At 45.9% G+C, this 57,671-nt stretch carries 52 protein-coding genes and 1 tRNA gene (2 of these 53 cut by a window edge); 41 read left to right on the top strand and 12 right to left on the bottom strand.

All coding sequences use genetic code 11. From position 1 onward, the window contains the following. The 5 genes from HPT30_RS09700 to HPT30_RS09680 all read left to right on the top strand — a co-directional run. Nucleotides 1-501, top strand: partial view of a putative bifunctional diguanylate cyclase/phosphodiesterase gene (locus tag HPT30_RS09700; protein WP_175371194.1) — the final stretch only. The gene continues 1,626 nt to the left of window position 1, outside the view; only the last 501 of its 2,127 coding nucleotides appear in the window; its start codon lies off the left edge, out of view; it ends in the stop codon at nucleotides 499-501. A gap of 86 nt (nucleotides 502-587) precedes the next feature. Further along, nucleotides 588-661: transfer RNA gene (locus tag HPT30_RS09695), tRNA-Gly, on the top strand. 503 nt (nucleotides 662-1,164) lie between these two features. Beyond that, nucleotides 1,165-1,392: a hypothetical protein gene (locus HPT30_RS09690; RefSeq protein ID WP_175371193.1), complete on the top strand. Its 228-nt coding sequence runs from the start codon at nucleotides 1,165-1,167 to the stop codon at nucleotides 1,390-1,392. Between the two features lie 265 nt (nucleotides 1,393-1,657). Then, nucleotides 1,658-2,536 (top strand): cation diffusion facilitator family transporter, encoded by an 879-nt coding sequence (locus tag HPT30_RS09685; protein ID WP_175371217.1) that lies wholly within the window; start codon nucleotides 1,658-1,660, stop codon nucleotides 2,534-2,536. A 1,060-nt stretch (nucleotides 2,537-3,596) separates the two neighbouring features. Then, nucleotides 3,597-3,878, top strand: coding sequence for a hypothetical protein (locus tag HPT30_RS09680; RefSeq protein ID WP_175371192.1), 282 nt, complete (start codon nucleotides 3,597-3,599; stop codon nucleotides 3,876-3,878). A gap of 98 nt (nucleotides 3,879-3,976) precedes the next feature. Here the strand turns inward: HPT30_RS09680 and HPT30_RS09675 are convergent, their stop codons facing one another. Next, a complete protein-coding gene (locus HPT30_RS09675) occupies nucleotides 3,977-5,332 on the bottom strand; it encodes a dipeptidase (RefSeq protein WP_175371191.1) in 1,356 nt (451 codons plus the stop codon). A gap of 347 nt (nucleotides 5,333-5,679) precedes the next feature. Between HPT30_RS09675 and HPT30_RS09670 the strand changes: the two genes are divergently transcribed. The 3 genes from HPT30_RS09670 to HPT30_RS09660 all read left to right on the top strand — a co-directional run bounded on the left by HPT30_RS09670 (nucleotide 5,680) and on the right by HPT30_RS09660 (nucleotide 7,652). Further along, entirely contained in the window at nucleotides 5,680-6,633 is a 954-nt protein-coding gene (locus tag HPT30_RS09670) for a TRM11 family SAM-dependent methyltransferase (protein WP_246317003.1), read from the top strand. 42 nt (nucleotides 6,634-6,675) lie between these two features. After that, nucleotides 6,676-7,293 carry an NUDIX hydrolase gene (locus tag HPT30_RS09665; protein WP_175371190.1) on the top strand — a complete coding sequence of 206 codons (618 nt, stop codon included), beginning with the start codon at nucleotides 6,676-6,678 and terminating at the stop codon, nucleotides 7,291-7,293. Nucleotides 7,294-7,499: 206 nt separating this feature from the next. Next, nucleotides 7,500-7,652 carry a hypothetical protein gene (locus HPT30_RS09660; RefSeq protein WP_175371189.1) on the top strand — a complete coding sequence of 51 codons (153 nt, stop codon included), beginning with the start codon at nucleotides 7,500-7,502 and terminating at the stop codon, nucleotides 7,650-7,652. 93 nt (nucleotides 7,653-7,745) lie between these two features. On the opposite strand, the gene HPT30_RS09655 is transcribed toward HPT30_RS09660, so the two are convergent. From HPT30_RS09655 to HPT30_RS09645, 3 genes are all read right to left on the bottom strand, one after another. Next, nucleotides 7,746-8,219: an ASCH domain-containing protein gene (locus tag HPT30_RS09655; RefSeq protein WP_175371188.1), complete on the bottom strand. Its 474-nt coding sequence runs from the start codon at nucleotides 8,217-8,219 to the stop codon at nucleotides 7,746-7,748. Between the two features lie 310 nt (nucleotides 8,220-8,529). After that, a complete protein-coding gene (gene abc-f / locus HPT30_RS09650) occupies nucleotides 8,530-10,569 on the bottom strand; it encodes a ribosomal protection-like ABC-F family protein (protein ID WP_175371187.1) in 2,040 nt (679 codons plus the stop codon). Between the two features lie 94 nt (nucleotides 10,570-10,663). Further along, nucleotides 10,664-10,828, bottom strand: coding sequence for a hypothetical protein (locus HPT30_RS09645; RefSeq protein ID WP_175371186.1), 165 nt, complete (start codon nucleotides 10,826-10,828; stop codon nucleotides 10,664-10,666). Nucleotides 10,829-11,007: 179 nt separating this feature from the next. Between HPT30_RS09645 and HPT30_RS09640 the strand changes: the two genes are divergently transcribed. The 3 genes from HPT30_RS09640 to HPT30_RS09630 all read left to right on the top strand — a co-directional run bounded on the left by HPT30_RS09640 (nucleotide 11,008) and on the right by HPT30_RS09630 (nucleotide 14,136). Beyond that, nucleotides 11,008-11,385 carry a PH domain-containing protein gene (locus tag HPT30_RS09640; protein WP_066373304.1) on the top strand — a complete coding sequence of 126 codons (378 nt, stop codon included), beginning with the start codon at nucleotides 11,008-11,010 and terminating at the stop codon, nucleotides 11,383-11,385. Between the two features lie 215 nt (nucleotides 11,386-11,600). Then, on the top strand, nucleotides 11,601-13,418 hold the full coding sequence (locus HPT30_RS09635) for an adenine deaminase (RefSeq protein ID WP_175371185.1): 1,818 nt from the start codon (nucleotides 11,601-11,603) through the stop codon (nucleotides 13,416-13,418). A 265-nt stretch (nucleotides 13,419-13,683) separates the two neighbouring features. After that, nucleotides 13,684-14,136 carry an IDEAL domain-containing protein gene (locus tag HPT30_RS09630; RefSeq protein ID WP_175371184.1) on the top strand — a complete coding sequence of 151 codons (453 nt, stop codon included), beginning with the start codon at nucleotides 13,684-13,686 and terminating at the stop codon, nucleotides 14,134-14,136. Between the two features lie 54 nt (nucleotides 14,137-14,190). On the opposite strand, the gene hemH is transcribed toward HPT30_RS09630, so the two are convergent. Further along, nucleotides 14,191-15,240, bottom strand: a complete 1,050-nt coding sequence (gene hemH, locus HPT30_RS09625; protein WP_175371183.1) for a ferrochelatase — start codon at nucleotides 15,238-15,240, stop codon at nucleotides 14,191-14,193. 451 nt (nucleotides 15,241-15,691) lie between these two features. On the opposite strand from hemH, the gene HPT30_RS09620 reads away from it, so the two are divergent. Continuing rightward, nucleotides 15,692-18,028, top strand: coding sequence for an FMN-binding protein (locus tag HPT30_RS09620; protein WP_281364474.1), 2,337 nt, complete (start codon nucleotides 15,692-15,694; stop codon nucleotides 18,026-18,028). 317 nt (nucleotides 18,029-18,345) lie between these two features. Continuing rightward, the gene (locus HPT30_RS09615; protein ID WP_175371181.1) at nucleotides 18,346-19,302 is read left to right on the top strand and encodes a 3'-5' exoribonuclease YhaM family protein; all 957 of its coding nucleotides are present in this window, start codon (nucleotides 18,346-18,348) and stop codon (nucleotides 19,300-19,302) included. 66 nt (nucleotides 19,303-19,368) lie between these two features. Here HPT30_RS09615 and HPT30_RS09610 read toward each other — a convergent pair whose 3' ends face one another. Next, complete coding sequence (locus HPT30_RS09610) at nucleotides 19,369-20,022, bottom strand: 3'-5' exonuclease (protein WP_175371180.1); 654 nt, start codon at nucleotides 20,020-20,022, stop codon at nucleotides 19,369-19,371. Nucleotides 20,023-20,500: 478 nt separating this feature from the next. Beyond that, nucleotides 20,501-21,046, bottom strand: coding sequence for a GNAT family N-acetyltransferase (locus tag HPT30_RS09605; RefSeq protein WP_175371179.1), 546 nt, complete (start codon nucleotides 21,044-21,046; stop codon nucleotides 20,501-20,503). 264 nt (nucleotides 21,047-21,310) lie between these two features. Between HPT30_RS09605 and HPT30_RS09600 the strand changes: the two genes are divergently transcribed. The 14 genes from HPT30_RS09600 to HPT30_RS09535 all read left to right on the top strand — a co-directional run bounded on the left by HPT30_RS09600 (nucleotide 21,311) and on the right by HPT30_RS09535 (nucleotide 34,551). Continuing rightward, nucleotides 21,311-22,204, top strand: coding sequence for a LysR substrate-binding domain-containing protein (locus HPT30_RS09600; RefSeq protein WP_175371178.1), 894 nt, complete (start codon nucleotides 21,311-21,313; stop codon nucleotides 22,202-22,204). Between the two features lie 113 nt (nucleotides 22,205-22,317). After that, on the top strand, nucleotides 22,318-22,824 hold the full coding sequence (locus HPT30_RS09595; RefSeq protein ID WP_175371177.1) for a GNAT family N-acetyltransferase: 507 nt from the start codon (nucleotides 22,318-22,320) through the stop codon (nucleotides 22,822-22,824). 17 nt (nucleotides 22,825-22,841) lie between these two features. Beyond that, entirely contained in the window at nucleotides 22,842-23,705 is an 864-nt protein-coding gene (locus tag HPT30_RS09590) for a transporter substrate-binding domain-containing protein (protein ID WP_175371176.1), read from the top strand. 36 nt (nucleotides 23,706-23,741) lie between these two features. Then, nucleotides 23,742-24,527 carry an amino acid ABC transporter permease gene (locus tag HPT30_RS09585; protein ID WP_066373331.1) on the top strand — a complete coding sequence of 262 codons (786 nt, stop codon included), beginning with the start codon at nucleotides 23,742-23,744 and terminating at the stop codon, nucleotides 24,525-24,527. Further along, entirely contained in the window at nucleotides 24,524-25,234 is a 711-nt protein-coding gene (locus HPT30_RS09580; protein WP_175371175.1) for an amino acid ABC transporter permease, read from the top strand. The genes HPT30_RS09585 and HPT30_RS09580 overlap by 4 nt, the downstream gene beginning before the upstream one ends. Beyond that, nucleotides 25,231-25,983: an amino acid ABC transporter ATP-binding protein gene (locus HPT30_RS09575; RefSeq protein WP_175371174.1), complete on the top strand. Its 753-nt coding sequence runs from the start codon at nucleotides 25,231-25,233 to the stop codon at nucleotides 25,981-25,983. Before HPT30_RS09580 ends, HPT30_RS09575 begins: the two co-directional genes overlap by 4 nt. Nucleotides 25,984-25,995: 12 nt before the next feature. Further along, on the top strand, nucleotides 25,996-27,012 hold the full coding sequence (locus tag HPT30_RS09570) for an LLM class flavin-dependent oxidoreductase (RefSeq protein WP_175371173.1): 1,017 nt from the start codon (nucleotides 25,996-25,998) through the stop codon (nucleotides 27,010-27,012). Between the two features lie 49 nt (nucleotides 27,013-27,061). Next, a complete protein-coding gene (locus HPT30_RS09565) occupies nucleotides 27,062-28,237 on the top strand; it encodes an amidohydrolase (RefSeq protein ID WP_175371172.1) in 1,176 nt (391 codons plus the stop codon). A gap of 2 nt (nucleotides 28,238-28,239) precedes the next feature. Then, nucleotides 28,240-29,373 carry an N-methyl-L-tryptophan oxidase gene (gene solA / locus HPT30_RS09560; RefSeq protein WP_175371171.1) on the top strand — a complete coding sequence of 378 codons (1,134 nt, stop codon included), beginning with the start codon at nucleotides 28,240-28,242 and terminating at the stop codon, nucleotides 29,371-29,373. 38 nt (nucleotides 29,374-29,411) lie between these two features. Further along, nucleotides 29,412-29,888 (top strand): DinB family protein, encoded by a 477-nt coding sequence (locus HPT30_RS09555; RefSeq protein WP_175371170.1) that lies wholly within the window; start codon nucleotides 29,412-29,414, stop codon nucleotides 29,886-29,888. A gap of 51 nt (nucleotides 29,889-29,939) precedes the next feature. Next, the gene (locus HPT30_RS09550) at nucleotides 29,940-31,277 is read left to right on the top strand and encodes an LLM class flavin-dependent oxidoreductase (RefSeq protein ID WP_175371169.1); all 1,338 of its coding nucleotides are present in this window, start codon (nucleotides 29,940-29,942) and stop codon (nucleotides 31,275-31,277) included. Nucleotides 31,278-31,606: 329 nt separating this feature from the next. Next, nucleotides 31,607-32,494, top strand: a complete 888-nt coding sequence (locus HPT30_RS09545) for an alpha/beta fold hydrolase (RefSeq protein ID WP_175371168.1) — start codon at nucleotides 31,607-31,609, stop codon at nucleotides 32,492-32,494. 689 nt (nucleotides 32,495-33,183) lie between these two features. Continuing rightward, on the top strand, nucleotides 33,184-33,801 hold the full coding sequence (locus HPT30_RS09540) for a DNA-3-methyladenine glycosylase family protein (RefSeq protein ID WP_175371167.1): 618 nt from the start codon (nucleotides 33,184-33,186) through the stop codon (nucleotides 33,799-33,801). Nucleotides 33,802-33,855: 54 nt separating this feature from the next. Then, entirely contained in the window at nucleotides 33,856-34,551 is a 696-nt protein-coding gene (locus tag HPT30_RS09535) for a DNA alkylation repair protein (protein ID WP_175371166.1), read from the top strand. Between the two features lie 201 nt (nucleotides 34,552-34,752). On the opposite strand, the gene HPT30_RS09530 is transcribed toward HPT30_RS09535, so the two are convergent. From HPT30_RS09530 to HPT30_RS09520, 3 genes are all read right to left on the bottom strand, one after another. After that, the gene (locus HPT30_RS09530) at nucleotides 34,753-35,436 is read right to left on the bottom strand and encodes a PspA/IM30 family protein (RefSeq protein WP_175371165.1); all 684 of its coding nucleotides are present in this window, start codon (nucleotides 35,434-35,436) and stop codon (nucleotides 34,753-34,755) included. Between the two features lie 54 nt (nucleotides 35,437-35,490). Further along, the gene (locus HPT30_RS09525; RefSeq protein ID WP_175371164.1) at nucleotides 35,491-35,709 is read right to left on the bottom strand and encodes a PspC domain-containing protein; all 219 of its coding nucleotides are present in this window, start codon (nucleotides 35,707-35,709) and stop codon (nucleotides 35,491-35,493) included. A 296-nt stretch (nucleotides 35,710-36,005) separates the two neighbouring features. Further along, a complete protein-coding gene (locus HPT30_RS09520) occupies nucleotides 36,006-37,205 on the bottom strand; it encodes an MFS transporter (protein ID WP_175371215.1) in 1,200 nt (399 codons plus the stop codon). 259 nt (nucleotides 37,206-37,464) lie between these two features. Here HPT30_RS09520 and HPT30_RS09515 point away from each other — a divergent pair, with 259 nt between their 5' ends. The 7 genes from HPT30_RS09515 (at nucleotide 37,465) to sigK (ending at nucleotide 44,021) form a co-directional block, all read left to right on the top strand. Further along, entirely contained in the window at nucleotides 37,465-38,046 is a 582-nt protein-coding gene (locus HPT30_RS09515) for a TetR/AcrR family transcriptional regulator (protein WP_175371163.1), read from the top strand. A 339-nt stretch (nucleotides 38,047-38,385) separates the two neighbouring features. Next, nucleotides 38,386-38,898 (top strand): PadR family transcriptional regulator, encoded by a 513-nt coding sequence (locus tag HPT30_RS09510; RefSeq protein ID WP_175371162.1) that lies wholly within the window; start codon nucleotides 38,386-38,388, stop codon nucleotides 38,896-38,898. Nucleotides 38,899-38,914: 16 nt separating this feature from the next. Further along, nucleotides 38,915-40,660, top strand: a complete 1,746-nt coding sequence (locus tag HPT30_RS09505; protein ID WP_175371161.1) for an MFS transporter — start codon at nucleotides 38,915-38,917, stop codon at nucleotides 40,658-40,660. Further along, entirely contained in the window at nucleotides 40,650-41,606 is a 957-nt protein-coding gene (locus tag HPT30_RS09500; protein WP_175371160.1) for an MBL fold metallo-hydrolase, read from the top strand. Before HPT30_RS09505 ends, HPT30_RS09500 begins: the two co-directional genes overlap by 11 nt. Continuing rightward, nucleotides 41,603-42,352, top strand: coding sequence for a 4'-phosphopantetheinyl transferase family protein (locus tag HPT30_RS09495; protein WP_175371159.1), 750 nt, complete (start codon nucleotides 41,603-41,605; stop codon nucleotides 42,350-42,352). Before HPT30_RS09500 ends, HPT30_RS09495 begins: the two co-directional genes overlap by 4 nt. A gap of 225 nt (nucleotides 42,353-42,577) precedes the next feature. After that, the gene (locus HPT30_RS30680; protein ID WP_175371158.1) at nucleotides 42,578-43,120 is read left to right on the top strand and encodes an S-layer homology domain-containing protein; all 543 of its coding nucleotides are present in this window, start codon (nucleotides 42,578-42,580) and stop codon (nucleotides 43,118-43,120) included. A gap of 199 nt (nucleotides 43,121-43,319) precedes the next feature. After that, a complete protein-coding gene (gene sigK, locus HPT30_RS09485) occupies nucleotides 43,320-44,021 on the top strand; it encodes an RNA polymerase sporulation sigma factor SigK (RefSeq protein WP_066373374.1) in 702 nt (233 codons plus the stop codon). Nucleotides 44,022-44,542: 521 nt separating this feature from the next. Here sigK and HPT30_RS09480 read toward each other — a convergent pair. Further along, nucleotides 44,543-44,833, bottom strand: a complete 291-nt coding sequence (locus HPT30_RS09480) for a hypothetical protein (protein ID WP_175371157.1) — start codon at nucleotides 44,831-44,833, stop codon at nucleotides 44,543-44,545. A 546-nt stretch (nucleotides 44,834-45,379) separates the two neighbouring features. After that, nucleotides 45,380-46,288 carry a helix-turn-helix domain-containing protein gene (locus HPT30_RS09475; protein ID WP_175371156.1) on the bottom strand — a complete coding sequence of 303 codons (909 nt, stop codon included), beginning with the start codon at nucleotides 46,286-46,288 and terminating at the stop codon, nucleotides 45,380-45,382. Nucleotides 46,289-46,463: 175 nt separating this feature from the next. Between HPT30_RS09475 and HPT30_RS30380 the strand changes: the two genes are divergently transcribed. The 7 genes from HPT30_RS30380 to HPT30_RS09445 form a co-directional block, all read left to right on the top strand. Then, nucleotides 46,464-46,589 carry a hypothetical protein gene (locus HPT30_RS30380; RefSeq protein ID WP_281364473.1) on the top strand — a complete coding sequence of 42 codons (126 nt, stop codon included), beginning with the start codon at nucleotides 46,464-46,466 and terminating at the stop codon, nucleotides 46,587-46,589. A gap of 211 nt (nucleotides 46,590-46,800) precedes the next feature. Beyond that, nucleotides 46,801-49,422 carry a non-ribosomal peptide synthetase gene (locus HPT30_RS09470; RefSeq protein WP_175371155.1) on the top strand — a complete coding sequence of 874 codons (2,622 nt, stop codon included), beginning with the start codon at nucleotides 46,801-46,803 and terminating at the stop codon, nucleotides 49,420-49,422. After that, the gene (locus HPT30_RS09465) at nucleotides 49,370-53,320 is read left to right on the top strand and encodes a non-ribosomal peptide synthetase (RefSeq protein ID WP_175371154.1); all 3,951 of its coding nucleotides are present in this window, start codon (nucleotides 49,370-49,372) and stop codon (nucleotides 53,318-53,320) included. The genes HPT30_RS09470 and HPT30_RS09465 overlap by 53 nt, the downstream gene beginning before the upstream one ends. A gap of 33 nt (nucleotides 53,321-53,353) precedes the next feature. Further along, nucleotides 53,354-55,156 (top strand): condensation domain-containing protein, encoded by a 1,803-nt coding sequence (locus tag HPT30_RS09460; RefSeq protein WP_175371153.1) that lies wholly within the window; start codon nucleotides 53,354-53,356, stop codon nucleotides 55,154-55,156. Nucleotides 55,157-55,170: 14 nt separating this feature from the next. Beyond that, nucleotides 55,171-55,965 (top strand): thioesterase II family protein, encoded by a 795-nt coding sequence (locus HPT30_RS09455; protein ID WP_175371152.1) that lies wholly within the window; start codon nucleotides 55,171-55,173, stop codon nucleotides 55,963-55,965. A 14-nt stretch (nucleotides 55,966-55,979) separates the two neighbouring features. Continuing rightward, on the top strand, nucleotides 55,980-57,206 hold the full coding sequence (locus tag HPT30_RS09450) for an MFS transporter (protein WP_175371151.1): 1,227 nt from the start codon (nucleotides 55,980-55,982) through the stop codon (nucleotides 57,204-57,206). 134 nt (nucleotides 57,207-57,340) lie between these two features. Next, nucleotides 57,341-57,671, top strand: partial view of a non-ribosomal peptide synthetase gene (locus tag HPT30_RS09445; protein ID WP_175371150.1) — the 5' end (the start) only. 7,880 nt of this gene lie beyond the right edge of the window; 331 of the gene's 8,211 nt are visible here — the first part of the coding sequence; it begins with the start codon at nucleotides 57,341-57,343; its stop codon lies off the right edge, out of view.

The raw sequence follows: 57,671 nt of genomic DNA, 5'->3' as shown, positions 1-57,671 counted from the left end.
AACTTGTCGATGCGCCAGTTCCTGCAGCCCAATCTGGCCGGCAAGATCGGAAGCATTTTATCAGAAATCGGGCTGGACCCAAGTTATGTGGATCTTGAGATTACGGAGAGCATGACCTTGGACAAGGAGACAGCATTCGAACAGCTAAAACGGCTCAAGGAGCTTGGTGTGTTCATCAGCATTGACGATTTCGGTACAGGCTACAGCTCTTTGCATTACCTCAAGAATATGCCGATTGACCGGCTGAAGATTGACCGCTCCTTCGTGGCTGAAGTGATGGAGGACAGCAACAATGCGGCCATCGTCTCGACCATTACGTCCATGGCTCACCACCTGAAGCTCAAAGTCACCGCCGAAGGCGTAGAGAATCAGGAACAGCTGCAATTTCTGCGCCAGCAGCGCTGCCATGAGGGGCAGGGTTTTCTGTTCAGCAAGCCGATCCGGGCGGCGGAGTTTGAGGTCTCTTTTCTCCAGTCCTCGATGCTGGGTATGCCGCACTGATTCCATAAATTTCAACTTAGGCATATCCAAGTATTGCATTTCAGGCTAAAGAATGATAAGATATCTCTTGTATTAAATTTTCTGTTGCGGGTGTAGTTCAATGGTAGAACTTCAGCCTTCCAAGCTGATAGCGTGGGTTCGATTCCCATCACCCGCTCCAACATTTAAATTAACCAAACCCTTGCGCTGCAAGGGTTTTTTGTTGTGTATAAGCGATATTGTCAGATTACCTTTAGTGTTTTTGTTTAATATTCTCAATTTCACATGTTATAAATAGAACGCATTAAATATTACAATGTAATTTCTCTGAGATGTTATAAATATAAAATAACAGGATTTATTCCTGTTATTTTTATTGGAATCTCTTCTTTTCTAAATATAACTGGAAAATCTCCTGTTAATTACCGCGTTATTAGATCATTACGGGAAAAAAGAGATTATTAACTGGAGTAATTCCCTTTATTTATGAGGAATAAGTTGAAAGGTAACAATTAACGGTATATTTTCCTGTTATATAAGAACGGTGGTTGCCTCTGATGAATATCCTTATTTCATGTTTTTGCTTGATCATGATTTCACGGAGAAGCAAACCCGATCATTAAATGATGTTTGTACATTTTTAATCGGCGGCTTTCAGAGCAAACTGCGGAAAGAGATGAGCAAATGGATACCTTTCATCGGGAGAAGATAGAGGATATAAAAAGACGCAATGAACTATTTTCAGTTCCTGACGATTACTTACTAAAGGGTTCTGCGCCAACACTTGAGGAATTTGCATCACTTGTGAAATTAATAGCGCCGATTGATGTTAATCCACTTTATCTTTTAAAGTCACTCCAAATGCAAGGGATGTATGTCACTCTTTGTGAACATTTGTTAAATACGAAATAAGGAAGAGGGCTTGCAGCTTCACAGGGCAGGCTCTTTTTGTACACATATATTTGAATGGAGAGTCAGCGATTATGCCATTTTTCTGTGACACAGCGCTGTCTGATGAAGCTTTAATTTCAAAGGAGGATTGCTTATTTTCTTTCCCATTGGAAAAACTTTAAATTAGGGCATACTTCATTGTGGTTTCACAACAAGGTTTCTCTAGACCCACTCGCTATTTGTCTGTTAAGTTTTACTTAATCCTGGAAAAAAGGTTGTGAAGCTCTTGAATGGTTCGAAGACGGCTTTCCTATCTGTGCTTAGCAACACATTCATTGTTTCGTTAAAACTTGTTATCGGAATAGTTACAGGGTCTGTAGCCATTATTTCGGAAGCGATCCACTCCGCGCTGGATTTAGTTGCTTCGTTGATTGCTTTTGTTTCGGTGCGGATTTCGGCGCGTTCTGCGGATAAAGGACATCCGTATGGCCACGGCAAAGTAGAGAACATATCAGGCACAGTTGAAACGTTACTTATTTTTGTAGCTGGAATCTGGATTATTTATGAGTGTGTGCATAAAATAATGAACCCGACGGAAATCGCATTTCCCTTCTTGGGCATCCTTGTTATGGTTGTTGGGGGTGGCGTCAATTTCGTGGTCTCTCTGAAGGTTAAGAAGAAGGCTGAAGAGCTTCATTCTGTGGCGATGAAATCAAATGCGCTGCATCTGCTTACTGATGTTTTCACATCTTTGGGCGTTGCATTCAGTTTATTATTGGTTACCCTCACGGGATGGACGATACTGGATCCGGTGATCGGGATTGTTTTGGCCCTGTATATTATGAGAGAAGCCTTCAAGCTGCTCAAGGAATCATTTCCTCCTTTGATTGACGCGCGATTAGCAGAGGAAGAGGAGAGCGAAATTATGCGTCTCATTGAAACCTTCAAAGAGAGATATATTGAGTTTCATGATTTTCGCACCCGCAGATCGGGTCCGGAGGAGTATGTGGATTTCCACTTGGTGATCCCTTCCACAATGGATGTTAAAACTGCACATCAGCTATGCGACGAAATTGAACAAAGCATTAAAGCAACATTCGTGCGTGCCCAGGTGATGATTCACATTGAACCAGAGCATGAAAGGCTGGCCGGCCAACCGCTTTAATTTAGAGACAGCTTCCAGTTTAAACGCTGAGGCAATACTGTATTAAGCTCTACCGCCTGTTCATAATGACTGGCCCATCTGACGAATGACGTGCTATATAAGACGAACGTAAGAACTGAACGTAAGAACCGAATGTAAGAACGAACGTAAGAACGAACGTAAGAACTAAGCATAAGAACCGAATGTAAGAACGAACGTAAGAACTAAGCATAAGAACCGAATGTATGAACGAACGTAAGAACGAACGTAAGAACGAACGTAAGAACGAACGTAAGAACGAACGTAAGAACGAACGTAAGAACTGAACATAAGAACCGAACGTATGGCTCAGTCGTCACTACTGCGGAATGTTTGGATTTCCGGCTGCTGTTGTCTCCGGATTTTTTTCTATTGTACTGCTGTTTGCGGTTGAAATTTGGAGACAGTCTATCTTCCGATGCGGGCTTTCATTCGGAAAGCTTATAGGTGGTCGCTACCGCTCCAACAGTTCCAAATTTCCCTCTTTGTTCCTTCTCGCTTTTTGTTACTTTTTTTGTTCGGCTTATTTAGTAGTTAAGAAAAAATAGACTTATATAAGTATCGAAGTAATTAACGGCATTTTTGTACCTTAAATCCTCTGGAGCTAAGGATTAGTGGAGATTAAGTGCAATATTGTACCTTAAATCTTCCAGAATCCCCGTCTAGCGTACATTTTTGAAAAAATAAGATACAATAATGCCCTTATTTCCCTCATTTGCCTATATTGAAGAAAAATAAGGTACAAAAATGCCGTTAGTTGGGAAGGTTGTTCCTCTTTTAACTTAAGATGACTGGTGAAGGGAAATATATCGCCTCTAGCACTTGAAATTTTGTCGACAGTCTATGTTTCGGTGCTAGCTCCTATGGAAAGCTTTCAGGTTAGCGCTTTGCGACCACAGCTCCAAACGTCCCCCTTGCCCCGAATGGGTTGAACCGGGAAATAGTAGTGTTTAGTATTTACACATTGTTCCAAAAACGCTAAAATAGAGTCTTGAATGATGTTCGCCTTCCAGTTAAAGGAATGAATCCTAGGAGATATACGATGAAAAACAAATATTTAACCTTACTGATAGCCCTACTTACCCTAATTTTGGTCTTCGGACAACCTGGTTACATTGAGGCGCAGACTGGTAACGTAATTGATAGTGAAACCAGAGATAGACTGACAGAACAATATGGGCTCGAACAGCCAGAAATTTCACATAGTAGTGGAATTGATATTGGAATAAGTGATCCTTTCCCATTCTTTATTAGCATATCTAAAATCGCTGTGAATCCATATGCCTTTATGGTCCAAAAGCTGATACATCATTGGGTTTACTGAGGGGATAAGCGCCTACAGCCCCATATGATCATTCACTTCGTTATCGCAAAAAAGCCCGGCCTCTTTTAATGGGAGGTCGGGCTTTAACGTTATTGTCCTTATACTGTTTTCAAAAACTCAACAATGGTCAGCAGACCTTTATCGAAGTTCTCCAGGTTGAAATGCTCATCTGGTGCATGCAGGTTCTCGTCGTCAAGGCCAAAGCCCATCAATACCACCGGCGCTTCCAGTACGCGGGCGAAGCTCTCCATGATTGGAATGGAGCCGCCGTCTTTGGTGAATAGCGCCCGGGTTCCGTACACTTTACCGTAGGCATCAGCTGCGGTTTGCAGAATCGGATGTGAAGGATCACTATTGAAGGCGCGTGCCTTCTCCATTTGCTTCACATGAACCTTCGCACCAGCTTGAATGTTAGCCTTCAGGTGAGCCTCGATGACATCGAGTGCGTGCTGCGGATCTTGGTCACCTACGAGACGGCAGGTGATTTTGGCATGTGCCTCTTTAGGGATGACCGTCTTGCTGCCTTCGCCTTGGAAGCCACCGTATACACCATTTAGTTCAAGCGTAGGCCGAGCGCCAATCCGCTCTACGAAGCTGTATCCTTCTTCGCCGTACAGTGAATCCAGTCCAAGTCCTTCTCTGATCTTGTTCTCATCTACACCTTGCTTGGCGAACTCTTCGCGCAGCAGAGGGGACAATTCCGGAACGCCTTCGTAGAAGCCTTTAACTGCGACGCGTCCTTTATCGTCATGGAGGCTAGTCAGCAGCGATACGAGGGCATGCAGGGCATTTGGAACGCCGCCGCCGTACGAGCCGGAGTGCAGGTCGGTTAGAGCAGTCGTTACAGTGACTTCCAGCGAGCAGAGCCCGCGCAATCCTGTGCAAATAGCCGGACGGCCACGTTCCAGCAACGAGGTATCCGAGACAAGTACAGCATCTGCTGCAAGCTTCTCTTTGTTAGCTTCGAGGAATGGTGGAAGATTCGCACTGCCGATCTCTTCCTCGCCCTCGATGCAGAGCTTGATGTTAACCGGGAGAGTGCCTTCTTCCTTCAGGATGGCCTCAATCGCCTTAATGTGCAGGAAGACTTGACCTTTATCGTCTGTTGCACCACGGGCAAACAGCTTGCCGTCGCGGATTTCCGGTTCAAATGGTGGGGTTGTCCATAGATTCAGCGGATCTACTGGTTGTACATCATAATGGCCATAGACCAGGATGGTCGGCTTGCCCGGCGCATGAAGGTAATCGGCATAGATGACAGGGTGTCCGTCAGTGGGATGAAGCTCAATGTTCTCCAGCCCGGCCCGTTTCAATGTATCCAGCAACCAGTGTGCCGCCGCCAAAACATCATCCTTATGCGCAGACAAGGCAGAGATGCTGGGAATGGTAAGCCACTGCTTTAACTCGTCGAGATGAGCCTCCCGGTGAGTTTGAAAATAAGATTCGTACGACATAGTGATATGTACCTCCTTAAAATGTATGCCCGCACGACGGGCTTAAGGTCTAGCCAGAGGGTCAACGAACCGAGAGTCTAGTCTTTACTGCCGTTCTTAGAATGCGTGCTACAGGAAACATTATACTGGAGAACGCCAAAGTGAGCAAAAAGGATTGCAAAATGCAGCCCGCCCCGCTTATTTTCCTTGCTGCCGCGCCTCTTGCCGCTTCTCTCCAGATTATTGATTACTAAGCAGTAACCATGATAGACTGGGTTAACCTATAGGCGAATTGCTGTACAAGCTACAGACTGCAAGTTGTATGGAGGGTAACCAGAACGATTATATGAACAGAGGATGGGACGATTTTGCATAAAGAGGTTATAACACCTGCATTTATCTATACTTACGCCAGCTCAGCGGATGAAGAGTCCCTGTGCGCGATGGAGCTGCGCTGCTTGTTTGGGCAGAACGTGGGCCCATCTATTTTTGCCAGCGATATTGAAGTGGACGTCAGCCGCAGTCCCTTTGTTAAGGAACGGATTGATGTGATGTATACGGGCGACAGCTTGCCCGAGATCTATGAACAAACGGAACAGGTGCAGGTAGGGGAGAAGACGTTTAAAGTTATTTTCGTCAAGACCAACGATCTGACAGCTGCGAATAAAATCGAATATGATGAACGCAGAGGAATTGAACGGGAAATCGGCTTACGCATAGAGGGTGAAGCAGATGTGAATGCTCCTGAGTTAGTCTACGGCATTGTCACCTTGGGCGGACGCTGGTACTTCGGGCCGTACCATAAGAATAACGCGGATTGGTTCCGTCATATGAAAAAACCCCGCAGCTACTCCATTGCGCTCAGCACACGTGTGGCCCGGGCAGCGATTAACATGGGGATTCCAGACCCGCAGGGCATTAAGGCGATTGATCCTTGCTGCGGAATTGGTACGGTTATGGTAGAGGCCTTATCTATGGGGATCGATATTGTCGGCCGGGATATCAATCCGATGATTGCCACCGGAGCGAGAACGAACATTGCTCATTTTGGATACAGCAGTGAAGTTACCCTGGGGGATATCGCCGATATTCAGGACCACTATGATGTTGCATTCGTAGACATGCCTTATAATCTGTATTCGAGCATTACACCGGAAGAACAATTCTCCATTCTTACCAACGCCCGGCGGATTGCAGATCGTGCCGTGATTGTGGCGATTGAGGCCATGGATGAAATGATTACCGATGCGGGATTTACGATTAAGGACCGCTGTATTGCTAAAAAGGCGGGCTTCTCCCGTCACATCATGCTCTGCCAATAGACTATATCCTGCGGGTAAAATCTAAGGAAAGAGGGATTATCCATGGAACCTAAATGGTTATCCTGGGCTAAAGAGATCCAGGCGATTGCCCAGACAGGTCTTGCTTATGCTAAAGATGTGTATGACATAGAGCGTTATCAGGCGCTCCGTGAGCTGAGTGTGGATATTCTGGCCCAATATTCTTTTGAGAGCAAGGAGAAGATCAGGCTGGCTTTTGCAGGAGAGGAGGGCTATTGCACGCCCAAAGTGGATATTCGGGGTGTAGTGTTCCGCGAGGACAAGATTCTGCTCGTCCGGGAGAAGCTGGATGGCAAATGGGCGCTTCCTGGAGGCTGGGCGGATATTGCTTTTTCCCCGAGCGAGGTGGTCGTCAAGGAGATTGCTGAAGAAGCGGGCTTTCAGACCGAGGCCGTCCGCTTACTAGCTGTATTGGATAAAAAGTTTCATCAGCATCCGCCGGAACCTTACCATATCTACAAGCTGTTCATCCTCTGCCGAATTACCGGCGGTGAGGCTGCCGTAGGCGTAGAGACCAGCGGGGTTGCTTTCTTTGGGGCGGACGAGCTGCCAGAGCTTTCGGAAGAGCGGAACACGGAGGCTCAATTGCAGACGATGTTTGAATATTTGCACAATCCTGACAAGGCAGTCATTTTGGACTAGGAGTCATGCATATAATGTATGACTTCCCGGTGTATATACGTTTCGAATACCGGAAAGAATGGTTAATATTCATTATGTAAGCACTTACAATTTAAAAACCCGCTGAGCCTTTATATCTAAAAAAAGACTAAAATTTTTACTTTTTGGGCCAGGCGGTCTACATTTTTTCCTCTGCTGTGACGATAGATATTTTAGGAGGGGATCGCATGGAACAAGAAGAATTGAGACTTCCGTTGCAACAGGAGGGTGTGAAACGTCCTGCGGAAGGCAATATTGCTACCGGGCTATTATGGGGCCTTCTGATCAGCATCCCGCTATGGATTTCGGTCTTTGGCTGGATTATGGGCATTTGGCGTTAGAACCAGCACAGAGGACACACTTATTCTATAACTTTAGCCGCATATAACAAAGGCTGCACCTTCGAACCGAAGAGAGCAGCCTTTTTGGTGTTTTTAGAGGGAGTGAGATGGTGAGTAGACGACTTTAAAGTTCTCACACAGGACCATTATCCCGGTGTCAAAAGCTACATTCCAGAACTCGGCCTCCCGAGAGAAGAAATCCTCATGGACAGCGCGCCAATAGTCCAGTGTCCGGTCGCCTTCCCCCTCGGTAAAGGCAAATTCCTCACCAACCTCGTTAAAGGGGAGAATGTCCACCTTTGTGGTTAGAATCACCGCTTTCGGCTGGCCTAGCCCGTTCAGGAGAATAGCTTGGTCTCCAACGCGAGGAGGTGTTCCCCCTTCAAGCTCATACATTGCATAGTTAGAGGATGTTCCTGTCTTGATTCCCCGCAGCACGAGATCCAGGAGCTCGTCGGCCATCTCCGGGCTATCGCCGAAGGCCCAGGCCACATAGTGATCACCAGCTTCGGGATGTACGCGGAGATACTCTTGCCAAAATTGCTCGATCTGTTCAGTGTTATTCATAGTATTCACTCCAGTTGTTATATAGGGTCTTTCCGCGGGCTAGAGATGGAGGGAAGACGACTTTACTTGCAGCCGTCTCTTTATTGCATCTTATCTTATCGCATCTTAGCCTATCGTATCGCATCATATCGCATCTTATCGTCTCTTATCGAATCGCATCGTAACATATCGTCTCTTAACATATCTTATTGTATCTATCCTATATCGCAAATCGCATCCAATAACGCCCTGCTTCAACGCTTGGGTTCAGTGTCTTTAAAAACACAGTGTGCTCAGCGGCTTGTGTCAGATTGCAATCAGAGCTGCTGTGTTACTCAACAGCACCTTCAGCGGCTTCCATCCAGGCGGAGTAGAGCTCATCCAGCTTCTCCTGCGCAGCATCCCGTTCCTGTTGGAGCTCTGTGAGCGCAGTGACATCGTTGCCGATTAGCGGGTCCATCATCCGGGCATCGATATCTCCGAGCACTTGTTCCGCAGCAGCAATGTCCTGTTCCCAGGCAGCTTGAGAACGAGCAGGGCGAGAAGCGCCTGCGCCTCCGGATCTCTTCTTCCCGGAGCCTTTAGTTCCGGCACCGCCTGTTTGTGGTGGAACCAATCTGGAGCCGTTGTGTTTGCCAGAAGTACTGGCATCCCTATCCGTTGCTCGCTGTGACGAGCCAGCAGCATTCTTGCCTGTTGCCGTAAGGTCTTGCTGCGACACACCAGCAGAGGCTGCTAGTTCAGCCTGCTTCTCTTTGTAGTATTCATAGTTCCCCTGGAAGACATGGAACCGGCCGTTTTCAATGCACCACAGCTTGCGGAAGCAGCGGTTAATGAAGTAACGGTCATGGGAGACGGCCAATACGGTTCCCGGGAATTCCTCAAGCGCTTCTTCCAGCGCTTCACGGGAATCGATATCAAGATGGTTAGTGGGCTCATCGAGAATCAGCAGATTCGGGCGGCGGTGCATCAGTACCGCGAACCGCAGCCTGGTCCATTCGCCGCCAGACAGGTTCGCAATGTCTTTGAACACATCGCTTCCGTAGAAAAGGAAGCGGGCAAGCTGCCCGCGGGCTTCGCCTTCCTCGAGTCCTGCTTCTTCCCGGAAATACCGGAGTACGGATTGTCCCCCGTCACCAGGAACGGCTTCCTGGGCGAGATAACCGACTGCGGCCCGGGAACCCAGAGTGCAGCTGCCGCTGTCCGGAGTTTCTTCCCCGAGAACCATTCGCAGCAGCGTGCTTTTCCCTGCGCCATTGCCGCCAATGAGGGCTGTTGTTTCGCCGTATCGCAGGACTTCACTGGCTTCCTTGAACAGTAGGCGTTCGCCGTAAGACTTGGCAACCCGGTCCAAGATGAGCGCCTGATTCCCGGAGCGGTCATTCTGCTCCAGCTGCAAATCCATGGTTCTGCGCTCCAGAATCGGGCGCTTCACCTTGACCATCCGATCGAGAGCCTTCTGCATGGAAGCAGCCCGGCGGTGGAAGCCTGGGTTAGGTGGATTGGAACGGTTGCCCCATTCTATCAGGCGTTTGATGCTTTCCTGCATTTGCTTAATTTTCTTCTGTTGCTCCTGATAATCCGCAAACTGCTGGAGCAGGCGTGTTTCTTTTTCTTTTTGATAGTCACTGTAATTCGTGTGATAGGTGATGGCTTCACCATCTTCAATCTCGATCACCTTCTTCACCAGCGCATCCAGGAAGTAACGGTCATGGGAAATCGCGAGAATGGTGCCATCATAGTCCTGCAAGAATTGCTCCAACCATTCGATGGCCGCCATGTCCAAATGGTTGGTTGGCTCATCGAGCAGCAGCACATCAGGACGACGCAGGAGCAGCTCAGCCAGGCCGACCTTGGTTTTCTCCCCTCCAGAGAGGGAGGTGAAAAGACGGTCGTACTGCTCAGGTTGAATGCCTAGCCCCGCAGACACGCGCTGAATGTTGGCTTCGATCTCATAGCCTCCAGCATTTTCGAACTTGTCCTGAAGGCTGCCGTATTCCCGAAGCAGCCGGTTCCAGTGGGCTTCATCGATTTCAGCATTCAGTAGGGACATCTCCTGCTCCAGTTCCCGCAAGCGGTGCTGCCATTGCAGCGTCTCGGCAAAGCTGCGCTGCAGAATGTCATATACCGTGTCACTTTCCTGAAAATCTTGAATCTGTGACAGCATGCCAACGACACTGCCTTTGCGGATCGAGATTTGTCCCTGATCCGGGCGTTCTCCGCCACTGAGAAGGTGGAAGAGCGTGGTTTTGCCACAGCCATTGCGGCCGATGAGGCCGATTTTCTCGCCTTGACGTATTTCAAAGGTAATGCTATTTAGCACGAGCTCAGCACCGTGGTATTTTTGGACATTTTGACATTGAATAATCATGGGTATTCTCCTTTTAGAACACCCTTCATCCGCCGTTACACCAATACAAAAAGACCGCAGGAAAATATCCCCGCGGTCTTGTCATCTCCGATAATTATATCCGTTCGGGTGATGGCAGGAAGGGCATTTCGCAATTGTGTAGTGTTATTGAGTTCTTGAAAATGGACAGACTTCTCCCGTTGTTGACATTTTCATTAACGATGCCAGCCATTGCCAAAGGCAGCCGGCTAATAACACTGTTGGTCCAATTGCGATCCATCCTACCACACCTCCTTTTTTTGCAAATTTACATTAATAGTAATCAATTCGTCTGAAATAAGCAAGCCTAAAATTGCATATTCCTGGTTATTACCTCGAATGATTGCCGAAATTCCTAATAATATGAGTATATGACGGAAGGTGGTCGTCAAATTACAGGACAGAAATGGGGAAGGGCCTATGGCACTTTTTGACGGAATATTGGGCAATGCTTCACAGGTGGATCTGGCGGCAGTGCGCAAGGAATATGGTCAGATTCTGATCCTTGATGAAAAGATTGAGCGAGCCTACAAGCTGGTACGGGATATGTTTATTTTTACAGATAAACGGCTCATTCTGGTGGATAAGCAAGGGATGACCGGGAAGAAAACGGAGTATCATTCTGTCCCTTACAAAAGCATCTCCCATTACTCGGTGGAGACCGCGGGACATCTGGATCTGGATGCCGAGCTATGCCTTTACATTTCCAGCAGCACAATTCCTATTAAGAAGACGTTCAACAAAAACGTAAATATTTATGAGGTGCAGTCGGTCCTGTCGCAGTATATTTTGAAGTAGTTTATGAGCGCTTGACGTACCGATGGGAACGTAAGATAATCGTTGGAACAAACCTGCTACTGTAGCAGGGAATAATCGGCGATGTACAATTTAACAAAACGTCTGCACCAGCGGCAAAACGGCTCTTGTCCCATTCGGGATGAGATAGCCGTTTTTCTTAGAATACGGGCAGATCAGTTACGGGTACGCTGATAAATAACGAGGAGGAGATCACCATGACTTTTGAGAGAAAACCTTTGGCAGATTGTGTACCGGAGCTTGTGGCAACAGCCCGTGGTGACCGGCCGGCTACGCTGGTGATTACTGGCGGCAAGCTGGTGAATGTGATCTCCGGCGAAATTTTGAATGGGATGTCTGTAGGGATTCAGGGTGGACGTATCGCTTATGTGGGCAAGGATGTCTCGCATTTGATTGGCGAAGACACTCAGGTCATTGATGCGAATGGAAAATATATTGCTCCTGGACTGCTTGATGGTCACTGCCATATTGAGAGCACGCAGCTAACTGCGACAGAATTTGCCCGCGCGGTGCTGCCGCTCGGTACGACCGGCGGGTTCTTCGATGCCCATGAGATAGCGAACGTCTTTGGGCTCAAAGGCATCAAGCTGATGCTGGATGAACTGCGCGGGACGCCGCTGGCAGGGTATATGCAGGTGGCATCCTGCGTGCCGGCAGCGGGACCGGAGTTTGAGACTACCGGCGCGGCTATTGGACCGGAAGAAGTAGCGGAAGCTTTTACCTGGGGCGAGGATGTGATTGCACTCGGTGAGGTGATGAACTTCCCTGGCGTTGTTTATGGCGATGAGAAGATGCTGGGTGAAATCCAGGCTACGCTGCGGGCTGGCCGGCAGGTGGACGGGCACTTTACTTGGCCGTCCAGTGACTGGCGACTTCCGGTTTATGCGGCAGCAGGTGTCACGGGAGACCACGAGTGCGTGACGGCAGAGGATGTTATTGAGCGCGTCCGGCTCGGTATGTATGCCAAGCTGCGCCGCGGTTCCGCCTGGCATGATGTGGCGAAGACGATCACAGCTCACACGGAGCATGGGATTGATCCTCGCCGGATCATGCTCGTGACCGATGACCGCAGCTCGGAATCCCTGCGTGATGAGGGGCATATGGATTTTGTGGTGCGTCATGCTATCGCTCAGGGTGTGAAGCCGGTGACGGCTTTCCAAATGGCGACGATCAACACGGCGGAGCGCTTTGGTGTGGCCCGGGATATCGGCTCCATTACGCCGGGTTCCTGTGCCGATATCATTTTGCTTGATGGCAATCTGGCGGATGTTAATGTCGTGCTAACCATCGCGGCGGGCGTTGTAGTGGCCGAAAATGGCATAATGACGGCACAGCTGCCTGCATTCACCTATCCGGAGGAAGTAAGGGCTTCGGTCCACTTGGCGCAGCGCCCGACCGCCGAGGATTTTATTATTACAACACCGATAGCATCGGGAACATTACCTACACGAGTCATCAAAGTTCGGGAAAATCATGTAGAGACTATCGAGCGCATTCTTACCCTGCCCGTCGAGGATGGTAAGCTGCAAGTGGGTCAAGGTGACGGACTGTGTAAAATTGCCGTTCTGGAGCGTCACAAAGGAACAGGCAATAAATCGGTGGGCGTTGTGGAAGGGATCGGCTTCCATGAACCAGCGGCCATCGCCATGACCGTGGCCCATGACAGCCATAATGTGCTGGTTATCGGGAATGATGACGAGCTCATGGCCCGTGCCGCGAATGCAGTCGCTGATGCACAAGGGGGAGTAGCGGTGATTACAGCGTCAGGAGAAACCTTATTCCCGCTGGCGATCGCAGGACTGATGTCCGCCGAGCCGTTCGAGATCGCTGCCGCCCAGTCAGCGGCCATCAGCACCGCGCTCTATAACGCGGGCTGTACGTTGAATTATGCTTTTATGACCTTGTCGCTTCTTGCGCTTGCGGTGATCCCGACCCTTCGCATTTCGGATAAGGGTCTGGTGCGGATTTCCCCGGAAGACGGAATACAACTTGTGCCACTGTTTGTACAAGATTAAATAGAAACAGTTGCTCTGTTAATAGAGTCATGATTCAGATATAACCGAAAAAGAGCTGCCATGTAGGGTGTTTTGTCCTACTGTGGCAGCTCTTTCTATTTTTAGTAATAAATTAGGCTGTGCCTGCTCATAAAAAGGATATATATTAAACAAATATAACAAAATTGAATCATTTTCTTTGTAAAAATAGTATAAAATCATTAACTATATAAGACGTACAAAAGATAGTAATGATATTTATTGAAAGAGAAGGGGTGCATCAGAGATGATCAGATTAGGAACGCAGGACATTGTGGATATTGCCATGAAGCAAATTGCCGGTATTTTCAAAATGGAGCCGCTCGAGCTGAGATTTGTCAATGATTTTCAAGGGGAGAAATATCTTCTGACCAATGACAAGCTGCACCTTAGCAACAAGCAATATTGGGCGAAGGTGATGGAATGTGTCTTCGAAGACCAAGTCAGACCTGTTCTGATGTGCGAAGTGCTATATTTTCTCCGTAATGAATTCCTGGAAAGTGAGATCCAGTTGAACTTTTCCTACGATTTCGCTGAAGGGGTGGAAGGGGAGGCCGAAGCCTCCGCAGAGATCTGCTTCAACGATTCACCTGAGCTTACACGGAGTGAAATTGCCGAGTTGATTGACGTGGCTCTGTCTATGCAGGATAAGCAGTGGTTTGATGAATTGACTGACAAATACAAGCAACTGAGCGTCTAAGTACGACGTCCAGTCCATAGAGCCGTTACGGCAGTACAAGCCGTCCTTTCGGGATCAGAGATGATCTGCGGAAGGGCGGCTTGTGTGCGTTATCCAGCCCTGAGCGTTCTGCTCCACCTGATGGGTCAGAAAGGACAGCCATTCCTCCTCGGTATTTAAGCAAGAAAAAGCGGTGAAATTCTCCTCTTGCCCGCCGCCTGCTACGAATAACTCTCGTCCTTCTACAGCAAGCTCATGCAGGGTTTCCAGACAATCGGTCACGAGACCTGGTGAGAAAATAGCCGGTCTTCGTATTCCCCGTCCCGCCAATTCGCCAAGTACATCTGCTGTTGCCGGTCCTACCCACTCTTCCCATCCGAACCGGGATTGAAAAGTAAGCTGCCATTCTGCTGCTTCCCAGCCCATGGCCTCAGCCAGCAGCCTTGCCGTCACCTTGCACTGTTCCGGGTATGGATCGCCGGTGTCGGCATACCGCTTCGGGATGCCGTGAAAGGTCAGGACGTAATAATCGGGCTTGTCCGTCATCCCCTCCAGCTGGCGCTTAAGATGATCCTTCATGGCTGAGATGTAACCGGGTGCATCATAATAAGCCTCCATGAACCGGAGGGCGGGTACAAATCGCTTCGATGCCGGACCACGTGCGCTGCGTCGTCCAAGTATAGCAAAGGCGGCTGCATCATACACGGAGGCGGTGGTCGTCGAAGAATACTGCGGGAATAGAGGAACGATAATGATCCGTGTCGCTCCCGATTTTTCCAGTCTGTGTACAGCCTGCTCCATACTTGGTTCACTGTAGGCGAGCCCTAGCTCGACCTGATAACGATTGCCCAGCAGTTGTTGCAGTCTAGACTGCTGCGCCAGGGAATGGGTGAGCAGCGGCGAGCCATCCACTCCCCAAATCTGCCGGTATAGCTCTGCTGAGCGGCGGGGCCGGGTCCGCAGAATAATTCCGCGCAACAGAGGCTGCCAGAGCAGTGGTGAATAGTCGATAATCCGGCGGTCGGACAGAAAACGCCGCAGGTAAGGACGAACTGCTCTAGCACTTGGTTCGGATGGTGTTCCAATTTGAGCAAGAATGACCCCGATGGGTGGTTGCTTGTTCACAGGGTCGATCAACTCCCTTCGTCGTGGCATCCAGTTAAAATAGCATACCTGACACGGTTTGCACAATTAGTGTAATCACTGCAATTTAGAGAAAGCAGAAAATGTAAGATATGAGAGAAAAAGAAATATAAATAGTAAATAACTAGAAAATAGTGATGTTTATTATAGGGGCTGTGATTTTATATACAGAGAACAAGGAGATGAGTCTGATAACATCAAGCCAGAAATTGCCGCTGAGAGGCTTTTATCCAAATATGTGAATTAATTCACCTTTGTACTAATAGACATTTTTTGTGGGCGGCGGATAATGCGATTCAAATACTGGAGAGGGGGGATGGACTCTTATGAAGAGGCACGAGGTTCTTCATAAGAAAGCAATGAAAGCGCTATGATCAAATTTATTTATAAAAGAGCTACATACTACTGGGGATTTGGTAAAGGAGAATACAGATTGAAAAAACAAAAGTTTATATCATTGACTGTCAGCGCGGCACTACTGTTGTCACCATTCGCTTACACACTACATGTTCCGAGTCTGAACCTGAACGTGGACGCGGTGTCTGCCGCCTCGGAGGAAGCGCCCGCGGCGCCCGCCAAGCCTGCGGCAACGCCTAAAGCGGAGCCAACAGCCAAACCAACTGCCAAGCCAACGCCAAAACCAACGGTTAAGCCTACACCTAAACCAACGGTTAAGCCAGCAGCGACACCGCAGCCTACTGTAAAGCCAGAAGCTACAGTTAAACCTGTGGCAACTGCCAAACCGGTCGTGACAACCCCGGCCAAACCTGAGGCAACGACCAAACCTGCGGCGACTCTTGTTCCGGAAGCAACCGCCAAACCTGTGGCTACCCCTGCTCCTGTAGCAACTGCTAAACCAGTGGCAACACCGCAGCCTGTGACTGTTCAAGAGAACGTTTATGAAGACGGGATCTACGTGGCATACGGTAACGCCTACTCCAAAGGCACAGAAGGCGTCAAAGTTGCCATCAAGGACGGCAAGATTACCGATATCGAGCTGATGAGAACCAGTCCGAGCCTGATTGACCGTGATGCCCGGTACAATTACAGCGGCGTATGGCAGGCCTATAAGCTAATGCATGAAAGACTGCTCGGCAAAACAAGAGACCAAGCCGCGGCTGTGGATGCCGTATCTGGTGCAACGCGGACCAGTGATGGCTGGAAATTGTCCGTGGACAGAGCCTTTGAACGTGCACTTAAGGTGAAACCGGACGATGCAGTATATTTTGCCGGCGAACATATGGGGATTGATCCAGAAAGAAAATATGCTGTCTTCTCTACGTATGATGAGAACAAGCTGACAGCAGTGAAGGTATATCCGCTGAACAGTGCTGGCGATATCGTGGAAGAGAAAGCTTTTACACCGGAACAGACAGCTACAGTAGCAGCGATTACGCCTGCCCTGCTGACTAGTGGAACAGCAGCCAAGCCTGTTGCCGGATTGGAAGCTGATTTCAAAGCCGCGGTCAATGCATTCTGGGATGCTGAGCAAAATGCCAAGATTAATAATTCGTCCGCTTATATCGATGGATTCTATTCTTCTTACGGCACAGCAAGAAGTGTCGGTGTAGAAAGAGCGGATGTAGTGATCCGCAATGGCAAGCTGGTAGATGTGAAGCTGTACAGACTTGGCTCTAATTTGATTGACAGAGGCAATACCGCTTATGCTGACGTCGTTAAAGCCAACGCTCCAATGACAGCAAAGTTCCTGGCAAACGGATCTTATATCAGTAATTACGATGAGAAGGTTGACGGGGTCTCCGGAGCTACGGAGAGCAGCCATGGCTGGAATCAGGCTATTGAAAGAGCCTTTGAGAAAGCGCTGAAAGATAAGGGCGAAGAGAAGTATTTTGACGGAAAATTTGCTGGTGTAGATAACGGGTCCAAGCTTCTCCTATTGGTTGATCTTGCAGGAGATAAGGTAACCGGCGTGAAACTGAGTCTGTTCGGTGCTGACAAAAAGCTGATTGCCGATGACAAATTAACTGCTGAGCAGAAATCTGTTGTAGATCGTCTGACAGCGGACCTGGTAGCTAAAGGGGTTCAATTTGCAGACATCGCAGGCCAGGAAGAGTTGTCTGGAGCTGCAAGAGCTGCACTGACCGATGCGCTGAATAATGCGTCCAAAGAACAAGGCGCATATAAAGATGGTAAGTTCACCGCTTACGGCGATGCGTATGATAAAGGCTCCAATAGAGCTGATGTTACGCTGCGTAACGGCAAAATCGTAGATATCGCTCTTTATCGTGTAGGGATGAATCTTGTAGATAGAGGAGCTGCCGCTTACCCTGAGGTAGTCAAAGCTATTCCTCAATTGACTGAGAAGTTCCTGGCAGCAGGCACCAGAGAAGGTGTGCAAGATGTGGATGCTATCTCTGGCGCAACCAGCAGCAGTACAGCACTGAAGGCTGCGGTGGACAGAGCTTATGGTAAGGCGGAGGTTGTAGAGAAGGAAAAGGCTGCTTATTTCGATGGGATCTTTATCGGCGTAAGCAACGACAAACTTGTGAATGTGATGGTAACTACCAAATACGGCATTCCTGTAAAAATGATGGTTTACTATCTAGATAACAACGGCAATACCCGAAAAGAAGCTCAGTTGAACGAAGCCGAAAGAGCAGTGAAGGCTGAGATTGAGGGCGGGTCGACCCCGGGACTGCATAAGTACGGATACCGTGCGGCAGTGTTCGGAAGCAATGACGCTGAGAAGGAAATATCCGCCAAGGCGATAGAAGCAATCAAATCAGCACTTGAAGCAGCGGGTAAATAAGGCGTAGTTAATTGTTATTTTGTAGCAAGGGGTTGTTTCAGGCCAGTAAAGCGGCCTGGGCAGCCCCTTTTATTTTATATATTCTAGATATACTGGCGATTAGTGTAATGGAACAATGTGAAAGCAAAATTGTAGATTCACCTACAGTTGCATGCACCGACGGTACCCTGAATTTGGCTGTATCCTGAGGTCTTTAACTTTTGGACAAATTTGCAGGCAGACGGTAATATAATAGTTTTAAAGGGTTTCAGGAGGTGAGTGTCTAACAGTATTATATACAGCAGGCCCCAGGCTTGTTATTAATGGGAGGCTTCAACATGACACTTATTAAACAACTCGCTCCACAGGATGAATTTGTCGGCTATTATATTTTGCGGGAGCTGGCAGTTAAACAAACAAACGGTACTCCTCCAAAGGATTATTTTGATATTGTTCTCGGCGATTCCAGCGGGCAGCTGACCGCGAAGTACTGGGATGTTAGCGCGACGGACAAAGAAACTTTTTTCCCAATGTCACTGGTGAAGATTCGGGGGATTGCCCATACGTATCGCGAGAAGCTACAGGTGAAGATTACTAAGATCCGACCGGTTAATGAAGCTGACGGCATAGCGCTGACGGATTTTATCCGCTCTGCTCCGATTCGGCCTGTAGATCTGGTTCACACGATCAAGAACGCGATGAATAGTATCGCTGATCCAGATATCGCTGGTATTGTATCGTTTTGTGTGGGCAAGGTGGAAGAGAAACTTATGCATTATCCGGCGGCCAAAACGCATCACCATGCCTATTTCGCCGGGCTTGCTTATCATATGGTCCGTATGCTGGAGATCGGTGACTTTCTCTGCAAGCAGCGTCCGTTCCTGAATCCGGATCTACTCAAAGCCGGCATCATTCTTCATGATATCGCCAAGCCGGAGGAAATGATCTCGCAGCTCGGGATCGTATCGGATTATAGCGTGCAGGGTAAGCTGATCGGCCACATCTCCATGGCTTCCAACTGGATTACAGAGGCGGCGATCCGCACCGGTCTGGATTTGGAATCAGAAAAAGTGATGGCGCTACAGCATCTAGTCTTGTCGCACCATAATTTGGGTGAATGGGGAAGTCCTGTTCAGCCGCAAACGGCCGAAGCGGTGGCTCTGCATCATATTGATGCGCTGGATGCCAAACTGCAAATGGTAGAAGATGCGCTGGATACGACACCTGAGACGGAGGAATGGACGCCATTCATTCGAGGGCTGGAGAACAAAGCGGTTTACCGGTTGAAAATTTGATAAGACAGAACCCCCGAATGTTCGGGGGTTCTTTTTTAAGATGATAGATGGAATTATAGAAAAACTTTATATAAAAGAATTGATCGACGTTGCCGATTTGCCAACACTGTCCTTCTTACGCGCACTTTTCTTCGGCTTCTTGGGAGCGGAGAAGGGCGTGTACCCGCCGGGATACATCGTTCCGCTTGCATAACCTTGTGCGCCGGCCAGAAGCAGCGGATCATGCTGCTCCTCCCGTTCCATCAGCTTGAGCAGGATCGAAGCTGCGGCGCGGGCATCATCAAGAGCGTCATGGTGCTTGAGCGGAATGTCAAAATGCTCTGAGATCACATTCAGCTTATGGGAGGGCAGATCACCCAGCATTTTTTTGCCCAGTACATAGGTACATAGATATTGAAACACCGGATAATCGAGATAAGCACCGTCAAGGCAATACCGCAGAACGCTCATGTCAAAAGAAGCGTTGTGCGCTACTATAATCTGTCCTTGCAGCAGTGGTTCCAGCGTAGGCCATAGCTCGGAAAAAGTAGGCTGCCCGGCTACCATAGACGGGGTGATGCCATGAATGGCGATGTTCCAGCCATCGAACCGCTGCTGCGGATCAATGAGCCAGGAGTGCTCTGCTGTAATGAGGCCGCCGCGAACCTCTACAAGTCCTAGTGCGCAGGCACTGGATCGGCTGGCGTTGGCCGTTTCAAAATCGATTGCTGTAAAATCCATGGGTAAAGCCCCTTTTCTATTATGTAGACTCTCTAACGAAGCGCCTGCATGTCATAGATTCAATTTTGCCAGAAAAGGCGGACCGTTTCAAATGCTATCTAAGACGAACTTAAGAACCGAACGCAAGGCTCGGTCGTCACTACGGTGGAATGTTTGGACTTCCGGCCGCTGTTGTCCCAGATATCTTATTTATAACCGCTTCTAGCGGTTGAAATCCGGAGAGCTTATGCTTCCGATGCGAGCTTTCCTTCGGAAAGCTTTTAGGCTGGGCGCTATCGCTCCTACAGTTCCAAATTTCCCCCTTCGCTCCTTCTCGCTTACCGTTATTTTCTTTTGTTCATCTAATAAAAAAAGGGTATTCCACAAGCCTTGAATGGCTTCGGAGTACCCTTTTGTGTATGTGACACAGTGGTTAATGACGTTCAGAAAAATGCTCCCTGGCAGGATAGTTTCTGATTACTGGGTCTAAAGGTGTGCCTTAAGATACAGCATTTTGCCGGAATTGCAGCTGATCCAAATCCAGGCGGAAGCCCTTAACTAGATGATCCCCGTTGTCAATATCTGTCTCATAGGCCCGCTGGAAGCCCAGCTTTTCATACAGCTGAATCGCTGACGCCATCATATCGGAGGTGTGCAGATTTAGAGTGCTTGCTCCAAGTTCGAGGCTCCGTCGAATCGATTCCTGAATTAGAAGGGTAGCAATTCCCCGTCCCCGGGCATTGGGGGAAACCGCAAGCAGGCGAATAATGGGAGATTCGATCCCAAGCTCAGGCTTGCCGTAAGCTGCCTCTGAGGAGAGGAACAACTGTACACTGCCTACAATCTGCCCATCTATTTCGGCAATGATCCGTGCTTTAGGTCGGTCGCCGTAGGCGGATTCCCGGATGGAGCTGCTGTATTCTTTCCAGGATAGTTCCGGCATAACAGCTGCATATTGGCTGTAAGCCTCCAGCATCAATTCGGCGATAGCCTCACGATCCTGCGCTGTGGCTTCACGAACACTCACTTCATGTATATGACCCATACGGTGCCTCCTTTGTTTGACTATATTCTTTTGTAAAAACGATTATAATACTAAATCCCGATAGATATAAGTGGCATTTAACAATTTTGATTAATAAATTGAAAAATTCAATTTGAAATGAAAGACAAAACGAAAATCCGTTGACAAAAAAATGAGGGATGACTAAGATAGATACAAAATCTCTATAGGTCGTTGCGGTCTTAATTCATTGTTAATCCATTGGAATAATTGAAATTATCGCAAAACGTGAATGGGGGAGCTCAAGTGAACATCGAAAATATTGAAGCCTTTGTCTATATCAATCATTATGGCAGCTTTAACAAGGCAGCGGATGTCCTTTTTATCTCTCAGCCTACGGTTACGGCTCGAATTCAGTCTCTGGAACGGGAGCTTGATAACAGGCTGTTCGACCGACTGGGCAAAGTGATTCATCTTACGGATAAAGGCAGACAGTTCCTTCCGTACGCACAGCAGATTCTGCAAACCTATCAGAAGGGTAAGCATCAGCTCCAATCGAAAGGCAGAATTCCTAACGAGCTGCGCATTGGCAGTACCGTATCGGTGGCCAATTATTTATTGCCACGTCTGCTGCCTCATCTCAAAGAGTGCTATCCACATATGAATTTTAAAGTGACCACAGCCTCCACCGAGCATCTGATCGAGAAGCTGAAGTCGAAAGATATTGATCTTGCTTTTATCCGTAAAGTTGTGAATCCGGCTTTTCAAGCTTATCCGTTCTGCGACGATCCGATCTCTCTCTATGTCCATGAAGGTCATCGTTTGGCTGGTGCAGGGCGGGCTTCGATACAGGATATCCGCAATGAGCCGCTGGTATTTTTCGAGTGCGGGTCCCTGGATTGGCTAAGGCTGCATCGCGTTTTTGAGAGTTTGGAACAGCCGCCGAATATTTTGTACCAAGTAGATAATCTGGAGACAGCCAAGAAGCTAGTGATTAAGAAAGCCGGAATTTGCTTCTTGCCAGCCCTCAGCACAGAAGAGGAAGTGGCTGCCGGGAAGCTGATTCCCGTGCAGATTGCCGAGACTGCAGGAATATCCCTGCGTACCAGCCTGATCACCCTGAATGGTGAGAACGCTGAATTCATTTCCACATTGCTGGAAGAGGGCGCGGTCAGTCCAAAGAATCAACTAATTGTATAAATGAATAGAAAAACTCTATTAGCGCATGGCGGTCATGCAGTGATAAAGTTAATTGCACATAATCACTACTAAATCGATGGGGATTATAAAATTAAAAGGTGGGAGGACAGAGGATGAGCGAGGTATTTCGACAGGCAGATCTTAAGGATGCGGAGCAATTGGTAGATATAATATATCGCGCCTATCATCTGATCCGTGAGCTCGGGCTGCACTGGCCGGCAGCTACCGCCGATTTGGCTCTGGTCCAAGAGAATATAACGCTCAATGAGTGTTATGTATTAGAGAAGGACGGAGCTATCCTGGGGACAGTCACACTCTCCAAGGAAGATGAGATTAGTCAGCGTACCGGTATCCCTTTCGTCAAATGGTTCGCCGTCGATCCGAATTACAGCGGGCAGGGCTATGGAGGCAAGCTGCTGGATTGGGTGGAAGAGCATATCATTCATGACCGCCTGGGCTCCTCTGCCGTGACCCTGGCAACAGCCAAGAAGCATCCCTGGCTGGTCCAGATGTATGAGCGTCGCGGATACGAACGGTTCATGGAATTGGAAGGACGAGACGGGGACGGCTTGATGTACCTTTTGAAAAAAACGCTCCAATACAAACAACAGACTATTTAATAAAAGGGGATATAAAGATGAAGAAGACATTCGCACTGACATCGATACTAGTATTGGCACTGGCGGCCACGGGTTGCGGCTCTAACAACAGCACAAACAGCAAGGAAGGAAATTCAGCTGCTGCACCGGAAGGCGGAAAGACAGAGGCGGCCGCTAACACACCGGTAACCAAAATTATAGTGGGGACAGGCACTAAATTTCCAAAGGTCTGCTTCATTGACGAGAATGGTAAGCTAACAGGTTTTGATGTCGAGCTGTTAAAAGCTATCGACGAGCATTTGCCGCAATACGAGTTCGAGTTCCAGACTATGGACTTTAGCAACCTGCTGCTGAGTCTGGAAACGAAGAAAATTGATCTGGTAGCACACGTTATGGAGAAGAACCCGGAACGTGAAGAGAAATATCTGTTCAACAAAGAAGCTTATGGGCACTGGAGAAACCGGATCGTAGTAGATAAGTCTAACGACTCTATCAAAACACTGGATGATCTCAAAGGCAAGAAGGTCCTGGTCGGAGCGACCAGTGCACAGGCGCAGATCGTGGAGAACTATAACAAGGATCATGACAATGCCATCAATATTGTTTACCAAAATGGTGCTGCTAACGATACCGTCAATCAGGTGACCACTGGACGGGTGGATGCAACGCTTGCCGCGGATTTTGTACTGCCGGTGATTGACCCGCAGAGCAAGCTGAAGGCTGTGGGCGATGGATTGTCCTCCGCTGACATTCTGTATGTTCTCCGCAAGGATGATGCAGATGAGCAGAAGCTGTCCGATGCAATTGATGGAGCGATCAAGGACCTGAGAGCAGATGGGACACTGAAAAAACTGAGCACGGAATGGCTTGGTGCGGACGTGACTTCTGACACAGTAAACTAATCAGCATCCCTACACAGGGGAAGGGAGGGTGTCTTAATGGGTGCACCGTTTGATATAAGTTTTGTTTTATCGTTTTTGCCGAAGCTGCTGTCCACTTTAGGCATCACGCTTCTGATAGTGGTCTGTGCATTGGTCTCCGGAATCATTGTCGGGTTTTTCGTGGCCCTTCCCCGATTGTACAAGGTACCCGTACTGAAGAACTTGTCGGAGATCTATATTTCCTTTTTCCGGGGAACACCGGTGCTGATCCAACTATTCTTGTTCTATTACGGGCTGCCTGAAATTCTGAAGCTCGTCCATATTGATGTCACACGTGCACCGGTACTGTTCTTTGTCATTCTGACCTATGGCCTGCATACGGGGGCGTTCATGTCAGAAATGATTCGGGCTTCCGTGATGGCCGTGGACAAAGGGCAGGTAGAGGCCGCATATGCCACGGGGATGACCGGCTTTCAGGCATTTACAAGAATTATATTGCCACAGGCGTTAGCTATTGCCGTACCTGTCTTTTCCAATCTCGTTCTGGCATTGCTGAAGGATACTTCGTTGGCCTTTACGCTCGGGGTTATGGAAATGACGGGGAAGGCGCAGACGCTGGGCGCATTGACACAGCATTTTATCGAGGCTTATCTCGCGCTTGCCCTGATTTATCTGGTTATTAGCTTTACGATCGAGAAGCTTCTCCTCGTGGCAGAACGTCGCCTGATGCGGCATGAGGTGCGGGATAACCCGGAGAAGAGAACGTTTGGTATTCAAAAGAACAAATCCTTCCGGCGTATCATTGCCGAGCTGGAATCTGGTAAAGGAGGCGTCGGCCTGTGAAGCTGGACCCGTCATTTATATGGACCGCCTTCGTGCAGCTGCTGGGCGCTGTACCAACAACACTATACATCACGGTTGTATCCGTTTTGGTTGGTTTCATCATCGGTACGGCGGTGGCTCTGATCCGCATTTACAAGGTGCCTGTCCTCTATCCGATTGCAGTGGCGTATGTCACCTTTATCCGCGGGACCCCGATGCTTACGCACTTATTGCTGATCTATTTTGGACTCCCGGTACTGATTGACGGGCTGTCAGCCTACTTTGGCTGGAGCTTCCGGTCGGTTAACATGCCGATGATCGGGTTTGCCTATATTTCGTTCTCCATCACTGCGGGTGCATATATGTCCGAAGTGGTCCGTTCCGGTCTGCTGGCAGTAGATAGAGGACAGATCGAAGCGGCTCATTCCGTGGGTATGACTACACCTCAGGCACTGCGGAGGATTGTATTCCCACAAGCGCTGGCAGCGAGTCTGCCCAACCTGTCCAATTCTGTTATCGGGATGCTGCACGGATCAACGCTGGCTTTTACCGTATCAGTTGTGGACATCAATGCTAAGGCAGAGATTGTGGCTTCAACGAACTGGAAGTTTTTTGAGGCCTATGTGGCTGCGGCGCTTATTTTCTGGGGACTTACGGTGCTCATTGAGCGACTGACAGCCGTGATCGAAAAACGGATCAATCTGTACAATCGAGGTGGAGTAGTATGATCAAGCTGTCGAATATATCGAAGGCTTTTGGCCGGAATCAGGTATTGAATAACATTAATTTGACGGTGACCAAAGGTGAGGTTGTCGTTATTCTTGGACCCAGCGGTTCGGGGAAGACGACGCTGCTGCGCTGCGTGAATTATCTGGAGAAGCCGGGTGATGGCGAGATTGCTATTGGTGACTTTAGCGTCAATTGCAAACATGCGCGTAAGAAGGACATTCACCAGCTTCGGCAAAAAACGGCCATGGTCTTTCAGCAATATAATCTTTTCAGACATAAGACAGCTCTGGAAAATGTGATGGAAGGACTGCTGGTCGTCAAAAAGATTCCCAAGGAGGACGCCAAGCAGCGGAGTATTGCCCTGTTGGAAAAAGTAGGCCTCGGGAATAAGCTGGACGCTTATCCTAGCCAACTCTCCGGCGGACAGCAGCAGCGTGTCGGCATTGCCCGTGCACTCGCGTTAGAACCCGAAGTCATCCTGTTCGATGAGCCGACCTCTGCGCTGGACCCGGAACTGGTAGGAGAAGTGTTAGCCGTTATCCGCAAAATCGCCAAGGAAGGCATCACAATGATTGTCGTGACGCATGAAATGGGCTTTGCCCGGGATGTAGCCAACCATGTGGTCTTTATGGACGGCGGCGTCATTGTTGAAGAAGGTACACCTGGCGAGGTCTTTAACCACCCGCGTGAAGAACGAACGAAGCAGTTCCTGAAGCGAATTACACCGGAACTCAATTATTCCATTTAGGAGGTATTTCCCATGACGATAACGATAAGTGTATTAGACCAAAGCCCGATCTATCCAGGAGAGACATCAGAGGAGGCCCTTCAGCATACGATTGCTCTGGCACAGTTATCCGAGCGGCTGGGATTTCGCCGTTTCTGGGTATCAGAGCATCATGATTCTGAGCAGGTAGCCGGTTCTTCACCGGAGGTGCTAATCTCGCATCTCTTGGCCAAGACCGAGAGCATCCGCATCGGTTCAGGCGGCATTATGCTTCAGCATTACAGCCCTTACAAAGTGGCGGAAAACTTCAATGTGCTGGCCACTCTCGCTCCGGGTCGGGTGGATCTAGGCGTCGGACGCGCACCCGGAGGACTTCCCCGCAGCACACAGGCGCTGCAGCAGGGAACCCCCAGCACTGCGTCATTGACCGAGAAAATCGTAGAGCTTGAGAAATATGTACACAACACACTTGAGGAAGATCATCCGCTGTTCGGGGTGAAGGCAGGTCCGATCCCAGCGTCTCCACCTGAAATTTATGTGCTCGGCGCAAGTGTGGCAAGTGCGGAAATTGCCGCAGAGCTGGGACTGCCTTACGTGTTCTCCCTGTTCATCAACGGGAATCAGGAGGTTGCGCTGGAGGCGATTCGGGCGTACCGCAGCGGTTTTAACACCGCGGATGGAAAACAGCCGCAAGCCATTATTGGGCTGTCGGTGGTTGTGGCCGACACTGCCGAAGAAGCGCAAGAACTGACCAGTGCACTGAAGCTCTACAAAATTCATCTGGCCAGCGGAAAATCGCTGACCGTAGCCAGTCAGGATCAGGCGGATGAGTTTATCCGTCAGAGCCAGGAAGAATACACAATTGAAGAGAAGGAAGCCGTAATCTTGAAAGGGACTCAGGAAACTGTACGCGAACAGCTCCTGGACCTTTATCAAGCATCCGGTGTTGACGAATTCATCGTAACCACGAATGTGCAACCATTCGAGAAGCGGCTGCGTTCATTTGAACTGCTGAGCGAAGCGCTGGCCGGAGTGACAGCTGAGGCTTAGCTGTGCAGGCATCATCATCAAATATAGTTTTTTGAAAGGAGGCAGGGTCATGACAAGTCCAGTAGCAGTATCCAAGGCTGAGGCCATAAGTGAACAGTTAACCGAGATCCGTCGGCATTTGCACCGGCATCCTGAGCTGTCCCATGAAGAAGTGGAAACCACGAAATACATCACCTCCCTGCTGGAAGAGGCAGGAATCAGAATTATAGATTACGGTCTGAAAACCGGAGTCATCGCTGAAGTCGGTGGTCTGCAAGGAGGTCCGGTAGTTGCTCTGCGCGCCGATATCGATGCTTTACCGATTCAGGAGGAGACCGGACTGCCGTATGCCTCGGTATACCCGGGGAAGATGCATGCCTGCGGGCATGATTTTCATACGGCTTCATTGCTTGGAGCCGCGTATCTGCTAAAGGAACAGGAGCAGGAGCTGAAAGGAACGGTCCGCTTCCTGTTCCAGCCAGCCGAAGAGAAGGCAAAAGGTGCGCTGCAGATTATAGACAGCGGTGCGCTGGAAGGCGTTAGCGCCGTCTTCGGAATTCACAACAAGCCCGAGCTGCCGGTGGGAACGATCGGCATCAAAGGCGGTCCATTAATGGCAGCCGCCGATGGATTCAGAATAACAGTGACTGGAGCTGGGGCGCATGCGGCTGTGCCTGAATCAGGTATTGATCCTATTGTAGCGGCGGCGCAAATCGTTACGGCACTGCAGACGGTTGTCAGCCGTAATGTAAGCCCGCTGAACAGCGCGGTGATCAGTGTAACCAAGCTGCATAGCGGGAACGCCTGGAACATTATCCCGGAAACGGCGGTGCTCGGCGGTACGATTCGTACGTTTACTGAAGAGGTGCGATCCAAGGTTCTGAAACGGTTCGTTGAAGTTACGGAAGGCATAGCAGCAGCGCTTGAAACGAAGGCGACTGTGGAGTGGATCGGGGGCCCGCCGCCGACGATCAACGATGAATCCCTGGCTCAGCTGGCCAATGAGACGGCAGCTGCCCTGGGACTGAATGCGGTGACGCCGGAGCTTTCACCTGCGGGCGAGGATTTTGCTTTCTATCAACGAGTCGTCCCTGGATTGTTCGCCTTCGTGGGCACTTCCGGTACCCGGGAATGGCATCATCCTGACTTCAATCTCGATGAACGGGCATTGCCGCTTACTGCAGGATTCTTCACAGATGTCGCGAGGCGCTATCTGGAGAGCCTGTCCACGGAAGAGCAAGGCTGAGCATGAGTGGCCCGATCTACGATGTGATCATCGTTGGCGCCGGCTCCATGGGAATGAGCGCCGGTTATCATTTGGCCCGCAGAGGTGTTAAAACGCTTTTGATTGACGCGTTCGATCCGCCGCATACCGAGGGTAGTCACCATGGCGAGCCGCGATTGATCCGGCATGCTTATAGCGGAGACCCTGCTTATATTGATCTTGCGCTCCGGGCGCAGACGCTATGGGAAGAGGCAGAAGCAGAGAGCGGAACGGAGCTGCTGGTAAGGTCCGGCGTGCTGAATCTTGCGGACACTTCCGTTTATTCCTTCAGCGGCCGGCTTCATGAAGCGGAGCAGCGAAAGGTGAGGGTCGAGCGGCTTGCTGCGGAGGAAATCAACCGCCGCTGGCCGGGACTTACGGTACCGGATCGTTTCGAGGCTATGTATGAGCCGGATGCGGGATATTTATACAGCGAACGCTGTATTACTGCGTACCGCCAGCTTGCATTAGCCCATGGTGCGAAGCTGCTGGTGAATACACCTGTGCTGGATGTGACTGCCACAGAAGGTGGCGTCACCGTCCATACGAAGGATGGCGACTTTCACGGAGCCAGCGTGATTCTTAGCGCTGGAGCCTGGTTTCAGTCGTTGTCGCCCTTTATCAATCTGCCGATCCGAGCCGTTCGCAAGGTGGTTGGCTGGTTCCAAAGTACGCCGGCTTTTGATGCCGGAACCTTCCCGGGCTTCACGCTGGGTACGACTGAAGGCGGCTTCTATGGCTTCCCGAGTATCGGCGGTGCGGGACTCAAGATTGGCAGGCATGATACCGGGCTGACATGGAAGCCGGGAGAGCCATTGTTACCCTTCGGCAGTGAGGACAGCGATGAAGGCGATCTGCGCCGGGTGCTGGATAAGTACATGCCGGGTGCAGCCGGAAGGCTGCTCAAGGGGGCGGTATGCAAGTATGAGCATTCGCCGGATGAGGACTTTATTATCGACAGGCATCCGCTGCACAATCATGTGCTGCTAGCCGGAGGCTTCTCGGGACACGGCTTCAAATTTTCAAGTGTGGTCGGCGAAGTCTTGGCAGACCTTGCTACCGATGGGCGTTCGCGCCATGAGATCAAACCGTTTTCGCTGTCGCGTTTTGATACGTGAAGCGAAGCGGAAGTCAATGTTATTTTGGAGGGGACATAATGAGTATTGTGAATATAGAGGGGTACCTGAACACTCATCAACAATTGGTTCAAGCAATAGAAGGACTGTCTGATGAACAGTTGAAATGGAAGGCTGATCCGGGGAGCTGGAGCGTGACAGAGGTTCTGACGCATCTGGCGGATCATAGTATCGTTATCTCTTTCCGTATTCGTGACATTCTGGCCGATACGAAGGTGCAACTCCCGGCATTCGGTCAGGACGCATGGGTAAGTGGCCAGCATGCCAATGCGGGCAGTGCCGGAGATAGTCTGGAGCTTTTCCGCAGCCTTTTGCATTATAACGGTCTCCTGTTTGGGCGGCTTAGTGCAGAAGAGTGGGAGAAGAGTGGCATTAATTTCAAAGGCGACAAGGTGCGGATCGTTGATATCGTAACCAGCTTTACCAACCATGTTCAGACGCATTTGGGTCAGATTGAGCGGATTAAAAAAGGAGCCGCCGCAGCGGCGGTATCTTAAACCAGTAACCGTTAGCGCTCTGCATATTACATTTTTAGGAGGAGAGAGAATATGGCGAAGTCAAAACAATTGAAACTGGGAGCCTTGCTGCACGGAGTGGGGGGAAGCACCTCTACGTGGCGTCACCCTGATGCCAAACCGGATGCCAGCGTGAATTTTGAGCTTTACAAGTCGTGGGTACAGAAGGCCGAGGAAGGTAAGCTGGATCTGATTTTTATCGCAGATGGTCTGTATATCAATGAGAAATCTATTCCGCATTTCCTGAACCGTTTCGAGCCGTTGACCATTCTCAGCGCATTGGCTGCCGTCAGCACCAACATTGGGCTGGTAGGCACCTTGTCCACCTCCTACAGCGAGCCGTTCACTGTTGCCCGTCAGTTCGGATCGCTGGATGTGATCAGCGGTGGCCGCGCAGGTTGGAACGTGGTAACCTCTCCACTGGAAGGCTCCGCCCTGAACTATGGTAAAAAAGAGCATCCAGACCACAGCAAACGGTATCGGATTGCTACGGAATATCTGGAAGTCACTCGCGGACTATGGGATTCCTGGGAGGATGATGCTTTTGTCCGCGATAAGGAATCCGGCGTCTTCTTTGATCCGGAGAAGGTGCACACCTTGAACCACGAGGGAGAGTTCTTCTCCGTAAAAGGGCCGCTTAATATTGCCCGCTCCAAGCAGGGGCAGCCGGTCATTTTCCAGGCAGGCTCGTCTGAGGTTGGCCGGAACTATGCCTCGCAGGAAGCGGACGCGGTGTTCACAGGCCATGATACAATAGAATCCGCACAGGAATTCTATCGTGATGTCAAAGCCCGCGTGGCAGCATCCGGCCGCAATCCGGACGAAGTGTTAATCTTCCCAGGCATCGGGCCAATCATTGGTGATACGGAGGAGGAAGCGGAGCGCAAATATCAGGAGGTTGCTGGCCTGGTAACGATTGAGAATGCGCTCAACTATTTGGGACGATTCTTCGAGCATCATGACTTCTCCCAATATCCGCTGGATGAGCCGTTCCCTGAACTGGGCGATCTGGGCAGAAACAGCTTCCAGAGCGGGACTGACAAGATCAAGAAGGATGCCAAGGAGCAAGGCTTGACCTTGCGTCAAGTGGCTCTGCAATCGGCTACGCCGCGTACGAGCTTCATCGGTACGCCGGAGCAGGTAGCGGATCAAATTCAGACCTGGTTCGAGTCGGAAGCGGCAGATGGCTTTATGATCGCGGAATCTGTACCGGGCGGGCTGGAGCAATTTGTGGAACGGGTCGTGCCGATCCTGCAGGAGCGTGGACTGTTCCGTACAGAATACGAGAGTGACACACTGCGTGGCAACCTCGGACTGCCGGTACCGGAGAACCGGTATGTAAAGACTTCGGAAACTGCTGGTAGTATCTAATAGAAAAGCCATGGTGCTCTGTTTTTGCAGAGGCGGCCATGGCTTTTTTTGATTTTGTTCGGGCAAGGTGGCATATTTGCCGCTTTGCCCTTGCGTATTTACAGAGACGATTAAGGCAACCCGATAGGGCGGATCGGCGTTTTATTTTGACACAATATATGTTGGGGTGTCTGTCTTGAAGATGATATGATTAAATGTATAAAAATATAATTTAAAACCATTATTAGGTATTATTTAATTGCCAGGTATTTAATGGATTTTTAAGAGAATGTTTCATCAAACCTACAGAATAGCGAGCGCTTCTTTGCTCTAAAAGGGATGGTATAAGCATGGTAGTAAACCCATTTAAAAAAGATGAAGGTAAAGTATTGGTACACGAATCATATCAAAGACTGCTCGATCAATGGGGAATACCTGTTCAAGAAGAGGATATCCCTACTAGTTACGGTCAAACTCATATCATTACTGCCGGTCAGTCTATTCATCCTCCGTTGCTGCTCTTTCATGGCGTAGGTGATAATTCTGCTTTGATGTGGATTTATAACATTTCTGAACTGTCGAAGCATTTTTACGTTATTGCTGTCGATACAATTGGAGGACCAGGCAAAAGTAAACCTAACACCAACTATAATAAAACCTTTGATCAGGCGATATGGATTGACCAAATACTACAGCATTTAAAGTTTGATTCCATTAACATCGCTGGTGTTTCCAATGGGGCTTATCTAGCCAGTTACTATACAATCACCAATCCTTCTAAGGTCAATAAGATGGTCGGGCTAGCGGGTGGAATCAAGGTGAGCATGCTAAAGATGATGATGCTTTTTCTACCAGAGGCTTTACTGCCATCGTCTGACAAAACAACAAGAAAACTGCTCAGAAAGCTATGCGCACCTAATACTTCAATTGTATTTGAAAACAACGAGGAGTTAATGTCTCAGTGGACATACTTACTTAAATATTTTAACAACAGGTCGATGATGGTTCATAAGTATAGAAAATTTACAACGAATGAACTGTCAATCTTGAAAGAGAAAGCGTTTTATTTAATCGGAGAGTATGATCGGTTGTCCAATTATCCGGGAGCTATTGAGGAGCTTGAAAGAAACAAGATCGCATATAGGATCATTCCAAATGCAGGGCATGGTATAAATCATGAGCAGGCAGATCGTGTTAACGAAGAACTTATTAATTATTTTGGTGGGAGAAATCCTTAATCTGCAAAATAATGAGTCTATCTAAGCCGAACAAAAGAAATTAACAAAAAGTGAAGATGGGCGAACGGGGAAGTTTGGAACCGCAGACGCAAAACGCTCGCCTGAATGCTTTCCACAGGAACACTAGGCACTGGAACGTAACCTGTCGACAGATTTCAAGCGCTAGAAGCGTAGAAGCGGGATATCCCCCTTCACCAGTTGTCTTAACAATGAAAAAAGGGGTACCTCCCCCAACTAACCATTTTAATAGTGAAAAAGGGCCACCTCCCTAACTAACCGTTTTAACAGTGAAAAAGAGGAACCACCTCGCAACTAACGGCAATTTTGTACCTTATTTTTCTTGAATATAGTCAAATGAGGGGAATAAGGGCATTATTGTATCTTATTTTTCGAAAAATCACGCTGGACGGGGTATCCTGGAAGATTTAAGGTACAATATTGCACTTAATCTTCAATAACCCTTAGCTACGGAGGATTTAAGGTACGAAAATGCCGCTAATTACACTTCGTTCCTTCTTATATAAGCTTTCTTTTCTCTTGGTTATGTTTTTTTTAATGCGTTCTATACAGCTATTAGTTTTGTTATCTTGCTCTCTTATTCCAGTGTATCAGCAGGAATGGCGGTTTTAAGGTATAGTAGTGCTGCAGGCCATTCAAAGCGAACGCAAGGACTTACTGGAGGAATGCCGGTGGGAACGGTTGTGACCAAAATTTTCGAATATAGGGATGAACAAATAGAGGCGCTGGGGCAAGCCGATATCACACTTGGAGCAGCAATGCAGCGGCTTGGCCGGGTGGAACGGGTCATTATTCCGGATCTGTTCGCTGCGCTGGTGCATGCCATTGTGGGGCAATTAATCTCGGTGAAGGCGGCGGCGACAGTCTGGGGAAGAATGCAGGAACAGCTTGGTGAGATTACTCCGCAGAATTTGCTTCTATATACGGCAGATGATATTCAGCACTGTGGCATGACGATGAAAAAAGCCCGCTGTATCGAGGCAATTGCCCGTACTGTGGCGAAGAGGGAGCTCGATTTGGAAAATCTGCGTGAACTCCCGGATCAGGAAGTCATCGCCAGACTAACGGCATTGCCCGGAATTGGCCGATGGACAGCAGAGATGCTGCTGATCAATTCCATGGAACGCCCGGATATCGTAAGCTGGGGGGATATCGCTATAAGGCGCGGCATGATGAAGCTGTACGGACTGGATTCACTCACCCGGGAGCAGTTTGAACAATACCGGAAGCGTTATTCTCCTTGGGGTTCTGTAGCGTCGATCTACTTGTGGGAGCTTTCTTTTGAATAGATGCGCATTGAAAATGCAAGACATGTTATGAAGGAAGGAAAGAGATTATTCAATATGGATAGAACCATAAGGGAGCAGCTGTTATTATTAACCGATGCGGATTATCAAAAATTCTCTGCCGGGCTTATCCCGAATGTATCCAACATCTTGGGTGTTCGGTTACCCGAGCTTCGTAAGTTGGCAAAAGGGATTGCACGGGGAGATTGGCGGGCCTATCTAGAGCAGGCTGATAGCGAATACTTCGAGGAAATCATGCTGCAGGGCATGGTCATTGGTTACGCGTCTAGCTGCAAGAATGCAGATATCGAAGAAATATTGAAGTATATCGCCGCTTTTGTATCCAAGATTGATAACTGGTCAGTGTGCGACAGCTTCTGCATCGGATTGAAGTTCACCAGCAGTCATCGTGACCGGGTATGGGACTTTCTCCAGCCTTATCTGGCATCCGATCAGGAATATGAGATCCGGTTTGCAGTGGTTATGTTATTGAATTTTTATGTCGAAGCGGATGATATGGATCGGGTATTAGCGAAGCTAGATGTAATCAAGCATGAAGGATATTATGTCAAAATGGCTGTGGCCTGGGCGTTATCCGTTTGTTATGTCAAACATCCTGAGCGGGTAATGACTTATCTGAAGCATAACTTCCTTGATGATTTCACATTCAATAAAGCACTGCAAAAAATTACGGAATCTTACCGTGTCAGCTCAGAGGACAAGCAGATAATCCGGAGTATGAAACGCAGATGAGACCCTGCTGCATATCGTCTTGGATCTAGGCGGGATGACTGGGCAAGTTAAGCATAAGCCGAAAGTGAGATTTGGCTCCAACAGTAATATAGGGAGTATATAAAAACGGAACGAAACGAACCCCCACCAGTCCGAAGTTGGATCGGTGGGGGTTCGTTTGTAATATCGGATGGAGCCGCCTGTATTAAGTTGACTGTGGCCTTATTTCCCGTTGTTCTTTTGACTGCGTAGACGTTCCAGTTCGAGGTCTACGGCTTGGCTCAGCTTGGGATCTACTGCAGGGCGGGCAATGTGGCCGGATTGTTCTGCCAGCACTTCCCACTCGTTAATTTTCTCCTCCATACGCTCGAATCCACGGGAGGCCGTGTTAGTAGCATTCAAGCCATATTTGCCATAGTCATTGGCACTGCCGCTATTGCTGCGGGGAGCGGATTGGATGGTCTCCGATGCTTTGCGGGCACGTTCTGCGAGTTCGGCTCTTTTGGCCTTCAGGCGAGTGCGTTCTTCTTTGGCTCTGGTGATGTTGGCTTCGAGTGTAGCCAGCGTTTGCCGGGTCTCCTCTAGACCGGTCACACATTCTTGAATACTTTCGGTGTACCGCAGTTTGGCTACCACAGCCAGGCGCGCTGCTTCTTCATTGCCTTGGGCCATAGCATTAAGGGCCTCGGATTCACTTTGTTCCACTAGTTTCGTGTATTCTTGCTTACGACGCTCCAGCACGGTCGCGGCGACTTGCAGATCACGTTCATTACGTTCTGCCGTTTCAATTTCTTCCTCAAGATCGCGCAGGTATTGTCCAGTCAACAGGATGGGATTCTCCAGTTTGTTCAGGCCTTCGTTCAGGGCGGCTTTAGTCAGGGTTGCAATTCTATTCAGGATACTCATAAGTAATCTCTCCTCATAATTAGGTTGGGTTCACAGGAACAGGGCAACAGTGGATTAATAGAAATCGTGTTTATCAGAAAAGTTGCCATACGGCTCTTGGGGAACCAGAATACTCAAGATGATGTACAGCAGAGCGACTGTGCCAAAGCTGAAGAATGCACCCACCACCGTAATCACCCGGAGGATTGTCGCATCGATGCCAAGCCATTGGGCTATTCCTCCACACAGACCACTAAGTTTCTTATCATTTCTGGAACGGTAAAATTTTGTCATGCTATATCTTCCTCTCCTGGGTGAGTTTTATTTGAATTTGTTTAACCGGCTTGCTTATGTACTTATTGTAGGATCTTTTGAAGGTTCGCAAAACAGCCTGAGGACGGTTTTATGCACTCGACCTAAGGCGGGGAAGGCTCCCGCAGAAAGACGGGGATACTATGGGAAAACGTGATGGAGAGGGGGGAATAGTCATGATAGAGCATGAAAAAAGATGAGATATCATGAAAAAGCAGCCCCCGGATGGGAACTGCTTAGTTTGTAGTGATGTGAGAATGTTACCCCCTTAAGGATTTTCAACCTCGTCGGGTCAGTGCCCAGAATAAAATGGCCGCGGCGCTGACAGTGGCGCCCAGCAGGCACACCGCATTCCAGCCACCGTGGGCATACGCATAGGTCGAAGCGAGGGAGCCGGAAGCACTTCCTATGGAGTAAAAGATCATGTATGCGGCGGTGAGACGGCTCCGAGCTTCGGGTCTTACGTTGAAAATCAGGCTCTGGTTGGTAACATGCACGGCCTGAACAGCCAAGTCCAGAAGTATAATACCGCCTAGCAGTGCGAGCAGTGAGTAGTGCAGCAGTGAAATTAGCGCCCACGAGGCTAGCAGTAGAATTAGAGCTAGCCCGGTGGTACGCTGGCCGAATCCCCGGTCGGCCAGTACCCCGGCCCGAGCTGCTGCGAGGGCACCGGCGACCCCGGCCAGGCCAAAGGCACCGATGGCCGTGTGCGATAGGGAGAAGGGCGGCGCGCTGAGCGGCAGCACCAGAGAGGTCCACAAGATGCTGAACGCCATAAAGATCAGCAGAGCAAGCACCGCGCGGACCCGCAGGATCCGCTCCTGCACGAATAGCGCGAGAACCGAGCGTAGCAGCTGTGGATACGATAATGACGCGCGTTTCTGTTCCGAAGGCAAGATCCGCAGCAGGATCAGCGCAATAATGGCCATCATTCCGGCGGAGAACAGGTAGACGGAACGCCAGCCCGCAAGGTCGGTCAGCACACCTGCGACCGTACGTGCAAGCAGAATGCCGATGACAATCCCGCTGGTGACAAGGCCGACGATGCGGCCACGTTCAGCGGGAGCGGCCAGAGTCGCCGCGAAGGCGACAAGCACTTGTGTCACAACGGCAAGCAGGCCAACAAAGGCCAGGCCGATGAAGAGTACATTAATCCCAGGCGCGAATCCTACGATGATAAGAGCCAATACAGATAAAGTCATCTGGCTCACAATGAGCTTGCGTCTGTTCAGCAGATCCCCCAATGGAACTAACAGCAGCAGCCCAAGAGCATAGCAAATTTGGGTAATGGTGATAACCACTCCAATAGAAGCATGGGAGATGGAGAATTCACTCGCCAGGGTGTCCAGCAGCGGCTGGGCATAATAGATGTTAGAGACAGCTAGCCCACAGGCGATGGCGAATAACAAAGCTACAGAGCGGGACATCCCCGATGCCGGAAGGTGTGAAGGCAAGGGTTCAGTATGATCGGCAGCCATGGGGATTTGTGAATCAGAGATGTGATTGTTCACAGAGTATCTCTCCTTTTTTAATTTATACTGATTAGTATAATATACTGAATAGTATGAAAAGAATCCAGTAAAATTTAAATTGTCTTAGAAGGAGTATCAAAATAATTAGTATCAGTTTTATTGGGGTTGCTCTGTTTCTTACTGTGTAAATCACTTCAATTTGACAAACTTTATCTAAAACCTTAAAATTATAACATACTGAACGATATGAAAAGAGCTGATGAATATGGTTCGACAGCGGGAATTTGATGAAGGGAAGGCGCTGGATGCGGCGATGCGGGTGTTTTGGGAGAAGGGGTTCGAAGCGTCTTCTTTAAATGATTTGACTTTTGAAATGGGTATTCAGCGCCCCAGTCTATACGCGGCGTTTGGGGACAAGAAGCAGTTATTCGAAACTGCGCTGCGGAAATATACCCAGCTTCATGCATCCGATATCCGGTCCAAGCTGCAAAAGGGGAAAACGGTCAAGGAATCTTTTCGTTTCTTGCTCGTAGGGATCGTGGAAGAGGAATACGCGATAGGGCCCAGCAAGGGATGTTTTTGTATTAATACGATGGTGGAGCTTGCTCCCCATGACGAGAAATTCGAGATTCTGACGCGGGAACATCAGATGTACCTGGCTACGATTTTTCAGGAAAAAATAGAACAGGGCGTACACTCAGGCGAACTGGCGGGTGATACCAATATAAAAGCCCTGGCACAAGGGCTGGTTATCACGCTGATCGGGCTTACGGTGATGATGAAGGCGCGCCCGGAGCGCTCTTTTGCTGATAATGCCATTCAGATGGCACTGACGATGATCAAGTAAAAATTGTATAAGTGAATGAGCCAACCATCGAGGTTGGCTTTTTTGTTTGGGGAAACTACATGGTTTCTTGAGATATTCTGCTCTTAGTGTAATCAAGCTAGCGGTAATTCCAGATCAGAAGGAGTGAATGAATTAATCACAGACAAATATTATTCATAGTTATTCAAATAAAGAAAATATTAACATAAACTATATTTACAATGTGAATATGGAGTTATATAATTCCAAATAAAGGAACATTTTGGGCGTGCTATGGATGTATGCTCCGCTACGTATCAGGAAAAAAGTCACTCAAGACATACTAACGATATTCCATAACGAATGAAAAGAGGTAGAGCTGTGAAAGGAAGAGACATTATTTTAGGCTTGCTGCACAAGAAAAAGAGGACCGGATACGAAATTAATGAGGTGTTCAAGACGATATTTTCACACTTCTTCAATGGTACTTATGGAATGATCTACCCCACACTGAAGAAGCTGGAGAAGGAAAAGGTGATTGACAAGGAGGTTGTATTTCAAGAAGGAAAGCCGAACCGAAATGTGTTTTCAATCTCCGAGGTGGGGACTAAAGAGTTCTTTGAATATTTGATCTCGCCCGTTCAACCGGAAATCCGCCAATCTGACTTTTTGATGAGAATGTATTTTGGAGAGTTTGTTGAGAACGAGGTTGTTATTCAATGGATTAATGATGAAATCAAACAGAAAACAGAGCAAATCGATCAGTTGAAAACAGATTACATTAAGTGGAAAGATAAACTAACCTACACACAAAAAATATCCTATGACATAGGCATTGCACAATACGAGGCGGAAATACAGGTGCTACAGGCCAAACTGGTGGAGATGGGTTAACCTTACAGGAGGTTTTATGAAAAAGGAGATCAATCTTTTTTTAACCATATCTGTGATGTGTATGGGGATATTCTTATGTATGTTAGATACGACTATTATGAATATAACATTGCCGGCTATACAGGATAGTCTGGGTGTAACTTTGAATCAATTATCCTGGGCACTGAATATATACACCATAACTTTTGCAGTAATGACGATTCCTCTAGGCAGATTGGCAGAGATTTATGGTAAGAATAAAATCTACATTTTAGGCTTTATCATTTTTTGTGTCGGATCATTGATTTGTTCTTTTTCTAATGATGTGTCTGTGCTGATTATCGGAAGAGGCGTGCAGAGTATAGGGGCGGCTATTATTTTTCCGATTAGTATGGTTATTGGTATATCCACAGTGTCTATAGAAAAAAGAAGCAGGGTTATAGCGATTCTAGGTGTTACTCAAGGACTTTCAGCAGCGCTGGGACCTTCAATAGGCGGGCTAATCACACAATTTCTCGGCTGGCGCTGGGTATTTCTAATCAATGTGCCTTTGAGCATCATTGCGATTGTGGTCTCCTTCTTCTGTTTAAACATTAAAAATGAAGAAAAAATCAAGAGCAAGAATGATTATAAGGGCGCTTTCTGGTGCGTATGCTTCTTGTTTAGCCTAACATTAGGGTTAACCCAAGGGAACACATGGGGGTGGGAGAGCATCCGGATTATTGGTACTTTTTCAGTCTCTATCCTATCATTCATCATTTTTATTGTCACGGAAAAAAGAAGCCAGTATGCCATGATCAATTTAAAATTGTTCAAGGATCGTCAGTTTAATGCCTCAGCGGTAACCGTAGTGTTCAGCAACCTTTTTCTAATCGGGGTTACCGTGCTCCTGCCGACGTTCCTGAACCGGATTCATGGAGAATCTGAGCTGCGAGCGGCGCTATTAGTGACTCCGATCTCGGCAATGATCTTTGTATTTTCGCCAATTGCTGGTTTGCTGGTTGATAAAGTCGGAAGAAAGGCAGTTATATTCACAGGTTTTATCGCGATGGCTGTTGCTTACTACATGCTTTATCATTTGGACGTATCGAATGGATACACGCAATTGATCATCGCTTGTTTGGTCCTCGGATTTGGTTATGGGATCATTGTGGGTCCGATTACAGTTCTGGCCGCCTCTTCTTTTACCGGAGAATTGCTTACAGCTTCCCAGAGTGTAGTTGGCGTACTACGTCAGGTTGGGATTGTTCTAGCGGTAGCCATCTTTGTATCTGCTCTAACCAACAATATCGCCAGCGCAAAAGTTCAAATATTAGAGCATGCTCAAAAGGAAATTCTAAAACTGGATATTACTAAAGAGCAGCAAGAGATCGTACTGGAAAACACCAAAAGAAACTTAGAGTCGGAGAAAATTAACACAAACGCTTCTGCTAATGATGAGAAAAAAATAATGAGTCCTGAGGAAAGGTCAGCATTAATTGAAGCAGAAGTACAGAAGGCTAGTCAACGACCAGGTACAATGAAGCCCCTGAATGACGCTACTAAGAAAGCAATTAAAGACCAAGTAACCGTTACTGTTGATCAAAAAATCGCTAAAGTTCAAAACGAAGTTAACGCATATGCCGCAGATATCCAGCAGTACTCGCAGAATAAGATCTCTAAGTCGTTCTCAAGTTTATACGGTATTGCTTTTTTTGTGATTATATTCTGTAGCTTGATCTCTTTCTTGTATAAAGAAACAGAAAAGAAGGACAGAAAAGAAGTGATAAAAGTTGATTCATAAAATAAATGATTCCATCTATCGAATCGAGCTGCCCTTGAGTGACACCGGTGGTGAGCATTCTGTGAATTGTTATTTGCTGATGCCGGAGCTACTGTTAGTTGATGCTGGGCCAGCAGATTCAGCTGCCTATAAAGTGTTGGAGGATGCATTAAGGAGTATTAATGTTTCAATAAACCAATTGAACGCTGTAATCATCACACATCATCATTCGGATCACACCGGACTTTTGACAACATTGCCCGACAGCATCCCGATTTATATGAATTCAACCTCAATACAGTATTTCTGTAATTCGTCTGCCATCCAGGATAAAGAATTCATTACAAAGACCATTGCCGAGTCAGTTGATGTGCCGGAACCCAAAAGAGCGAAGCTGATGGAACAATTGTTCAGAGATTACAGGTTGAATGGATTGGAGCATAAGACGCTACACTTGATGGATCAAGAGGGCTGGTTGTTTGATAAATACAAAATCATTTTGCTAAAAGGTCATTCATGCAATGATCTGTGCATTTATTGCGAGAATTATAATATTGTTATAAGCGGAGATTTGCTGCTTGATAAAGTCACGATAAACAGCTTGCTCGAAATTAATCCATCTGATGGGACCCTTGTGACTAATTTGATGAGGCGTTATATGAGCAGTGTTGAGTTTATTCGGACCACAAACGCCGTACTTCTTCCGGGCCATGGAGAGATCATCTATGATGCAGCATCCCTGATCAACAACAATCGGTTGAAGACAGAAAAACGGCTAAAAAAGGCGCAGCGTATTATTAAACAATACGAGAATCTGTCCGTAAATTCACTTTGTGAAAAGCTGTTTCCCGGATTATGCGATCTTGAATATTATTTGGCACTATCCGAAACCTTTAATATCCTGGATTTGTTAGATGAGCAGAAGAGTGTGAAAATAGATAATAGTAAACAAGGAGCACCCATTTGAAAGTAATAAGGGCTTCATTCGCTCAAAAAGCTATCATAGACCGACTCAGAATCATCAAATTGGGGAGAGAATTAACGACCCTTTCACCGGTTGAGCTTAACCTTCATCTGACCACACCAGAGCTGGAGTTATTCAATCGGTTATCCAAAAATCCGCGCAGGCAAAGACAATTTTATTACGGAAGATTACTGTGCAAAGAGTTATTAATCTCGACCCAAAGTACGGTTCAGAAGATGAATGAAATCAATATTATCAACGAAGAGGAGCTGCCGTTCAAAGGACGACCAATATTAGAGGGTAGCGCCAATGCTAGTATTTCTATATCGCATGAAGATGAACTGGTTGTGGGTGCAATTTCAATGGACTCCTTCATTGGAGTTGATTACTGCAAAATCAGACAGCTTCCGGTGATGAATGCTGTTTTCTCCAAGTATGAATTAAAGGTCTTGAACGACGCCTATGATCCTGCTGAGAGAGAGTTTACATCATGCTTAATGTGGAGTATTAAAGAAGCTGTGTTAAAAGCTTTTGGTGTGGGATTTCACTATGGATTTCAGGCGATTGAGATACTGATGACTCCTGATGAATTAGATATTGTTTTAAATGATGACAGGTTAATTGAGATGTATGATTCCAATATGCTGAAAATAGATATTTCCTATTTCACATATGAAGACTATGTAATCTCGACATGTAGGCTCATGAAAAAGGAACAGATCGGAGACAATGCTAAGTCGTTCGCTTAAATATGTGCACGTTCTCGTCTTGCCAATAAGACAGGGGCGTGCTTTTTTCTATTGCTATCAATGGCTAGATAAGCCCCTTGATTTCATATAACATGGACAAAACTAAATATACCATAGTGATATTTTGGATAAAGCGAGAATCGGCGCCCTCATAGTGACTATAGTGCAACAAAACCTGATGATACGACTTCAGGTAGTACTGTCGTAAATGCAACATTTAAGGATGTGCATCTAGAAGCTCCTTGGGCTGAGCAAGCCATTGAGAAAGCTTATGCACTGGGCCTTATAAACGGCAGATCAGTCGATATCTTTGATCCGAACAGTAATACAAAAAGAAGAGAAGCCATTACAATATTAGCTAGAGCTAAGAAGCTAACTTTAGGCCTTCCAGCAGATCTCAATGAAGCAGCATTGCATTTTACAGACTGGGACAGTGTGCCAGAATGGAGCAGGCCTAGTATCGCGGCAGCATATGTAAATGGGCTAATAAGCGGCTCAAAAGTTAATGGAAAGTTTTATGTGAACTCAAATTCCAATATAACAAGAGCAGAGCTTGCGGTGCTTATACAAAACGCGTTTAAGCTAAAAGCTGACATGAATAATGTCAAATCATTCTCTGACGATATCCCGTCATGGGCCGCTGAAAGTATAGCCGCATTATCATCAAACAAGGCCATTAGTGGTTATCCGGATGGAACCTTTAAACCGAGTGCCAATGCAACAAGGGCAGAAATGGTTGTTATGTTGATCAACGTTATTAAACCGTAATAGCACAATAAAAAATCACATTCTGTAGCACATGATGCTCAGAATGTGATTTTTTAAGTTCTGGTGCCAGAATAACTTGTACCTATTTCCCCCGTACATGCACTTCTAGGCCCCTGCCCACATAGAATAAAAGGACCATGAACCCGTAGTTCTCATTGCTGATCGGTTTCATTGTACACGTGCGGGAGGTGTCGCCAAATTGCCCGGAATCATAAGTACAATTGCCCTGTTGATCAAAGAATTGACGCTGTTGGTGTCGTATGTAAGGAACAACGCATTTCCACAGCCCCTGACCGAAGAAGAGGAAAGCCGGTACTTGGGGCGGATGGCGGAGGGGGATGCCAAGGCCCGTAACTTGTTGATTGAGCATAACTTGAGACTGGTTGCCCATATTGTCAAAAAATTCGATAATACCGGCGAAGACATGGAGGACCTCATCTCCATCGGGACCATCGGCCTGATCAAGGCGATCGAGAGCTATCGTCCGAATAAAGGCACCAAGCTGGCTACCTTCGCAGCCCGTTGTATCGAGAATGAAATTCTCATGCACTTGAGATCGCTGAAAAAGACCCGTAAAGACGTCTCCCTGCATGATCCCATCGGTACTGACAAGGAAGGAAATGAAATTACACTTATAGATATCCTCGGTTCGGAAGCCGATGATGTAATCAAGGAAGTCGATCTGAAGATTGAGAAGAGCAAAATCTACCGCAACCTCGACATCCTGGATGACCGGGAAAAAGAGGTCGTGGTCGGCCGTTTTGGCCTGGACACGGGAGGGGAAGAGCGGACGCAGAGGGAAATTGCCAAGGAGCTTGGCATCTCGCGCAGTTATGTGTCGCGGATAGAGAAGCGGGCGCTGATGAAGCTGTATCATGAGTTTTATAAGGCGAAGCGTTGAACGGATCGGGTCTGTCTTTTGACAGGCTCTTTTTGTTGTCGAAATTTGGATGAGTAGTCCAAAAGAACTATGTAAAAAGCCGGATTCCTCTGTAAAACATTAGAAACTTAATGTTATAATTTGGATAACTATAATGCTGTTATTACATAATCCGGAGGGGGATAGGTAACCGTATTTTTGGAATTACAGTTAATAATATGATTAAAGAAACTGCTAAGGCGCAGCGTGCAGCTAAAAAACAAAAGGCACTATACATAGAAAGACTTAAAGAGGAAACGAACGATTATAAGCGATTTTATTAAGTTACGATGAATGAAACTATATGGCTAGTAATTGCGAGGATAATGGATCTGGGCGGATGTGGGGTCGAACAGATGGACGTAATAAAGAGTAGACGCATACTGCTCACTAGTGAATTCCAAAAGAGCGCGTTTTGAGGGTTCCAATATAAACCAACAGCTGTCCTAAACTGAAAAATAAAGTCCTAGACTACTGTTGGTTTATTGAACTAACGTTTCCCGTTAGCGTAATGACTTGTTACTCTTAGTGGTAATCCTTCTCAATATTTTCCAAGTGAAATAAACAATTATTCCAAGTAGCATTAAACCAGAGAATTCAATTATTCTCCACATTGAACTATATTCATGGCCAAATGTTATTTTATGTTGTAGATAATCCATAGTCGTATACTTATCCACAATGTCTGGAACATATTTCTTTGAAAGATACATCCCCTGAATAATCTGAATAGCATAATAAACAAATGCAAAAATTAGTCCTACAATCAGGCTACCAATTAATGGTTTTTTCATAGTGACCTCCTTGTACTTAATACCTCATTTTACCATTTGTGTTAGTGCTATAACAATCACGTATAACAACCTGTTAGCTTAATTTTCGACAGTCTAATACTTTATTCTTTTGAGATGATGCACAGTACGAAGAGACCTTGCACTTATCTTTGCCGGAGTTAAGAAATTGGAATTGATAAACCTCCGCATTATCTGAAAGCTTGAGGAAGATTTGTTATACTCGAACCATTAGTGGAGATGATCTGAAACAGATAAGATTTCACCATTTTGAATCGCTAATGGTCTTTTGAAAGCGACTTGTCTTCGGATGAGTTGCTTTGATTATTATATATGCAGAAAGATTTTTGTGTTAAGTCAGCTTGTGAAAAAATACGAGCTGGAAGGAGCGCAAGCAATAAGGTGCTGTTCCTAAAAAAAATTGGCAATAAAATCCATTTGGCTTTTGAGTCGCTCCGGATAAGACGCTAGACACGGCGGCAGAACCCAGTTGTCCTGGGTTGAAGGATCTGCGGGGACATGGTCTAATCCGTGAGGGAAAGGCAACGCCTAATTGACCTTAGATTCATCGGTATGGAAATCTGGATTTAACTCACTTATTTTATTAATCGCATGTTGAGCAAATATCCGATTATCTGTTATTTCGAAAAGAGAAATTGATTTTTCATAATAAGATTTTGCTTTGGTAATTTCATTAATAAGAGAATAGTTATAGCCAATATGATAGAATAATTCACCCAATGAAAATGTTGAATAATGCTTCAGGCATACATTTACAGCTGTATGGCATTCTTTTATGGATTTTTCAAAAAGCTGAAGACGTGTTAGTGTTACTGCGTAATTGTATAAAATCCTTACCAAAATTTTATGATTTGATTGAACAGGAAGTTTATAATAATATTGAAGACCATTTTCAAAATACGCAAGGGCTTCCTCTAGTTGATATTCCTCGCAGTACAATACTCCAATGCTATTCAACATCTGAATATCTTGTTCGGTCATGAACTCCTGATTTATTGAATTCTGAATATAACTTAAGGCGTGCGCAAAATTATGATCAAGATAATATATACATATTCCCTCATGCCAAGAAAGATATCGCTGATATTTACTATTTTGAAACAACGGGTTATTTTTCTCTGATTGGATGAGATCATATAGATTTTGGTATTCGTGGTTATTTGTATATCCCTCAATTAATTCATAAAGGTCAGTAACATAATCAAAACGATCTGTTTGCCCCAAACTGAATAGATGATTAATATCTACACCCAGTCTATCAGCAATAAAATATAACATTGATGCTTGAGGTTCTAATTCCCCATTTTCAATTTTACTTAATTGTGCTTGAGAACAAATTCCCTGGCACAATTTTTTTTGCGAAATTCTTTTTGATTTACGAATTATTCGTATATTCTCCCCTATGTTCTTCAAATCCATTTTATATTTTGCAGACACGTAAAAAAGCCCCCATCCAAAAAATATTCTTATTAGTATATATTATACTTTCCAGAAAAGAAAATCAGGGATAAATTGGAATATTATATGTATTTAACTAGATTATGATTAAATCATAGTGAAAAATAATCCTTTATAGTAATAAATATACAAAAAATGTTCAGGAGGATCGAAAATGAGAGGAAAATGGAGAATAGTTTTGCTTATAATGACTATGGTTTTTATGTTTGGTGTAGTAACACCTACAATAACTACTGGATCAGGTGTTATTAGTACTAATGAACTGCCACTAAAGCCGTAGGAATCTGTTTGATGGTTACTACTAGAACGTTTTTCAGCTTCAATATCAGAGGAATGAATGGCGTAAAACAATAAAAAAGTGAAAAAATATTTTAGTAATAATATATTGGATGACATTAAAAAAATGATTTTAGAAGAATCATAATATTCGCGATTAGTCTTCACGGCAATTGAAGCTAACTGTTTTATTTCAAGTGGAAGAGGGGTTTAGTATGAACAAGCTAACGGATCAGGACAAACAATTAAAACTAAATGATATTATCGAACGAAGAAAACAGAGACATACCGAAAATCCGATTGATTCCATTGTGGCTCAGAAAAGAGAAGGAGCTTCTAATAATTTCTATTCTTCATTTGCGCAGCAGCGATTATTTTTTCTAGATCAATTTGAGAAAAACTCCAGCACCTACAACATTGGAGGTGCCCTTATCCTCAAAGGGAAATTTAACCGGGATGCATTGGAAGCAGGTGTTGAATATCTTTCAAAAAGACATGAATCCCTGAGAACCACCTTTAGTTTAACTGGTTCAAAAGTAACACAGATAGTAGATAGCGATAAGAGAGTTCCACTGGAAATGTATGATTTAAGAACAGTTGATTCTTTTGATAAAGAAGAACAGGCAACAAAATTGTTGGAAGAGAAATTCAATCAATCGTTCAATCTTACCAAAGGCCCCCTGGCAAGATTGATTCTTGTGCGTCTGGAAGACCAATTGCACTATTTATGCTTATGCATCCACCATATTATTTCAGATAACAGATCCATTCAGATATTTCTTGATGAGTTAGGGATATTGTACAGTCAATATATATCAGAACAGGAGCTTTCGCTACCGGAATTGAGGCTGCAATATGCTGATTATTCACTTTGGCAAAGAAATACTATTCAAGAAACCCGTTTTAAGAAGCAATTAGATTATTGGGTAGAGGAATTTAGTGATGTTTCCCATCTTCTGGAGCTTCCGTTTGACTTCAACAGGAAAACCCTTAGAAAAAGCGAAGGTCACACTTTAATTATCAACAGAGGCCTGAAAGTAAAAGAGGCTATTCAAAAAATCGGAAAAGACTCTGGAGTCAGTTCTTATATGACTCTGATGGCTGCATTTCAGCTTTTTTTATTTAAGTATTCTAATCAAAAGCGGTTCGCTGTGGGAACCCCGGTTACAGCCAGAAAGAATGCAGAAACACAAGATATTATTGGAATGTTCGCTGATACCGTTGCAATTGCTACAAATTTCGAACAAGATTTGACGTTTAAACAATTAATCTTAGAAGTCAGAGATAGAGTACTGGATGCCGCGGCTAACGGAGAGGTTCCCTTCGATAGGTTAATTGATGCTTTAAAGGTAGAACGCAGCACCAGCTATACCCCCCTTTTTCAGACAATGTTTGTATTTCATGAGGAACCAAAGCCGTTAGTGCTGCCGTTTATCGATGTCTTCTCTAAACCGTTATCCTCAACCTCCTCTAAGTTTGACATAACACTGACTATTGTTGACACTCCTGACGGATTTGAAGAGCATTGGGAATATTCGTCCTCTTTATTTAAACAAAAAACAATTGAAGGATTTATGAAGCGGTTCGGTGTATTGTTGGATCAAATTATTTCTAGTCCAAATGAAAATTTATCCAAGCTACACCTTATGGAAGAAAATGAGATCAAAGAAATAATCTATGAAAGAAACAATACGTTTTTCGATTACGACTTAAGCATTCCGATCTATTCTTATATCCAAGAACAAAGTAAAAGAAAACCGGATGAGGTAGCAGTTAAGTTTAAAAATCAGACGCTTACATATCAGCAACTGGAGAATCTATCTAATCAAATGGCAAACCGTTTAGCTGAAGAAGGTGTATCTAAGGGGGATTTTGTAAGCATCTGCATGTATAGATCTCTGGCTCTGATTGTTGCTTTGCTGGGTACAATCAAGAGAGGGGCGGTATATGTTCCGATTGATCCGGATTATCCCCGAGAACGGCTGCATTATTTACTGGAGGATTCCTCCTCTGACATCATGGTTTTAGACGATGATACCTATGACTTAATCTCACTTCCAAATGACAAACCATCAATTGTATTAGATTCAAATTGGTATAATATCAACCATTGCTCAGATCAATTGATGCCGGTTGAATTCAGTCCTATGGATAACTGTTATATGATTTACACATCAGGTTCAACAGGCCAGCCCAAAGGGGCTATCGTTCATCATGCTGCGGTGGCAAACAGGTTGTTATGGATGAGGGATGATTATGATTTAAATGAGCATGATGTTTTTCTTCAAAAGACTCCATACAGCTTTGATGTGTCTGTATGGGAATTGTTCTTGCCACTAATGGTTGGTGCAAAGCTCATAATAGCTGAGCCTCAACTTCACAAAGATACCTCATATCTATTGAATGTGATTCACAGTGAAAAAATTTCCGTCCTTCATTTTGTTCCTTCAATGCTGGAAGCATTTCTAAAAGAAATAGACACCAGCCGATTTGCATCAGTCAGAAAAGTCTTCTGCAGCGGGGAAGCGTTGCCTCAGAAAACAGCTGCAAAATTTTTAAATGCTTTTGAGAAATCCGTGCTTATTAATCTGTATGGACCTACTGAGGCGGCAGTGGATGTATCGGCATGGACATGCACTGCGGATACAAGCATGAATTCCGTCCCAATAGGATTTCCAGTAGCCAACACCCAGCTTTATATTCTGGACTCCAATTTCATGCCGGTTCCGGAGAGAGTACCAGGTGAACTATATATTGGTGGTGTACAAGTAGGCAAAGGCTATTATGGTAAACCTGAGCTCACCAAAGAAAAGTTCCTGGATAATTTTATTTTCTAAAGAAGATGGCGCGAAATTATACAGAACCGGAGATATTGCGCGCTATAACTCCGATGGTTCGATTGAATTCCTGGGAAGAAACGATAATCAGGTGAAAATTCGCGGGTTCCGCATTGAACTTGGAGAAATTGAGTCAGTTATTGCTCAGAATCCTTTGGTGAACAACGTTTTGGTAAAAGCAGTAAATCATCGCGAAGGCAAAGCGATTATAGCTTATGTGACTCATAAAGCTGAGGAGAAGAAGCTGAGAGAAGAATTAAAGCAACATGTATCCAGTAATTTACCCGAATATATGGTTCCTTCATTTTTTATATTCATGAATGAATTTCCTTTAACCCCAAACGGGAAAATTGACTTTATGATGTTTCCGACAATCGACTTAAGTATTTCCAAAGAACTCATAGACTTTCAGCCGCCGACAAATGAAATTGAACAAATATTATGCAATGTATATAAAGAGGTATTGTCACTTCCTGCTATCGGAATCACGAACGGCTTCTTTGATGTCGGTGGAGATTCTATAGTAGCCTTGCAGATTGTGGCTAAGGCCAAGGAAGCAGGCTTGCATTTTGAAGTGTCTGATATTTTCCGATATCAAACGGTTCAAGAACTCGCCACACATGCTTCACTTAGCAGGGACCGGATACAGATGGGAGGATACACCCCGTTCTCACTCTTATCGGAGAAAGATAAAGCTGATTTACCGGAAGGTATTATAGATGCTTACCCCTTATCCGTACTTCAACAGGGAATGATTTATCACAGTGAGTTTGGAAGACAAAATTCAACGTATCATGACGTGTTCAGTTATCACATTCAGGCATCTCCTCGGTTTGCGGATTTTAAACAGGCATTTTATAGGATGGTTGATCGGCATCCGGTGCTTCGAACCATTGTACAGCTAAGTGAATACAGTGAACCGCTTCAAATGGTGTTGGAGAAGACGGGAGAAGTATTCGGTGAGGATCAAGATATCTCCGGACTGTCCTTGCAAGAACAGGAAAGTTTTTTACAGGCATTTGTTGATACTGAGAAGAATCAGCGTTTCATTCTGGAAACTTCTCAGCTAATAAGAGTTTTTCTAATGAAGCGTTCTGAACAATCCTTTCAACTGACATTGAGTTTCCATCATTCCATTCTGGATGGATGGAGTATTGGGAAGCTTTTGATTGAGGTCTTGGAGAATTTTTCTGATTTGTTGATGAATGAGAAGATTAGAACCCGATCAAATCTTAAGTCGACATACGGAGAATTTATAAAGAAGGAACGGGAGAGTACCGATGACGAGGAACTAACGTCTTATTTTAGGAGATATTTGGAGGACTCGGAGGTAACCTCGCTACCTACATCGAAACGCTTAGCGGAAGTTACAGAAAATGACCATGGATTAAAAATGGAGAAAATCATAATTACTCAAGAAACTTATGCAAAGCTTTCGCGCTTATCCGGAGACCTTGGTGTTCCTCTTAAAACATTGTTAATGACAGCCCATTTAAGAGCCTTGGGAGTTGCATGTGGTGCCCAAGATGTGCTGACTGGACATGTAAGCCATGGTCGTCTTGAAGAAACGGATGGGGAAAATGTTTTGGGGTTATTCCTGAATACACTCCCTATCAGATTAAAGCTGCAACAGGAGAGCTATCGTGAAATGATTTCCAGAGTAATTAACGAAGAAGTTTCCCAGATCAAGGCAAGAAGATATCCTTTTGCACAAATTCTTGCCGTAACTAAGAAGGATACACTTACAGACACTATTTTCAACTTTACTAATTTTCACACCACCACACAAATAGACGAATTATCTAATGTAAAAGTTATTGATCAGATTCTCTATGAAAAAACCAATTTTTCTTTAATGGCCGCCTTTTCGCTGGATGCAGATTCCAGTAATCTTTTAGCATATTTAAGATATCATCCTGAAATTTACGATGAGCAGCGGATTAAAAACCTGGCAGGTTATTATGAAAGGATTCTGTATGAAATGGCGGAAGATTGCGACACCCCTATTTTTTCGGGTTCAATATTATCTCCAGAAGAAAGCGGAGAACTGTTATATAGCTTTAATCGTTCATACGCTCCTTATGATTTGTCGCATCCGCTGCAACATTGGTTTGAAGAACAAGTCAAACGTACTCCTGATGCGATTGCCTTAAAGTATGGCGAGGATACTATGACTTATTCTCAACTGAACCGAAATGCCAATCAGATCGCGCACTTCCTGATCGGAAAAGGGATCAAGGCTAACGACTTTGTCGGGATTGCGCTTAATCGTTCTTTCGCCATGTTTGAGGGCATTTACGGAATTCTTAAAGCGGGTGCGGCTTACGTGCCAATTGATCCTTCTTATCCGGAAGGCCGATTGTTGCATATGCTCGAGGATTCAAAGATCAGGCTCCTGCTCAGTGACCAGGCTTCCATAGGTGTTTTACCTGCAGATGATATTTCAATTATTTGTCTTGATAGTGAACGGGAGCAATTCGCCGGAATGCCGGACATTAATCCGGATGTGACTATAGATAGCGTCAACTATGCTTATATGATTTATACATCTGGTTCTACGGGCAAGCCTAAAGGAGCCATTAACCGGCACCGCGCGATAAGCAACTTTATGCTTTGGATGAATGAAAATTATCATTTAGGCGAACAAGACAGCGTTCTCCAGAAAACGCCTTTCAGCTTTGACGTATCTTTGTGCGAAATATTTCAGCCTCTGATGAGCGGAGCAAGAGTAATTATTACGGAACCCGAAGGACATAAGGATACGGCTTACCTGGCGGAACTGATTAAGAAGGAAGCAGTTACCCTTGTACATTTTGTTCCTTCCATGCTTTCTATTTTTCTGGAAGAGCCGTTGATTGAGAAGATCAATTCCTTAAAACATGTGATCTGCATTGGCGAAGCACTAACGAAAGAGCATGAAAAACACTTTTACCAGAAAATGAATGCCCAATTGAGCAATCTATACGGGCCTGCAGAAACTGCTGTCGTAGTCACATATTGGAGATGTAATCCAAACGATGAATCAACTTTTGTTCCAATTGGATTCCCAGTTGCCAATACACAAATGTATTTGGTTGACGCCATGTTGAATATTGTTCCGAAAGGTATTCCTGGAGAAATTCTAATTGGTGGTGAGCAGGTCGGCGCCGGATACTTTAATCGTGACGAGTTGAACAAAGAGAAATTTATCGAGGATATGTTCCTGGAAAATGGCGGCAAGCTTTATAGAACGGGGGACTTAGGCAGATATACCGAGTCCGGCGAAATTGAATTTTTAGGAAGAATGGATCATCAGGTCAAAATCAATGGCCAGCGTATCGAATTGGGTGAGATTGAAGAAGCTGTGCGTTCCCATCCTGCAGTGAAGGAAGCGTTGGTGTCTATCTACAGAAACAATGCCGAGGGTAATTCATTAGGTGCACATATTCTAATCAGAGATTCTTCTAACTCCTTAAATGAGGAAGATATTTTACGTCATATTTCTAACAGTCTGCCGGCCTATATGATTCCTGAGCAACTATTGTTGCTTAGTGAGTTTCCGTTAAATCCAAGTGGTAAAACTGACCGGAAAGCTTTGCCGCAGTTCTCGCCAATTAAAGCGGTAAGTCGTGTAGCGATGATAAGACCGCAAAACGAGTTGGAACAGGCTATACACGATGTGATTTCTACTGTTCTGGGAGTCGAAGAAATTAGTGTGATTGGAAATCTGTTGGATTACGGTATGGGGTCTTTGTCAGCGATCCGTGTGGTTTCCAAGCTTAGAAATACGTTAGGGCTGGATATTAATCTTACAGGTCTTTTCAACAATAAAACCATTACCGAATTGTCAAATTATATGTTGGCTTCTTTTGTTGAGGGGATGTCTGAAGGAGAACTAGAACTTGCAGTATTGGATTAATTAAGGTGAATCACTATGAAAGGGGATTAAATTGTGAATACTACTATGTCAGCCTCGGATAAATTGAAGCTTGCCAAACTTTTGCTCCGCAAAGGAGAAGAACAACTATTGCAGCACAAGGATGTTGTGGAGGATCCTTTTCTGGACATTTCTTTAGATCCTGACAGCAGGTTTGAACCATTTGAACTGTGCAGCAGCCAACAGGTTCATCTACTGGGGAGATCAGGATATTTTGACATGACCGCCGGATCTAACTGCTACCAATCTTTTGTATTCCAGAATGCGGACGTTGAATTCATAGACCGAATAGATAATGCATTTCAAAAGCTGATTGCGCGCCACGACGCACTTCGCATACAAATGGTCAATAGTAAGGAGCAACAGGTTTTGCGGGAGGTTCCTCCATTTCATGCGGTCAGAAAGGATTTACGGCAACACTCTCCGCTTGAAATAGAGAAGCTTGTACAAGAAGAACATAAATTCCTTGTATTTAAACCAGGAAACGTCAATCAATGGCCGTTGTTTGACTTGGTTGTTCTTATTCTTCCAGAAGATACACTGGTTTTGTGCTGGAGGATGGATTTGTTCATCTACGATTTTCCAAGCCGGCTTGTAATAACCAATGAATTTTTTGAGATTCTGAAAGATCCCAATAAGGAGTTCCCGGAATTAAAATTTTCCTTTAGGGATTACGTGAAAGCTTCCAACGATGCATATAAATCGGTGTTTTTTCAGAAATCCAAGGCCTATTGGGAGACAAAGCTTCCAAAATTTCCACAGCCTCTTCAGTTGCCGACCATCAGCAAAGTCCGGCCTGGCACCCAAACGCCAAAAGATGCATTTCTCTCTAAGCTATCTGCAGCGGATTGGGGGAAAATTAAGTCCTTTGCCAACCGGAAGAGCATAACCCCGTCAATCGTTGCTACTGTTGCGTTCGCTTATGTTTTGCGTAATTTTGCTAAATCGCGGGACTTTTTAATGGGGCTTATCAGTTTTAACCGCTTCGATATGCATGAGCAGGCTGAGGATATTCTGGGATGCTTTGTTCAAATGGTTCCTTTTCCTTTTGATTTTGAAGAGGCAACCTTTACTGATTATTGCTTAAAGGGCCGCGATCAGCTGATTGAAGCGATGCAAAACCGTTTCTATCCGGGACATCTGGTATTAAGAGATTTGCATCGGATGCGGAAGTCCGGCTCCCATTCCCAATGCCCGGTGATGCTTACCCTATTGTTTGAGCATAAGACAAAAATGGAAGCATTTCCGGATAACAGCGAGATTGGAGAGATTACATCCGAGATCGCCTTCCAACAGCTGTCCTTACCGCAACTTCAATTACACCCAGGCATGGGAGAAAATCCGGATGGTTCCTTTTGGTGTTATTGGAATCATGCTTCAGGTTTATATCCTGACGGCTTAATTAAGGATATGTCGGAAAGCCTAACAGGAATTCTTAGTGAACTGGCTGTGCAAGAAAGCAACTGGGATATTGCCTTTCATGATTTGTGCGAACCTGTTATCAGCAATAAGGCAAGCGTACAGTATAAGCTCATGGATGATATCAATGATGACTCAAGCTTCGTCCGGGACGATATCAATAGTTTAGTTGAGCAGGAATTAATGAGCCTTATCCAAAATAAGATGGGGATTGCAATCTCCTCTCCGCTGGAAGATCTATACGATCTGGGCTTTAATTCATTAAAACTGGTTCAGTTGCTAAATTGGATTGGAGAAGCGTTCCAATGTGAGATTCCGCAGGATATTCTATCCGGGGATATTACGGTTGCGGCTTTCGCATCTCAATTGGGTAACGTGCGACCTTCCGTATTGTCCTAGCAGGAGGAATAATAATGAAATGCATTAAGCTAAATAAGGTACAACAACCCAAAGCTAAACTGTATTTGTTCTCCCATGCCGGAGGATCTTCATTGAATTTTCAGAGTTGGCGGAGGGGGATTCCTGAAACTTCAATATTTGATATACAAGCCATCGAGTTGCCTAACCGTATCTATCCGTTTGACTTTAATGACACTACGCTGGAAGAGCATCTTCAGGAAATATCCTCATTCATACACGAGGATGCTGATATGTTGCCCGTCGGCCTTTTCGGCCAAAGTATGGGAGGACTCATGGCGTTCGAAATTGCCCGAACCTTGGAAGCAGTAAAGGATTCAATGGTGTGCTGGGTAGGAATAGCGAACTGTTCTCCTCTACATCTTAAAAATAATTTCAATGCACATCGACGAGGGAAACATACATACAGTGATGAGAAATTGATACAATATTTGATCAGTCTGGATTATGAGCAAGGCAGCTTTTTTCAAAACCCGGAATTCCGAGAGTCTTTTTTACCTGTCGTTCGAAAAGATCTTGAACTTTTGGATTCATATAAATCCAAATCCGAAACTGCCATAATCCTTGCCAATCTTTCTATTTTTCTTGGAAATCAGGATAAAACGCTGAATCTAAATGAAATGAGTCTGTGGCGATATAAAACTAGAGGTGAGTATGAAATGCTAATCTATGAAGCAGGCCATAATCTATTGAAGGGTACAGAGCAAACCTATCTTAAAAGTGATGTATTCCGGTTATTTTCGCAATCCTTTAAAGCATATACGGGAAACAGATTACAAAATATTTATTGAGGAGCTATCTGAAAATGTTGAATTTATTAAAACGTAATCGTAATTTCACCAACTATTTCTTGGCAGATATTATCTCTGGCTTAGGCACAGGAATGAGTTTTATCGGCATTAACTGGTACATTATCGATCAAACTTCGAAAAATTCAAATGTGGGTACCTTTATGGGACTTAATTTATTTGCTGGTTTAGTCGCATTCATTTTTGCAGGTACACTGGCTGATCGCTATAACAGAAAAAATATTCTGTTGTTCTCCAATTTGTTTCGGGGTCTGCTTATTCTGTTAATTGCCGGCCTTTTGTATCTGGACAAGGATAATATGATAATGCTCTTTATGATTGCCATTGTCAGCGGCTTTGGCTGGGGACTATACATGCCTGCTTCCAGAAGCCTGGTTCATGAACTTCTTGAGCAGAAAGATATTGTCGAGGGTAATTCGGCGCTTGAAATTAGCCTGCAAATCGGAACCTTTCTGGCAGGGGGGGCCAGCGGCTTTATCTACAAATGGTTAGGTCTTTCAGGAATTCTTTTAATTGATGTGAGCACCTACCTCCTGGGAGCTATACTTCTTCTTAACATTAAATATAAAGCACTAACTGTAACAGACAGGGCATCTGGATTCTTTACTCAATTTGCCAACGGATTTCGGTATTTGAAGGCTAATAAAGTTCTATTTGTTCTTGGTATTCTTTCAATGGTGCCTTCTGTAATTGCTGTATCTACTAATGTGGCGCTGCCGGGTTATATCAAAGATCATCTGCATGGAACGACTGTTGCCTTGGGAATTTCAGATATGACGTATGGAATCGGGGCATTTTTATCAGGCTTGATTGTCGGCGAGGTCTTGAAAAAGGTAAAACGTCAGAAGATGGTAGTCGCATTATTTACAACAGCTTCTATCGTACTACTTTTATTATTCTTCAATACATTTATCCTGGGGCTTTATTTATTGTACTTCCTGCTGGGTCTGAGCAACACATTCCTCAAAATTACGCTAAGTTCAGTCCTGATGGAATTTACTGCTAAAGAGCATTTTGGTAGATCAATGTCGGTCTGGCTATCATTGTCTACAATCATGCAAATTATTTTCTCATTTGTGATCGGTAATATTATGGATTCTTTTCCAGCACAATTTGGGTACTTAACGCTGGCGATAGGGATGGTTATTGGATTTGTCGCTTACCTTACTACTATATCTTTAATATCCTCTTCAAAGAGTGAGAGCAAGCATCTTGTAGCCTAAACAATATGCCCTTAATGTGCCTTGGCGCATTAAGGGGTTTTTAAACTTTAATCATATATTAATAATAAATAGGAATAAATATAAAATAATGGAAATGAGGTTGGGTTAATTCCATGAGCCAGAGAGAATCCAATATGATGAATGTTCTTTTAAATGAATTCAGCGGCAGTGGCGGCATTCATTATATTGATAAGAGTATAACGGATATTTTTTCTATGCGTGTGAAGGAATTTCCGCATAAAGTGGCTATAGACAGTTATGAACAACAATATACATACCAAGAAGTAGACAGACTGTCCGATGACATCGCCAGGCAACTTGCGACAAGAGGAATAACCGAAGGCAACATTGTCGGCGTATTTATTAAAAGATCCCCCTTGCTGGTCATTTCACAGCTGGCTATTTTAAAAGCGAATGCAACCTACGTGCCGCTTGACCCGGCATATCCCGAAGATCGTTTGCAAT

Origin of the sequence: Paenibacillus agri, assembly GCF_013359945.1 — a bacterium.
GTDB lineage: Bacteria > Bacillota > Bacilli > Paenibacillales > Paenibacillaceae > Paenibacillus_AQ > Paenibacillus_AQ agri.
This window is presented reverse-complemented; position numbering and strand designations above follow the sequence as displayed.

Coding starts and splice junctions, on each gene's coding strand:
- HPT30_RS09690 (WP_175371193.1), top strand. CDS start 1,165: ATGGATACCTTTCATCGGGAGAAGATAGAGGATATAAAAAGACGCAAT.
- HPT30_RS09680 (WP_175371192.1), top strand. CDS start 3,597: ATGAAAAACAAATATTTAACCTTACTGATAGCCCTACTTACCCTAATT.
- HPT30_RS09675 (WP_175371191.1), bottom strand. CDS start 5,332: ATGTCGTACGAATCTTATTTTCAAACTCACCGGGAGGCTCATCTCGAC.
- HPT30_RS09665 (WP_175371190.1), top strand. CDS start 6,676: ATGGAACCTAAATGGTTATCCTGGGCTAAAGAGATCCAGGCGATTGCC.
- HPT30_RS09660 (WP_175371189.1), top strand. CDS start 7,500: ATGGAACAAGAAGAATTGAGACTTCCGTTGCAACAGGAGGGTGTGAAA.
- HPT30_RS09655 (WP_175371188.1), bottom strand. CDS start 8,219: ATGAATAACACTGAACAGATCGAGCAATTTTGGCAAGAGTATCTCCGC.
- abc-f (WP_175371187.1), bottom strand. CDS start 10,569: ATGATTATTCAATGTCAAAATGTCCAAAAATACCACGGTGCTGAGCTC.
- HPT30_RS09645 (WP_175371186.1), bottom strand. CDS start 10,828: ATGGATCGCAATTGGACCAACAGTGTTATTAGCCGGCTGCCTTTGGCA.
- HPT30_RS09640 (WP_066373304.1), top strand. CDS start 11,008: ATGGCACTTTTTGACGGAATATTGGGCAATGCTTCACAGGTGGATCTG.
- HPT30_RS09635 (WP_175371185.1), top strand. CDS start 11,601: ATGACTTTTGAGAGAAAACCTTTGGCAGATTGTGTACCGGAGCTTGTG.
- HPT30_RS09630 (WP_175371184.1), top strand. CDS start 13,684: ATGATCAGATTAGGAACGCAGGACATTGTGGATATTGCCATGAAGCAA.
- HPT30_RS09615 (WP_175371181.1), top strand. CDS start 18,346: ATGACACTTATTAAACAACTCGCTCCACAGGATGAATTTGTCGGCTAT.
- HPT30_RS09610 (WP_175371180.1), bottom strand. CDS start 20,022: ATGGATTTTACAGCAATCGATTTTGAAACGGCCAACGCCAGCCGATCC.
- HPT30_RS09605 (WP_175371179.1), bottom strand. CDS start 21,046: ATGGGTCATATACATGAAGTGAGTGTTCGTGAAGCCACAGCGCAGGAT.
- HPT30_RS09595 (WP_175371177.1), top strand. CDS start 22,318: ATGAGCGAGGTATTTCGACAGGCAGATCTTAAGGATGCGGAGCAATTG.
- HPT30_RS09590 (WP_175371176.1), top strand. CDS start 22,842: ATGAAGAAGACATTCGCACTGACATCGATACTAGTATTGGCACTGGCG.
- HPT30_RS09585 (WP_066373331.1), top strand. CDS start 23,742: ATGGGTGCACCGTTTGATATAAGTTTTGTTTTATCGTTTTTGCCGAAG.
- HPT30_RS09575 (WP_175371174.1), top strand. CDS start 25,231: ATGATCAAGCTGTCGAATATATCGAAGGCTTTTGGCCGGAATCAGGTA.
- HPT30_RS09570 (WP_175371173.1), top strand. CDS start 25,996: ATGACGATAACGATAAGTGTATTAGACCAAAGCCCGATCTATCCAGGA.
- HPT30_RS09565 (WP_175371172.1), top strand. CDS start 27,062: ATGACAAGTCCAGTAGCAGTATCCAAGGCTGAGGCCATAAGTGAACAG.
- solA (WP_175371171.1), top strand. CDS start 28,240: ATGAGTGGCCCGATCTACGATGTGATCATCGTTGGCGCCGGCTCCATG.
- HPT30_RS09555 (WP_175371170.1), top strand. CDS start 29,412: ATGAGTATTGTGAATATAGAGGGGTACCTGAACACTCATCAACAATTG.
- HPT30_RS09550 (WP_175371169.1), top strand. CDS start 29,940: ATGGCGAAGTCAAAACAATTGAAACTGGGAGCCTTGCTGCACGGAGTG.
- HPT30_RS09545 (WP_175371168.1), top strand. CDS start 31,607: ATGGTAGTAAACCCATTTAAAAAAGATGAAGGTAAAGTATTGGTACAC.
- HPT30_RS09535 (WP_175371166.1), top strand. CDS start 33,856: ATGGATAGAACCATAAGGGAGCAGCTGTTATTATTAACCGATGCGGAT.
- HPT30_RS09530 (WP_175371165.1), bottom strand. CDS start 35,436: ATGAGTATCCTGAATAGAATTGCAACCCTGACTAAAGCCGCCCTGAAC.
- HPT30_RS09525 (WP_175371164.1), bottom strand. CDS start 35,709: ATGACAAAATTTTACCGTTCCAGAAATGATAAGAAACTTAGTGGTCTG.
- HPT30_RS09520 (WP_175371215.1), bottom strand. CDS start 37,205: ATGGCTGCCGATCATACTGAACCCTTGCCTTCACACCTTCCGGCATCG.
- HPT30_RS09515 (WP_175371163.1), top strand. CDS start 37,465: ATGGTTCGACAGCGGGAATTTGATGAAGGGAAGGCGCTGGATGCGGCG.
- HPT30_RS09505 (WP_175371161.1), top strand. CDS start 38,915: ATGAAAAAGGAGATCAATCTTTTTTTAACCATATCTGTGATGTGTATG.
- HPT30_RS09480 (WP_175371157.1), bottom strand. CDS start 44,833: ATGAAAAAACCATTAATTGGTAGCCTGATTGTAGGACTAATTTTTGCA.
- HPT30_RS30380 (WP_281364473.1), top strand. CDS start 46,464: ATGAGAGGAAAATGGAGAATAGTTTTGCTTATAATGACTATGGTTTTT.
- HPT30_RS09470 (WP_175371155.1), top strand. CDS start 46,801: ATGAACAAGCTAACGGATCAGGACAAACAATTAAAACTAAATGATATT.
- HPT30_RS09465 (WP_175371154.1), top strand. CDS start 49,370: ATGGTAAACCTGAGCTCACCAAAGAAAAGTTCCTGGATAATTTTATTT.
- HPT30_RS09455 (WP_175371152.1), top strand. CDS start 55,171: ATGAAATGCATTAAGCTAAATAAGGTACAACAACCCAAAGCTAAACTG.
- HPT30_RS09450 (WP_175371151.1), top strand. CDS start 55,980: ATGTTGAATTTATTAAAACGTAATCGTAATTTCACCAACTATTTCTTG.